This is a genomic window from Galbibacter sp. PAP.153, assembly GCF_037029175.1.
GTDB lineage: Bacteria > Bacteroidota > Bacteroidia > Flavobacteriales > Flavobacteriaceae > Galbibacter > Galbibacter pacificus.
Genome location: NZ_JAZEUN010000009.1, coordinates 115,343 through 157,524, shown reverse-complemented (window position 1 = coordinate 157,524; position 42,182 = coordinate 115,343). Strand labels below are relative to the sequence as shown.

The window sequence follows — 42,182 nt, the reverse complement described above, 5'->3', positions numbered from 1 at the left end:
ACGGCCCGAATGCAATGGAGGGAACGCCCCGTTTTTTATTAACTTGTAAACATCTGTTATTTTAATCTATACATTTGGTTTCATTTTGTAACTTTATATAAATTAAATGGGTTATGTTTTCAAAAAATAAAACTAAGGAGCTGAAAGAGATCGATCTCGACCAACATGAACTGATAGAGAATGCGCAATCGAGGATCAGGCAAAAAAGGCGACTGTATTACCATTTTGTGTTCTTCTTGTTCGGAAGCGTATTTATGATTATAATTAACAAGGTGCTTAAGTATGGCGACCAATACAATTGGTTTGTGTGGGGTATTACCTTATGGGCGTTTATCTTGCTAATACATTTTATAAATGTTTTTGTTACGAGCAAGTTTTTGGGGAAAGAATGGGAACGGGAACAACGCGAGAAATTAATTACCAAACAAAAGAACAGGATTGCTAAATTGCAACAAGAAGTAGAAAAGGAGTTCCCCATGGAGGAAAACCAAAAAAACACTTTATAGTTAATGGTTACAATTATTGCCGCGGCAGCGGAAAACAATGCGCTTGGAAAAGACAATGATCTGGTTTGGCATTTGCCAGATGATTTTAAAAGATTTAAAAAACTAACAACGGGGCATGCAATTATTATGGGGCGAAAAACTTTTGAGAGTTTCCCAAGTCCATTACCAAACAGAAAGCATATAATTGTTACCCGCCAAAAAGATTATAATGCCGGGGAGGACTGTATTGTGGTAAATGACATAAAAACCGCTTTGGAAATGGCAAAGGAGGACAGCCAACCTTTTATTATTGGCGGCGGGGAAATATACAAGCTGGGGCTACCCTTTACCGAAAAGATTGAACTGACACGGGTTCACGGCAAATTTGAAGCAGATGCTTTTTTTCCTGCAATAGATGAAAATGAATGGGAGCTTACTTCAAGTGAATTGCACCATAAGGACGAAAGGCACAACTATGCTTATACTTATTTAACCTATGTGAGAAAAAAGTGATTTGATTTGATCCCTGATGTTTTAAAAACCTATATTCAAGATTATTTAGATTCCGGTACACCGGTATATACTGCGCTTTCTGCCGGCGACATTAATGAGGTTTACAAAATATCCATCAACACAAATAATTATGTGGTTAAAATAAATTCTGCCGAAAAATTCCCGGAAATGTTTGAAAAAGAAGCTGCCGGGCTTAATGCATTAAGGGCCACAAATAGTATAAGGATTCCCAAAGTTATGGATTGCGCCAATGTTGGTGATTTTTCGTTTATTATGATGGAATATATTGAAACTGGCAGAAAAAAGGATGTTTTTTGGGTTGATTTTGGGCATAAGCTTGCCCATTTGCACAAAAATCCGGCTCCTTATTTTGGTTTTGTGAGCGATAATTATATTGGGAGTTTGCACCAACAAAACAACAAACAGATAAATGCGGTTGATTTTTACATTGAAGAACGTATAGAGCCCCAAATAAAACTTGCTGCCGAAAAAGGTTTTTCTTTTAAAAATATTGATTCTTTTTATACTAATTTGAAAAGCCTACTCCCAAATGAGGCCCCGTCCTTAATTCACGGAGACTTATGGAACGGGAATTACTTGGTGGACAAACACGGAAACCCATGCCTGATCGACCCTGCCGTTTGCTACGCTCCACGCGAAATGGATATTTCCATGATGCATCTGTTTGGTGGTTTTGACCAAATGCTTTTTAATGCATATCATGAAATATTTCCGCTTCAACCTAATTGGGAAGACCGATTGGAGCTTTGGCAACTATACTATTTATTGGTACATCTAAATATTTTTGGGGCAGGTTATTACCAAGGTACAAAGAGGATTGTTAATACATATAGCTGATTATATCATGGCAAAAAAATACAAAATTATAAGAAAAACCCATATGTACTCTACTGAAAAGTTGATGGTTTTGGTGGAAGAAGAATTAAAAAAGATAACGTCTGAAGGCTGGGAAGTAGTTAGCGTTTCTTTTTCTTTTTGCGGAATGTGGATTCCCGCTGCTTTTATTACCATTTGCAAAGAGGTTTAAAAATCTAAATGGCTTACTACTATTTTTTGCTTATAGTCTTTTAGCAAAGAAGCCAATACTTTTTCATCGGCATTGGAATGGAATATGTATGAAGCACCCATAGCGTGCGTATTCAATAATTGAAAATTCTCCAAGACCGTTTTGGTCTGTTTTGCTACGGCTTCTCCAGAGTCGATTATTGTGACCGATGTTGGCAAGATTTTTTTCAACTGCGGAATTAAATACGGGTAATGTGTACAGCCCAATACTAAATAATCGGCTTTTTCTTCCATCATTGGCCGTAGGTATTTTTGTAGCAACTGATGCATTTCTTTACTGTTCGCCATCCCGTTTTCAATAAGGGGGACCAATCCGTCGCCAAATTGTTCAATCACCTTTCGGTCTTTGGCATACAGGGCCGATGTTTTGGCAAACAAACCACTTGTTAATGTACCCCTTGTTGCCAATATACCAACAACCCCGGTCTTGGAATTTAATGCCGCTGGCTTTATGGCCGGTTCGATCCCTATAAATGGCACTTTATAATTTTTTCTTAAGTAATCTATTGCGTTTGTTGTTGCCGTGTTGCAAGCCACTACTATTGCCTTGCAATTTTGGGAAAGGAGGAATTCTGTGTTTTTAATGCTTAGCTGAAGGATTTCTTTTTGCGGCCGTTCCCCGTAGGGTGCATATTTGCTATCTGCCAGATAAATGGTGGATTCTCCCGGAAGCAAATGGTGGATTTCTTTCCAGATGGAGGTACCGCCAACACCTGAATCAAATATTCCTATAGGTTGTGAGTTCATATTAACCTGATTTCGGTTAGTATGTAAAAATAAAAAACTGCCTACATTTATGCAGGCAGTTTTTATGTATATTTTTATTTTATTTTCGGATTAAAATCCAAGTTCTTTTTTTACATCAGCCAATAAGTCTTTACCGTCGGCTAATATTACTCCAGACCCTGTTGAAGAATCCAATACATAATCGAAACCTTGTGCCCTACCAACTTTTTGGATAGCATCGTTGGCTTTTTGAAGGATTGGCTGCAATAATTCTCTTTCTTTTTTAGAAAGTTCCTGTTGTGCCTGTTGTTGCGCCTGCATGATACTCTGTTGCATTCCATCTACTTCCTGGGCTCTTTTTTGGTTTTCCTCCTGAGATTTGGTACCAGCTTCGTTTTTATAAAGTGTCATTTTGTTTTGAAGCTCTTGGTAGCTTGTTTTAATATCTGCCTGGTAATTTTCACCCAATTTCTGCAATTCAGCTTGCGCCGCTTTCATGGCTGGCATATCTTCGACCAATTTTTGAACATCGATATGCGCTATTTTACTTTGTGCATTAGCAAAACTCACTGATCCCACAACTAATACAACCGCAATTACTAATTTTTTAAACTGTTTCATGATTTTCTAAAATTTCTAAAAATGTGTTACTTGTTATTTAATTGATTTATTCTCCCTCTTCGTTTTCCGTAGCGTTTGAATTGTTATTTTCTTTTTTTAACTGTTCTCTTTCTTCTAATTTTGCCTTTTTTCTAGCTTCACGTTCTTCCAACATTTTTTGCCTTCTTTCTTCGTAGGCTTTTTTTCTGGCCTCGATTTCTTTAAGCTTTGCTTCCCTTCTTGCTTCAATTTCGGCGGCTCTGTCTTCTTTTTTCTGTTCGTAAGCTTCTTCTCTTGCTTTTAATTCAGGGTCTGGTTCTTCAAATTCTTCCAGTGCGCTGCTTTTTTCCTGCCTGTCGACTTTTTTCCGGGTAACGTTTATACTTCTCAATATTTGCTCGCTAATGTCGTAACGCTTATCGGAATACAACATAACAACATCCGCAGACTTATCAAAAACAAAATCGTATTTTTTATTGGCGGCAATTTCCTGTACAGCATCAAAAACTTGATCTTGAATTGGTTTTACCAACTGGCTGCGTTGCCTTACCAAATCTCCTTGTGGACCAAACCTGTCTTGTTGGTAATCCTTCATTTGACTTTCAAGCGCATCGATTTCTTCTTCTCTTTCCTGTATCAATTCCTTGGTTAAAAGCACTTTTTCAGCATTTAAATCGGCTCTCATTTTTGTTATTGTACTTTCTTGGTCTTCTACTTCAGATTTCCATTTTTGCACTTTATCGGCCAGCTGTTTATTTGCTGCCTGATACTCCTCTACATTTTGCAAAATGTAATCCATATCGACATAACCAATCCTAACACCTCTTTGGGCGCTTGCGGAAACGGTCATTATAGCCATCAATAATAAAAGAACATATGTTTTCATTACTTTATAGTTTTGTTTCTGTATACGAAGAAAACAAAAATTTCTTATTTTTCATATGTCATACCTTAATAATAACATATTTATCCATAGAAAATATCATGCCAAATTAAAACTGTTGACCAATAATAAAGTGTGTTTGCCATCCACTTGGCTCTATTTCTCCTGGAATTGGGTCGAATCCGTAACCAAAATCTATCCCCAATAAACCAAAGGCAGGCATAAATATACGCACCCCTACACCAGCCGACCTTTTAAGGTTAAAAGGATTATAGGTGTTAAAATTATCGTATGCCGACCCACCTTCGACAAAGGTAAGTCCGTAAATTGATGCCGTTGGCTTTAATGTGATGGGATATCTTAGTTCTAACGAGAATTTATTATATACCGTAGAACCATCCTGTCCAGACAGCGACTGATTTGGATACCCCCTTAGTGCGATGTTTTCCCTTCCGTCTAGCGTATAATTCCCTAAACCGTCTCCCCCAAGGAAAAACCGTTCGAAAGGAATTACCCCGCGATCGTCGTTATATGCACCTAGAAACCCAAATTCAACTCCTGTTTTAAGCACTAGTTTTGCCACAAGGTTGGTATACCAGTTCCCGCTGAATTTTACTTTATAAAACTCCAGCCATTTATATTTTTCCTGATCTATTTTTGCTTGATCGGGGACTACTTCATTTTGAGCATTGATAGTTTGGTATTCCGGATCGTCTCCTAGATTAGCATAATCAATATTATTGAACAATGAATAAGGCGGTGAAAGTTTTAAACTAATGTTCCACTCTGATCCCGCCATGGGAAATATTGGATTTACAGAAGTATTGTTTCTTGAAAGCGCAATGGTATATGCCAAGTTATTGGAATAACCGTTCCCGAAGGTAAACAATGATGTATAATAATTTTGAAGGTTGTAATGCTGGAAGCTCAATGCGTGCGATAGTTGGAAGTAATCATCCGGCCATTGCAGTCTTTTTGCCAAACCAACGGTTGCTCCAGTTATTACAAAACGGGCATCTTTATCGGCATCTCCAGTTCTTGGGTTATACCTAAATTGAAGCGTCCTGGAAATTGATGTTGAGAACTGCACTGGCTTCCTGCCGCCCAACCATGGTTCCATAAAGGAAAAACTATATGTTTGGAAATACCTACTGGCCTGTAAACGCAATGACAAACGTTGGCCGTCTCCCATTGGCACTGGCTTGTATGCCTCTCCTTTTAATATATTTCTAATTGAAAAGTTATTAAACGAAAGGCCCAAGGTACCAATAAAACCGCCACCGCCATAGCCTCCTTGAAGTTCGATCTGGCTGGAGCCTTTTTCTACCACTCCATAATCTATGCCTACAGTTCCTGCTTCGGGGTTCGCATCTTTAATTTGCGGATTTATACTTTCGGGATCGAAATATCCTAATTGTCCAAGTTCACGAATGGTCCTTACCACATTGTCTTTAGAGTACAATTGCCCTGGTTTTGTGCGCAATTGCCTGTAGATAACATGGTCATTGGTTTTATCGTTCCCGGAAACCGTTACATTTTCAAAATATGCCAATTTCCCTTCTATAATCCTAATCTCGAAATCTATAGTGTCGTTTTTTGCCGAAACTTCAACCGGGTTAATCTGCGAGAAAAGGTAGCCATTATTTTGATATTGGTTTGTAATATCCCTTCCGTCGGGTTTTGTATTGTCGGCTATGCGTTTATCGAACAGCACCCCGTTGTATACATCTCCTTTTTTAAGACCGAGTATCCTTCCTAAGAATTCATCGGAATATGCGGTGTTCCCAACAAAATCTATATCACCAAAATAATACCTTTCGCCTTCCTGTAATTTAATATTGATATCTAAGGTGTTGTCGTCGTTAAATATTATCGAATCGGAAGTAATGCGTGCATCACGATAACCGTTCTCTTTGTATTTATCTACAATAGAAGTAAGATCGGTTTTAAAGTCTTCTGGGATAAATTTTGATTTTTTCCAGAAGCGGCCAAAGAATTTTTCTTTGGTGTTCTTCATTGCCTTTTTAAGCTTGTTATCGCTTAATTTTTCATTTCCTTCAAAAACAATGTCCTTCACCTTAACCTTTTCCCCACGGTCTATTGCCACTACCATTCTAACCGCATTGGTTTCAGTAGTATCTGGGATGGTATTGATATTTACCTTGGTATTGTAATACCCTTCTTTTTTGTACTTGTTCAGCAAGTAATTTTTTGTATTGGCAATAAAACCTTCAGTTACTTTTTTTCCTTTTTTAAGGTCGGCATCTTTAACGATATCTTCTACCTTTTTCTTTTTAATTCCGGTTACCTTGACATCTGAAAGTGTAGGAAGTTCTGTAACGTTAAGCTCTAAAAATATTTTATTCCCTTCTACTTTGGTTTTGTATATATTAATGTCGCTAAAGAGGTTAAGGCCCCATAATTTGCTTATTACCTTGCTTATTTGTTCGCCGGGAACGGTAATTTCCTGTCCGTTCCTCAAACCGGTATATGTAATTACGGTCTGTTTGTTAAAACTCTTTACGCCAGTTACCTCAATACCGCCAAGGATGTATTTTTTTCCCTTATCGATAGTAGTTTCCTGAGCAGTGGCATATTTAGTAAAGGTTAAAAGTAATAATATGAATACACCTAAATATCGTTTCCACATGATATTTTTAGTTAAGTTGTTCGCTTGTCTTTCCAAATCTACGTTCTCTGTTTTGATAGTTTATTATTGCTTCCCACAAATGCTCCTTGGTAAAATCGGGCCATAGCGTTTTAGTGAAATACAACTCAGCATAGGCGATCTGCCAAAGCAAAAAATTACTTATTCTATGCTCTCCACTTGTCCTGATAAGTAGGTCTACATCGGGCAAATCATGCGTGTAAAGATGATTATTTATTATTGATTCGTCAATAGAATCGATAGAAATTATATTATTTTTAACTTTAGTACATAGCTCAATTACAGCATTTTTAAGCTCTTCCCTGCTCCCGTAGCTCAATGCTATAGTGAGCGTCATATGGGTGTTCTGCTTGGTTTTTTCAATTACTTCGAGAAGTTCTTTTCGTGCTGTTTCGGGAAGGGCCTCTATGGTGCCTATAATTTTAAGCCTGATGTTATTTTCTACTAAAGTGTGTAGTTCTTTTCTTAGTGAAGATACCAGAAGTTTCATAAGAGTATCTACTTCCATCTTTGGGCGGTTCCAGTTTTCGGTCGAAAAAGCATAGAGCGTTAAGTTTTTAACCCCTATTTCTGCGCAGCCTTCAACGACTTCCTTTACGGCTTTTGCCCCATTTTCATGACCAAAAACCCTAAGTTTTCCTTTTTGTTTTGCCCATCTTCCGTTACCATCCATGATAACGGCTATATGTTCGGGTAGGTTATTCTTATTAATTAATTCTTCACTCATTACTCATTAATCAAAACAGCTGTAACATGGTCTTTTTCCAAAGGTATACGTTAAGGTAATGCCAGAAAAAACGTACCAGTCGTCGCTAAAGATATTTCCAAACTTCAAATCGTCATTATTAGCCAACAGCGTGTTAGGGTTACTGCCATCTATGTTATCGGTAAAAGTGTAACGCACTCCAATTTCGGCTGCCAAAACGAAGCGTGTGTTTATTTTACCTTTAACCCCTATTGCCATAGGGATTGCAAATGTAGTTTTATTTCCAGATACTTGGGCATTATTATTTACATAATATAATTCATCATGCAAAAAAACAGATACCCCACCATATAAATAAGGTGTAACCGATCGTGAAAACTCACTTAAATCGAATTCTAAAAAGTTAAACTCCATCCCCAGCGAGCCTTCCAAGATACCGTTGGAAAAACTATAGTCGCGTTGTTGCCTGGCAGAATTGTCAGAATCTTTATCGGCCGCGTGTATTGTAGAAAATGTAAAAGAAGCCCGATATGCATATCTTTGGCTAATATTCCATTTAAACAACCCTCCGGCCGCAAAGCTATTAGGCTTAATGTACCAAGAAGACCCTACGTCTCCTATGTAATTACTGCCCCCTACAAAGGCACCTACCTCAAACATTTGAGCATAAGTTGCACTTGTGGTTAACATAATCGCTATGGCTAAGATTCTAAAATTCATACCTTTCAAAGTTTGCAAATATATACATTATGATATTTTATAAGTAATATCATTGTAATGAATGTGCTAGTAAAAACAATTTTTGTGTGAATTTATTGTTTTCATGGGGTTTAATTACGCCTATCTTCCCCCCATAAAAGTTTCTTTCGGAGCGTTTTAAGAAAACTCTCTCCTTTAAGGTCTACCAATTTAATGGTAAACGGGGCTCTTTCTATTATTATTTCTGTTTCGTTGTTAAGCGTTGCAATACGGGAATCTAGCGAGACCAAAAAATTGTCCTCTCTCCCGGTTACCTTTAATTTAATTTTTGTTTTATCGGGAATAACAAGCGGGCGTGCATTTAAATTGTGGGGCGCTATTGGCGTTAACACAAAGGCATCGGTACTTGGCGCAATTACGGGGCCGTTGCAGCTTAACGAGTAACCGGTAGAACCCGTTGGCGTTGCAACAATAAGCCCATCTGCCCAATAAGATGTTAAGTACTCCCCGTCGAGCCATGTTGCAATGGTAATCATGGAGGTTGTGTTTTTGCGGCTTACTGCAATTTCATTAAGCGCAAAATTAACTTCGGTCTGGTCTTCCATTGGTGTATTGGTAGTTATTTGCAGCAAGGCCCTTTTTTTTACTTCAAAGCCATTTTGCATAACTTCCTCTATTGCTTTTTGTATGTTTTCTTTTTGTACTGTGGCCAGAAAACCCAACCTACCCGTATTTATTCCTAAAATCGGGATATCCAAATCCCTGACAAACAACACGGTGCGGAGCATGGTCCCATCTCCGCCAAGGCTTAAAAAAAGGTCGAAGGAATTGTCGAGGTCTTCAAAAGAGGCAAAAGTTCTATAGTTTGTGGTTATCCCTAACGATTCTTTTATTTGGTCAAGATAGCCCGCTTCCAGAAAAACTTCGGCCTTGTTTACCTGTAGCACCTCTAACAAATTAAGTATGTACTCTTCTGAATCTTCTTTGTAATATTGACCGTAAATACCGACTTTCATAGGTTTTAACAATTTTTCTTAATCAACTTCCCGGGCTTTTCAATAGCTGAGAAGCTAAACGCTCTAGCGAGCGGGTTAAATTTTTAAAAACTTGTTTAAATAATCAGAACGTGCCTTTAGGCCTTCAATATAAGAATCTTCTTCATTTCCGGAAACAATATTATAATTATAGCGCCTGAAAGTTTGAATGATGTTATTAAGGCCGATATTCCCTATTTTCATGGTGATTTGGGTTACATCTTCTTCGTCGTTGGAGATAAAGGCGCCCAATAGCTTTCCATCGTTACTTTCAACAATTTGGGATATTTCACTAAACGAATAATCTGTATGCCCCTTTTCTACGATTAAAATTCCGCCGGGCTCATTTAAAAACGGCGTTTCTTTAAACAAGCTCATAATATCAATCAGTTCGTAATATCCAACATAAATACTGTTTTCGTCCAAAATAGGCAAAATATTAGAGTTGAATTTTGCAAAGGCTTCCAAAACGTCCAGCCAGTTGGTACTTTTTTGCACATAAAAAAGGTCGAGCGCATAGAGATAATCGCTTATTTTTTTATCTGGGTCGAACCCCTGTACATCATCTTCAGAAATATTCCCCAAAAGCCTATTGTCTTCCACTACCGGGATGTGTGTGTTGGTGCAATTAGAAAACATCCCGCGTACCATTTTCACAGGGTAATTGGGCAACAATGGCAGCACATCGTTATTTATATAAGAATGTATGTTCATAACAAGCTTATTTCTTTGGCAAATTAATCAATTTCTAGCACAAAAATGCAGCCTTTAGTTTGTATTTTTGCCTTGAAATGTATTTTGAATTTTTATTTTATGACAAAGTTAAGCGTTAACATAAATAAAATTGCCACTTTAAGGAATTCCAGGGGAGGCAATGTGCCCGATTTATTAAAAACCGCAAAGGACATTCAGGATTTCGGGGGCGAGGGCATTACCATACACCCAAGGCCAGACGAACGCCATATCCGCTATCAAGATGCACGGGACTTGCCTGCGGTGGTTTATACCGAATTTAATATTGAAGGAAACCCCATAAAAAGTTTTATCGACCTTGTTTTGGAGGTAAAGCCCACACAGGTAACCTTGGTACCCGATGCCGAAGACGCCATTACTTCCAATGCCGGCTGGGACACCATAAAACACAAAGATTTTTTGGTTGATGTTATTGCTGAATTTAAGGCGAACGGCATCCGAACCTCCATTTTTGTAGATCCCGTCGCCAAAATGGTCGAAGGTGCGGCCAAAACGGGCACAGACCGTATAGAACTCTATACCGAGGCCTATGCAAGTGCTTTTGCAAAGGGAGACAAAAACGGCATAAATCCTTATATAGAAGCCGCCAAAATGGCCAGCGAGGCCAAATTGGGCATAAATGCCGGGCACGACCTCAACCTTGAAAACACAGCTTATTTCAAACAGAACATCCCAAATTTATTGGAGGTCTCCATTGGCCATGCCCTTATTGCAGAGTCGCTTTACCTAGGGCTGGAAAATGTAGTACAAATGTATTTGCAAAGGCTGAAATAGTTTTTTTATTAAAAGAGGTGACGCAATACCGAAACCGCAAAAAGGCATCGCTTTTATCTTTTCAACGTTACAAACTTTAAATTTTCTACTGAAAAAATGCGAACATTAAAATCTAAAATCATAGGAAAAGGAAAACCATTGTTAATACTTCATGGTTTTTTGGGAATGTCCGACAACTGGAAAACGCTGGGCACCAAATATGCCGAAGCCGGCTTTGAGGTTCATTTGATAGATTTGAGAAATCACGGCAGGAGTTTTCATTCAGAAGATTTTTCATACGAGGTCATGGTTGACGACATTCTAAACTATTGCGACCTGAACAACTTGGAAGACATTAACATTATTGGCCATTCCATGGGCGGAAAGGTTGCCATGCTCTTGGCGGTTACACAGCCCGAATTGATAAAAAGGCTTTTGGTTGCAGATATTGCCCCTAAATATTACCCGCCGCACCATCAAGATATATTAAACGGCCTCAATGCACTTGATTTTGATAAAATAACATCCAGGACCGAAGCCGACGAACAATTGTCCGATTATATTTCCGACTGGGGAACGCGCCAATTCTTACTTAAAAACCTGTATTGGAAAACAAAAGAAACCCTAGCTTTTAGGTTTAACCTGTCCGTTTTAAGCAATGCCCAGGAAGAAATTGGAGAGCCCCTGCCCTCTCAAAAATCTTTTAACGGCAAAACACTGTTCCTGCGGGGCTCCAAATCTGAATATATTTCTCCGAACGATACCGATATTATCCACACCCATTTCCCAAATGCTAAAATAGAAACCGTGGAAAATGCCGGGCATTGGCTACATGCAGAAAACCCAAAACAGTTTTTCGAAAAATCCCTTCATTTTCTAAGTAGATAAATGTTAATTTTTTATCGAATTTGAAATATCAATGCCCTAAAAATTGGATATAATTAATATTGTCTTAATTTTGAAATGCTAATATTCACACATTTATAAATTATTAATTCTATGAAAAAACTTACGCTACTGGCTATGGTGTTGCTAATTAGTGCCATTTCTTATGCCGGAGGTTACCGTATTGCGCTTCAGGGACAAAAACAGCTTGCCATGGGACATACCGGGGTTGCTGTTATTAATTCTTCAGAGTTGGTTTTCTTCAATCCGGCCGGACTTACGTATCTGGATAAAAAATTTACGGTTAGCTTAGGGGCAAATGCCGTTTTTGCAAATATCAGTTTTCAAAACGAACAATACGGCTGGCATACAGAAGACAACAATTCCGTTTCCACTCCATTCAACGTCTATGCAGCATACAAAATAAACGATTGGGCAAGCGTTGGCCTTGGTGTTTACACACCTTACGGAAGTAGCGTGGAATACCCAACCGATTGGGAAGGCTCGCACTTGATTAACGATATTAGCCTTTCGGCAATATTTTTTCAGCCTACTTTGTCAATTAAATTACACGATAAATTAAGTATTGGTGGTGGGCCTATTTTTGCAACCGGAAGTGTTAATTTCAACAGAAATATAGACCGTAGCACTACAGATGTGAACGGAAACAGGTCGAATGTCACTATCGATGACAGCGGCATTACAGCATGGGGCTACAATATTGGCATGATGTTCAGGCCTACCGAAAAGTTTACCCTTGGTGTGGATTACCGCTCCAAAATAGACATGAACGCCGAGGATGGCGATGCCGATTTTCAAAATTTGCCTTCTGCGGTCGCCGGGCAATACCAAGGCGTAGCTTTTGACGCTTCATTGCCCTTGCCTGCCGAACTTTCGGTAGGTGCTTCGTATACCATTAACGAAAAATGGCTTGTAGCTTTTGACTATAACAGGGTATACTGGAATGCCTACCAGGCACTGGACGTTATATTCAGCAACGGAACAGAATCCTTAAACCCAAGAAACTACAAAAATTCATCGGTATATCGTTTAGGGGTTCAGTACAAAGCAACGCCGCGCTTTATATTAAGAGGCGGATATTACTTTGACGAATCTCCGGTACGATCTGGGTATTTTGCACCCGAAACGCCACGAAACGACTCCAATAATTTTACAGGCGGGTTTACATTTAAAATCAGTGATCGTTTTGCATTGGATGCTTCTTTCTTATATGTTCATTTTGATGAAGTAGACGAATCGTACAATTATTATCAGGAAGACGGACAAAATGTACCGTTTGGAGGCACCTACAAGAACAATGCATTTGTGCCAGGCCTGGGAATCACTTATGGATTTTAACACATGTTAACACTAAATGAAATGAAAAAACTATTATATATTTCTCTAGCAGCAATAACCTTTACTGCTTGCCAACCAGAATTTAACGACCCCGTTAACGAACAAGGTTTTTACACCAATGGCGATGCCGATTTTTCCAATTATGTTTCCGTGGGTAATTCCTTAACTGCCGGTTTTGCCGATAATGCACTTTACCTAAAAGCGCAACAAAACTCCTACCCCGCAATTATGGCCGGACAATTTGGGTTGGCCGGAGGGGGCGACTTTATACAGCCGTTGGTTGATGATAATTTAGGCGGATTGCTAAACGGAGGCCAAGTAATTAGCGGAACCCGGTTGGTATTGCAGATCGATGCCGAAGGCAACAGGGCTCCCGTTTCTCTTGAGGGGACCCCAACAACCGATATTACCAACCATCTAGACGGTCCTTTTAACAATATGGGGATGCCGGGCGCCAAAAGTTTCCATTTGCTCGCACCTGGTTACGGGAATATTGCAGGAGTAGAGAATAGAAGCGCCAATCCTTACTTTGTCCGTATAGCATCGTCAACAGATGCAACGGTTATTGGGGATGCCGTAGCGCAAGATCCAACTTTCTTTTCTCTTTGGATAGGAAGCAACGACATTTTAAGCTATGCTTCCCAAGGGGGTGACGGGGAAGACCAAACCGGCAACACAGACCCAACAACATATGGTTATAACGATATTACCGACCCAAATGTATTCGCAAGTGTGTATAACGAAGAACTTAAAGCCTTAACAAGCACAGGCGCCAAAGGTGTCGTGGCAAACGTTCCCGAAGTTACTTCTATTGCCTATTTTACAACCGTTCCCTATAATGCCATTCCTCTGGATGCGCAAACAGCCGAAGCACTAAACCAAGCCTATGCACCATACAATGCAGGCCTACAGCAAGTACAGGCTATCGGGTTGATTACTGCCGAAGAAGCCGCACAGCGCACCATACAGTTTAGTGCTGGGCAAAACCCGGTCGTGTTGTTGGACGAGGACCTAACCGACCTTACCACTGTTAACCCTGCGTTGACCAATATGAGGCAAGCAACAGAAGAAGACTTAATCCCGTTACCGGTTTCTTCGGTTTTAGGCACTTTGGCAGATCCCGACAACCCACAATCTGTAATTGGAGTTGGTGTTCCTTTAAACGACACCCAAGTGCTAACCATAACGGAACAAACACATGTTTCTACAGCGCAAGCTGCATATAACACCACCATTAAAGCGTTGGCAGACCAATACGACCTTGCTTTTGTGGATGTAAACGCAATTTTAAAGCAACTCGCCAATGGCGGTGTACCTTTTGATGGCGGGACCATAACAGCCGATTTTGGTACCGGTGGTGCATTTTCGCTAGATGGCGTGCATTTAACGCAACGTGGTTATGCAGTAGTTGCCAATGCATTTATTGATGCCATCAATAAAAAATACAATGCAACGGTTCCAAAAGTAAACCCCGGCAATTACCCCACTATTTTTGTCAAGTAAAACAACATAGCTAGAACATTTAAAAAGCGCCTACTGTTAAAATAGGCGCTTTTTTTATATCTTTAATAAATCAACCAAAATAATTTTAAGCCATGAAGTTTATAATCAAAATTCTGTTAACCGCAATCTCGGTGGTTATCCTTGCAAAAATACTTCCCGGAGTTGGCGTAGAAAGCTACTGGACCGCCATAATAGTTGCCGTGGTACTGGCCATTTTAAATTTTATAGTAAAACCTATCTTGGTTATATTGACCCTGCCCGTTACCATTATAACACTGGGCCTGTTTTTACTTATCATCAATGCCGTCATTATTTTACTGGCCGATTATTTTGTAGGAGGATTTTCGGTAGTAAATATATGGTGGGCGTTACTATTTAGTTTATTGCTATCCATTTTACAATCTATTTTTGAGTCGCTGATTTCTTCAGAATAAGAAAGAAAAAACATATCCAAAGCTCATTTAAGGGTATTTTACGAACGTTTTTTGGCCATAAAACCAAAAGGTGTTAAATAAAAATTAATATTTTGTTTATCAGCCTTTTAAAAACTTGGTTAACTTTTGAAAATGTTTTACTTTTGCATGCCCATTTAAGGGCTATTAAATTTTTTTGAGAATGGATATTACAAGAGAGCAAATTGACGACTTAAATGCAATAGTAAAAGTTGCAATTAAAAAAGAAGATTACAGCGATAAAGTTGATAAAATCTTGACCGATTACCGCAAAACTGCAAACATTCCAGGTTTTAGAAAAGGGCACGTTCCCATGGGATTGGTTAAAAAGCAATACGGAAAAGCTGTTCTAGTTGACGAGGTAAACAAACTACTTCAAGATTCGTTAAACAAATACCTCACCGAAGAAAAGCTAGATGTTCTTGGAAACCCGCTTCCTAAGGCACAGGATGACCTTGATTGGGATTCTGAAAACTTTTCTTTTGAATTTGAACTGGGTCTTGCTCCTGCTTTTGACGTAGATTTGAAAACTAAAAAAGCAATTACCCATTACCAAATTATTGCCGACGATAAAATGATCGACGAGCAGGTTGACCGTATTGCCAAACAATACGGAAAATTAATTTCTCAAGATGAAGCAACCGAAGAAAGCGAAATAACCGGGGTTTTTAAAAATGAAGAAAAAGAAATTGAAAACCGCGTAACGTTCACCCTTGATAAAATAAAAGGAAAAAGAAACCTTGGCAAATTTGTTGGCGCAAAAGTTGGTGATACCTTGGAACTAAAAACCAAAAACCTTTTTGAAGATGACCATGACCTTATAAACTACCTAAAAGTAGATCACGATCAAGCGCACGACCTGGACATCGATGTTACTTTTTCCATCGACGAAATAAACAAGCGTGAAGCTGCCGAACTAAACCAGGAACTTTTCGATAAACTTTTTGGCAAAGACACGGTAACTTCTGAAAAAGAAATGAGGGCCAAGATCAAGGAAGATGCCGAAAAGCAATTCGCACAACAGGCAGATCAAAAACTTTTGAACGATATTACCGAGAACCTGGTCGAAAACACCAAGTTTGACCTTCCGGATGTATTTTTGAAAAAATGGATCCAGGCAACCGGTGAAAACAACCTTTCGGATGAAGAAGCCAGCGAAGAATATTCAAAATCAGAAAAAGGTTTAAGATACCAGCTTATCGAAGGGAAAATAATAAACGACAACAACCTTCAGGTTAGCTACGACGAGCTTAAGGATTTTGCCAAAAAATACGTAAGCATGCAAATGGCACAGTTTGGGCAAACAGATCCAGAAGATGAAGTATTGGAAAATATTTCCGCAAGGGTGCTTTCAAACCAGGAAGAAGCCAAAAGATTATCTGAGCAGGTAATGAGCGAAAAACTGGTAAACCTTTATAAAGAAAAAGCAAATTTAAAGACAAAAGAGGTTACTTACGAAAACTTTGTTAAAGAAGTTTACGGGTAAACCCTTGTAAAATAATTTAAGTATCTTTAAGGCGTTAAACCGTAAGTTTTAACGCCTTTTTACGTCTTAAAAAAAGTAATTAAAATTATATGAACTTCGAAAAAGAATTTAAGGCATTTGCCACTAAAGATAGAGGGGTCAACAGTATGTATTACGACAAGATAATAAGTGCCATGACTCCCGTTGGACTTACCCCGAACATTATTGAAGAACGGCAGTTAAATGCTGTTGCCATGGATGTTTTTTCCAGATTGATGATGGACAGGATTATTTTCATGGGCACCGGGATTAACGACCAAGTTGCAAACATTATTCAGGCACAATTATTGTTCCTGGAAAGTGCCGATGCATCCAAAGACATCCAAATATACATTAACTCCCCCGGAGGGAGCGTATATGCAGGCCTGGGTATTTACGACACCATGCAATACATAAAACCCGATGTAGCAACCATATGTACAGGAATGGCCGCATCGATGGGCGCAGTATTGCTTTGTGCCGGGGAAAAAGGAAAACGTTCTGCACTCCCGCACAGCCGCGTCATGATCCATCAGCCTTTGGGCGGTGCACAAGGACAGGCAAGCGATATTGAAATTACTGCCAGGGAAATTTTAAAATTGAAAGACGAGCTATACCAAATAATTGCCAAGCATTCTGGCCAGAGCATGGAAAAAGTAACCGAAGATAGCGACCGTGATTATTGGATGAAAGCAGAAGAAGCAAAGAACTACGGAATGATCGACGAAGTTCTTGTTAGAAACTAAAAAAACACCCAATAATCATAAAACCAACCATTTATAATTCTATTTTTAAATAGAAAGTGCATATATTGCATTTTTACAAATAAAAAGAAATGGCGAAAGAAGATTTAGAATGTTCATTCTGCGGAAGAAAAAAACCGGAAACCAACTTGCTTATTGCAGGATTGGATGCCCATATTTGCGACCGCTGTATCGAACAGGCACATGGAATTGTATTGGAAGAATCGCAACAATCTAAAAACAGCGAATTATCATCAGAATTGGTCTTAAAAAAACCGGCCGAGATCAAGGAGTATTTAGACCAGTTCATTATCGGCCAAAACGTTACTAAAAAAGTAATGTCTGTAGCAGTGTATAATCATTACAAAAGATTATTGCAGCCAGCCAGTAAAGACGACATCGAAATACAAAAAAGTAACATTATCATGGTCGGGCAAACCGGTACCGGTAAAACATTAATGGCCAAGACCATTGCAAAGATGCTCAATGTACCTTTGGCAATTGTAGATGCTACCGTACTTACCGAAGCCGGGTATGTAGGAGAAGATGTAGAAAGCATATTGACCCGCCTACTGCAAGCTGCCGATTATAATTTGGAAAAAGCAGAAAGGGGAATTGTTTTTATTGATGAAATTGACAAAATTGCCAGAAAAAGCGATAACCCATCCATTACAAGGGACGTTTCTGGCGAAGGTGTCCAACAGGCATTGCTAAAGCTATTGGAAGGAACTGTTGTAAACGTTCCGCCCAAAGGAGGCCGAAAGCACCCAGACCAAAAGTTTATTGAGGTCAACACCGAAAACATATTGTTTGTAGCCGGTGGGGCTTTTGATGGTATTGACAGGCATATTTCAAAAAGGCTTAACATGCAGGCCGTAGGCTACAGTGTTGCAAAGAAAGACATGATAGACCGCGACAACCTTTTGCAATACATTATTCCTAAAGATTTAAAAGAATTTGGTTTAATACCTGAAATTATTGGCCGTCTTCCCGTTTTAACACATATGGACCCGCTCGATGCAAAAACATTGCGCTCCATTTTAACGGAACCAAAAAACGCCATTATAAAACAGTATGCCAAATTGTTTGAAATGGACGATATTAAGTTTGAAATCAGCGATGAAGCTTTGGCTTATATAGTTGAAAAAGCCATTGAATACGAACTTGGTGCACGCGGACTGCGCTCTCTATGCGAAACAGTCCTTACCGATGCTATGTTTGAACTGCCAAGCTCTAAAGAAAACGAGCTAATTGTAGACAAGGCATATGTCGAGGACAAGTTGACCAAAGTAACTATTAATAAACTGAAAGCAGTTTCTTAAACTAGAAAGTGCCATATAAATTTAAACCGTCCAAAATTCCTGGGCGGTTTTTTTATGCTTATAAACTACCCGTTCATGCCCAGCAATTCTTCTAAATAGTGCCTATTGCTGGAAAGTCTTGGTATTTTATGTTGGCCGCCCAATTTATCGTATTTTTTAAGCCAATCGTAAAACAGGTTTTTCCTGGCAATGTGGAGCGTAGGAAAATTTAGTGTAATGTTGTTATATCGTTTGGCTTCATAATCAGAGTTTAACGATTTTAAGGCCTCATCCATGGCAATTGTAAATTTTTCCATGTTATCGGGCAACTTCCTAAATTCTATTAGCCATTCATGGGCACCTTTTTCCTTCCCTTTCATAAAAATAGGTCCGGCGGTGTAATCTACTATTTCCGCACCCGTTTCTTTGCAGGCCCGTTGTAGTGCTTCCTCGGCATTTTCAATAATAAGTTCTTCGCCAAATACATTTATATGGTGTTTTGTCCTTCCGGTAACCTTTATACGGTAGGGATCGGTAGAAGTAAACCGAACGGTATCGCCAATTAAATAGCGCCATAAACCAGCATTTGTGGTTATAAGCATGGCATAATTTTTATTGGTCTCCACGTTCCAGATGGGAATTACTTTTTCCTGCGGGGTTCCGTAGAGTTCCATCGGGATAAACTCATAAAAAATTCCATAATCCAACATCAGTAACAATTCATCAGAATTATTCCGGTCCTGGATAGCAAAAAAACCTTCAGAAGCATTGTATATTTCATAATACCTAAAATTTTTCCGGGGCAACAAACGTTCATACTGTTCCCTGTACGGATTAAAACTTACGCCTCCGTGGAAGTACACCTCTAAATTCTCCCAAATTTCAAACAAGTGATTTTTTCCGGTTCTTTCCAAGACTTCGTTCAGCAGCACCAACATCCAGGAAGGCACACCTGCCAAACTTGTAACATCTTCCTTAATAGTTTCCTCAACAATGGCGGCCAACTTACTTTCCCATTCGCTCATTAAGGAAACTTTGTTACTGGGCGTGCTGCTCATTTCTGCCCAAAAAGGCATGTTGTCTATAATAATGGCCGATAGATCGCCAAAAAAGGTATTATTATCTTGATACAATTCCTTGCTGCCCCCCAAACGTAAACTTTTACCCGAGAAAAGCTTGGATTCCTCATTGTTATTAAAATATAGCGAAAGCATGTCTTTTCCAGCTTTAAAATGACAATCTTCCAGCGATTCGTTGCTCACAGGAATAAATTTGCTCTTGGCGTTCGTGGTCCCGCTACTTTTTGCAAACCATTTTATGGGCGTTGGCCAAAAGATATTGTTTTCGCCCAAGCGGACACGCTCTATCATAGGCTCTATATCTTCATAACGTACAATGGGCACCCTATTGGAAAAAGTTTCATAAGCGCCTATTTCACCAAAAGCATAACGCTTGCCTATTTCTGTATCTTTTGCCGCCGTCATTAAATGGGTAAGTACTTCCGTTTGTACTTCCTGCGGATATTTTAAAAACAATTCCATTTGATGGAACCGCTTTTTCAAGAACCAAGAAGCAATAGAATTAAATAATGGAATTGGCATTTTTTTAAGTTATATTTGATAAAAATAGGAAAAAACTTTTATCATGTTCGAAGGTGTACTCACCAAAATGCAGACTGAATATACGGAACCCGTGAATTATTATTTGGTTTTTGAAAATAATTACATCAATTTCAATCAGTTAATAGATAAAAAGATTGCTATAAAGTTTGTAAAATTCGAATGCCTATCATGCCACTTGGACAAGCCCATATACCGACAGGGATTTTGCAAAAGCTGTTTTTTTGAAACACCAAAAGCAGCCGATTGGATTTTAAAACCAGAACTAAGCCAAGCGCATTTAGATATTGAGGACCGTGACCTGACCTATGAAAAAGAAGTGCAGCTCCAGCCCCATATTGTTTACCTTGCCAATTCGAGCAGCATAAAAGTTGGCGTGACCCGGAAAAGCCAGGTGCCCACACGCTGGATCGACCAAGGGGCACACGAGGCCATTGAAATTGTTGAAGTACCCAACAGATACCTTGCAGGCATAACCGAAGTAGCTTTAAAAGACCATATTTCCGACAAGACCAATTGGCGTAAAATGCTTCAAAACGATATTATCGACGAAGATCTCCCCAAATACCGGGAAACCCTTAAACAGTATATCCCAGAAGAAGTCTTGCCTTATTTTATTGAAAACAATACCGAAACCCACATAACATTTCCGGTGGCAGCGTACCCCCTAAAACCTAAAAGCCTTAATCTAGGGAAAACACCCGAATACGAAGGAGTCCTTAAGGGTATTAAAGGGCAATACCTGATATTTGAAGACCAAACTGTTTTTAATATCCGTGCCAATGAAGGCCTTGTGGTAAACATACACGTTGCACCCTAAATAATGAAATGGGTACTACAAAAAAGGTTAGGGGGGTTCTAATCCTCTAACTTTCTTTGGTACTCTTGCTTGTATATGGCTTTAGCAACCTCTTCTCTACGCTGTTGCGATTTCTTTATATAATGTTGATTGCTTCGCAACACTTTAAGTTGTTGTGTCTTTCTGTATTTCTGTTTGTATCTTTTTAAAGCCCTATCAATATTTTCTCCTTCTTTTATCGGGATAATAAGCATGTATCTATTTTTTTAATTAATAAAAAAACCATCCCGTGAGAGATGGTTTTGTTTTTTTTAAAGTACTTAGTCTATTACTTCTACGTTTACGGCATTCATTCCTTTTTTACCTCTTTCGGTCTCAAACCTTACTTTGTCGTTCTCGTTAATGTTGTCGATCAAACCACTTTCATGTACAAAGATATCTTCGTTACTGTCTGATGTTGTGATAAATCCAAAACCTTTTGTTCTGTTGAAGAACTTTACTGTCCCTTCTTTCATTGTATAATAATTTAAATTTGTTAAATCGATACAGAATAATGCAAACAATAAAGCCTACGCTAAGTTTGCTGTTTGTATCTATGGCATAAAGTCAAAAAAAAGTGGGATAATAAAATCTCGGAAGGATAAAATACCAAATTTTGTATGTGCTTCATTGCTAATGGCGCAAAGTAACGTCTTTATTTTTGATTAATATATTTATTTGACCTTTAATTACGATAATAGTCGCTTATTTATAATGAACTCATTTAGCCCTTCCATTTATATTGACATTAAAAAATCTAAAAGACAATAACCATAAAATTGTATTTTTGATAATACCGTTGTATAAAAAACGGTACACCGGCTTAATTAATTAAAATTATTGCATGAAAACAGAAGCTCTATTTAACGCTATACGCAATGGCGAAAAGAATGTTATCGAAACATTATTGAAAGCAGACCCAAATTTATTAAATACTAAAGATCAAAGGGGATCCACTCCGCTTCTTTTGGCAACCTATTATGGCGATATTGATGTTACCAAAGCCATTTTGGCCCATAACCCAGATGTAAATGCAAAGGACACCTCGGGAAATACGGCCCTTATGGGAGTTTGTTTTAAAGGGTTTACTGAAATTGCAGCACTACTGATCAATAGTGGCGCCAATGTAAACCTTGTTAATGGCAATAATGCAACGGCATTGATATATGCTGCAACATTTGGGAGAAGCAAAATTGTAAAAATCCTTTTAGAAAACGGCGCAGACCGTTCTATGAAAGATTCCCGCGGGCATACCGCATACGACCATGCCAAGATGCAAGGTACGCATGAAATTATTGCTTTGTTGGAAGCTTAGCTCGGGGTACAATTCTTCGGCAATAAGCCCTTCCTTGGAAAAACTGAAAACCACTCTTATTATCGACTCTGTTGCAGTTCCAACAATACTGGCAAGCTCTTCCCTGGACAATTTTATCCTATCTTCACTTACAATACTACGCTGCCCCAATAAATCACCTTTCTTTATAAACTTTACTGTTTGGCTTTTTCCGTTTGATGATAATTTTGTGAGTTTACAAATTCCGGATTTAATACAAAAAACGCCTTGAATAAAATCACCTTCCTAACAGCGATTCGCCTTTTTTTTATATGTTGGGAAGTTTTACAATCTGAAATATTTAATAGTTCTTCCTCGTTCAGGCTCCTTAATGAACTAAATTTTCTAACTATACACTGCTGGCATTTGTCCATTTCTTATAATAAGCTACAAAATATTGAATATTTTTCGGGCAGCAAATATAATATATTTTCTTCAAGTTTTGTAAATATTTATCATATACCGTTATAATCATGGGCTTCTACAAACAAATTAGCCACCGATATGTATCGGTGGCTAATTGTTGTATACTATTTATTTTGGACAATCCTGCTATTTTTGATTGGCAGTATCTTTCTTTTTATTTCCAAACAACCCTTTTATTAAATCGTTTGCTGCATTTTTTACTTGCTCCTGTTTCTTGGCCTTTGTAGAATCTGCGGCTTTACTTCCTGGGGCCGCTGTACTGTCTTTTGCTGTCCCCCCGCCTATAAGTCCGCTTATGGCATCTTTTATTTTATCGCCTCCCTGGTTTATCAGTTTATCTTTCTGCATGGCAATTAACTTCTGGGTAAGTGCAGAAGCCGTTTTATCTACATCTGTAGAAATTGAGGGGCTACTATATGTCCCGCCAATATTGGCCTTTACGGGAACCGTAATGTTTTTGGCATCGGGATTGTTAAGCTTGGCCAATAAATTATTTACATCTTTTCCAAAATATTTGGCCGGTACGTTAAAAGTAGCATTGTAATCAATCGATTTGTCAAAACCGTGGCTACCGGCAACTTCTATGTCTATATCTTTATATTTTATATGAAATGGTTTTACGTTCACCTTTCCATTGTCGAAAGTCAAACTTGTTTTTACATCCTTGGTTTCTCCTTCTTTAAAGTTTAAAAAGTCTAAATTATTGCTAAGCGCACTTAACATTTTTCCTTTTTCTGGGTCAAAACCGCTCACGAGCGCTTCTGCAAGGGCATTTCCGGAAACCGACATTAAATTGGGCGTAAAGTCGCTGTTTAAGTTTCCTTTTAACGATAAATTGGAGTTAAGTTTCCCCTTCAATGCTTGGGCTATGGGCGTAATAGCCTGTAGCATGTCCATGCCCTGAAAGGATTGTGATATATCAAAACTTTTAATGCTGAGGTCCATGTTAAAAGTTGGCGTTTCTGTTTTTGTGGATACCGACCCGTTTACGGCTATATTTCCACCGAACAAACTTGAGGTCAAGTCTTTTAATCTTACGGTTTCATCGCGGACGATGAGCGTGCCGGACACATTCTTTAACTGTAAGTTATCGTAAATAACGGTGTTTGCCTTGGCAGCTATGGTAGCATCTAAAAAAGAAGGGATTTTAAGTTCTTCTTCCTTTGCTCCCCCTGTTGTGGTGGACTTCTCTTTATTTTCTTCTGGATTTTCTTTTGCTTCTTTATCTTTTGGCGCAGCTTCGGTTTCCTCCATCATAAAATCGTTCACCGCAAAAGTATTGGAATTCAATGTGAAATTTCCCTTTAAGGTCTCTTTGTTAAACATATAGCCCAATAGGTTTTGTATGGAACCTTTGGCCGATAGGTCGGTTTGCCCGGTCTTGGCTTCAAAAGCGTTCAAGGAAACATTGGAAGTGTTAAAAGTAACCTCGGCATTGGTAATCTGTACCGGGTTTTTCATTTCTTCAGATGAATATTCAAATCCTTTTAAGGCCAATGTACCGTTGTTTTTTGTATTTTGATACTGTTCTTTTTCTATCGAATTCATATCAAAAGCGGTAGAAAGATTAGCATCTAAAATTCCCTTAAGCGGCGTATCCAGTGAAAAAGGGTATGCATTGGATAAATTTGCCAAATTGATACGCCCTTTTAAATTGGCATTTACCAATGGATTATCGGTAATATTTTTAATATGTGCCTGAGCGCTAAAAACATCCTGGGCAATTTTAAACGTAAGTTTATTAATGTCTACATAGGTATTTTCCATGAGGCCCGTTTCGTTGGCAATTTTAGTATCTATGGTAATATTGCTTACGGCCTGCGGTAAATCTGGATATTTAAAAGACGCATTGTTTGACTGTATGGCAACATCAAATTTTGGGATATGCGTATCGTCTATGGTTCCGTTTACTTTTCCTGCCACCATAAAATCTCCGGTGGTTTGTACATTTTGTATGTCTTTTGAGTATTCTTCTGGAATAACGGCCAGGAAATTTTTAAAATCCGACGAAGGCGTTTTAAAGGTAATATCAACTTCTTGATTGTCTTCGTTCACCTTTATAAAACCGTCAAAAACCAGTTCCAACTGATTTATAATTGCCTTGTTTTCAAGAAATGTATATTTATTTTCGGCCAAATCTATGCCCAACAAGGCATCGAGCTGGATTGGGTTTTTACTAAAATAGTTAACGTTGTCCATTTCAAAAGAAAGCAAGCCACTGGTTTCGGTATCCAATTCAGATTTTGTAGCCGAAAGATCTCCTTTTCCAGAATGGTTAAAATCGGTCAGTTCAAAATACATTTTCCCCTGCTCATCGTAATACTTTATTTTTGAGTTTGTTATCTCGTATTTTTGCATATTTAAAGAAACATTACTGCTACTTTGAGCATCGGTTTTTTCAGGAGTTTCGGCAGGGGTTGCAGGGGCTTCATTGGTTGTTTCTTTTGCAATATCGTAATTTGCCTTGCCATTTTCATCCACATAAACGTTCACCACGGCTCCGTCTATGCTAAAGGAATTAACCGAATAAGGTTCTCCTTCTTTATTGAATATTTGCATAAACGGCAAACTAATGTTGGCATTTTTTGCATATACCAATGTATCGCCTTCAAATGGGGCTTTATTGATAATGCTTAGGTTTTCTACATTTACCGAAGCATTGGGAAAGCTGGTAATCAAACTAACGTCGGCATCGGTAAAATCGAAATCGGCATTTATGTTTTTGTTCACGGTATTTTTCACAATTTTTATAATCTTGCCTTCAAATAAAAATGGTGCAGCTATAAGGAACACAATTAGTATTCCCAGAACAATCCCGACAATTTTCAATATTTTTTTCATCTGTTTAAAATTTATGCGTTTTCATGGCGAGGCCTAAACTTATTATAAATCAATATTTTATTATATAAAAGCGTTTTTTATCGTTTCATACCATTATATTAGCAAAATTGTAGTAAAATCTATACAAATAACAGCATTTTAATAAAAGTTTAATGTTTGTAAAATATATACGAAGATATTGCGCGTAAAAGATTACATATACTTAATGGGATTTCAAGTATTTAGACAAAAAAAGCCTTGCCAATAAAAATAACACTTACTTAAACTTCCAAATCTATTTCCTCGCCCGGCTTAAGTTTAAACCTTTTTTTAAAAAGGAAAACAAAAAGGTACAGAAAAGGCGTATCCAAAATGGCCACCAAAACCTTGAAGAAAAAACCGCTTACCACCAATCCGTAAAACAAAGACCACGGAAGTACTTTAAAAACGCACAACAGAAAAACCACCGTAAAAGTATCTATAAACTGCGACGTAAAGGTTGAAAAGTTATTGCGTAGCCAAAGATATTTACCCTTGGTAATCCTTTTCCAGAAATGATAAATTGTAATATCTATGTACTGTGCCAAAAGATATGCAATCATGGACGCAAACACGGCAATGGGCGAAAGGGCAAATACCTGGGTAAACGTTTCGTCTTGAATGGGCGATGTTTTTAATGCCGGGGCCTTTTCTGCAATTAAGATAATGAGCATTGAAAAGAAAGAAGCAAAAATTCCGGCCGTTACCACCTGATTTGCTTTTTTCTTTCCATAAATTTCAGAAATAAGGTCGGTTATTAAAAACGTAATGGGGTATGGCAATATTCCCACCGAAATTTGAAACAAAGAGGCTCCAAAAATTTTTATATCGCCAAAGGGATACCAATAAAAAAATTTTTGAAATATAAGGTTGGACACTACCAATGAGGTAATAAACAACGCACCTAAATAGAGATATAGCCTAAAAGCAAGCCTTTTGTCTTTAGCAACCATTTAGTGTATGTTTATTTCAAAAGGCATTCTTGCCTGCAATCCTTTTTTATTGGCCATTGCTTTTACTTGTTGCATTAAGTTAAATGCCTCTTCGCCAAGTTCTTCTTTTAGCAATTGTTCTTTGCTTTTTACAAACCCCAGCCCGGAAAAACCTTGCAAAATCTCTTCGATACTGGTTTCGTATACCGGGTAATTTTTTAAGGCATAATCTTTCGTGTTGCTGGTTTTGGCCGCATATGCAACTGCTTCGTCTATGCCTCCTATTTCGTCTACCAAACCATTTTCTTTTGCCTGCAAGCCTGTCCAAACCCTGCCTTGGGCAACAGCGTCTACGGCTTCTACGCTCATTCCCCTTCCTTCGGATACTTTTTTGAGGAAGGTTTTATAAAAGTCTTCAATCCCTTCTTTGGCATATTTTTTAAAATTGTCTGTGGCCGGTTCAAACAAACTGTATGCGGTAGCATTTTTATTGGTATTTACCTGCTCTGCATTAATGCCCCATTTTCCGGCCAGTTCACTTACGTTCGGGATAGTAGCAAAAACCCCAATGGAACCTGTAATGGTAGAAGGTTCGGCAAAAATTTTATCGCCGGCCACCGCCATGTAATATCCTCCCGAAGCTGCCAGGTCGCCCATGGATACAATTACGGGTTTTACCTTTTTGGTAACTTCTATTTCCCTCCAAATAATATCGGAGGTAAGTGCCATGCCGCCAGGAGAATTGATCCTAAGTACAATTGCCTTTACCTTATCGTCTTCACGGGCTTCTTTAAGCGACTTAAACATGACTTCCTGCCCGATATAATTGTCGTTTCCTTTACCGTAACCTATTTCGCCTTGCGCATAAATTACCGCAATGCGGTCTTTTCCGCTTGTTTTTACTTTTCTGGAGGCAAACTCGGCATAATCCAGAATATTGATACGGTTAATGTCTTCGTTTTTTGTTAAGCCTAATTTATCCTTAAGCAGTGTATTGTATTGGTCTATATAACTCAATGCATCAACAAAATTGTTTTGCAGTGCCATTTCTGGCGTTCTAGTAGCCAGCTCATCGGCAAAAGTGTTTAAATTTTCAATGTTAATATTTCTACTTTCAGATATATCTTCCAGATAAGTATTCCAGACCGAAGATAACAATTGGGTAATTTGCGCCCTGTTTTCTTCGCTCATTTGGTTACTTAAATAGGGCTCTACCGCACTTTTGTATTTTCCATGGCGGATGACTTCCATTTTAATGCCCGATTTTTCCTGAAGCTCTTTTAGGTATAATATTTCTGAAGAAAGCCCCCTAAAATCTAAATTCCCGATTGGATTTAAAAAAACCGAGTCGGCTACAGAGGCCAGATAATAATCCTTTTGAAGGAAAAGATCACCGTAAGCATACACAAATTTACCTGAAGCCTTAAATTTTTTGATGGCATCGCGGATACTTTTTGTATTTGCCGCCCCGGTTGATAAAAAAGAATTGTTTATGCTAATACCTTTTATTTTATCGTCGGTGGCCGCGGCTTTTATGGCGAGCAAAACATTGTTGAGCCCGTTATATTCTTCAAAATTGAAGTCAATGTCCGTAAATTCATATTTTCCTCCGTAATCTTTTATGGGCTCCTCGAAGGTTAATTCCAAAACAGAATTGTTTTTAACCTTTATAGGCTCTTCCGAGCTCCCGGCAATGGTCAAAAAAACCAAAAAGACCATGAATATCATTCCCAATGCAATAATTGTCCCTAAAATTGCGGCTAATAGATTTCTTAAAAACTTCATATATTCTAAATTAAGAAGAAGTTCAAAGATAACTTCCAGCGCAATAAAAACAAACTAAAAGGCTTTTTTATAATTATTTCTAAAAATTCCTACACCAAAATTAATGTATTGGACTACAAGAATTTACAAGCATAAAAATTATATACAAGACATTGAATTTCATATATTTACAAACGTATTTTTGATTTTTTTGAATTAGTAAATTTAAACTATCGTTTTTGCTAGCGTAAAGTTTAAATAGTGGATTACACTCATAATAATCCCCCTAACCTAAAGACCGGATATGTTTTATATATTCGGTCTTTTTTTATGCATAGCTTTTATATCTTTCGTTACTTTGTACTTTATAATGATTCACTATAAACGTACATATCTTTCGGCAGGAAGCAATCTTGGAAACAAGTTTGAGAACTTAAGCAAAACTGTAAACTTATTGCATGCAAGGGCCGGCAAAGTAGTTTCCTGCTCGCCCATATATCAAACCCCGGCCTGGGGTTTTGACAGCGACGACTTTTACAATATTTGTGTGGCCTTGGATACCGAAATGCAACCACAAGAATTACTGGACGTACTTTTACAGATTGAAAAAGAAATGGGAAGGGTACGGAACAAGAAAAAAGGCTATTCTGCCCGGACCATCGATCTGGATATCCTGTTTTATAACGATGCCATTATTGACGAACCGGATCTTGTTGTCCCGCACCCGCAGTTGCATCTACGAAAGTTTGTGCTACAACCGTTGGCTGCAATTGCCCCGGGAAAAATACACCCCATACTACAAAAAAGCATTGCCGAACTTTTAAATGAATGCGGAGATAAAAGTGAGCTTGTAAAAACAAAACTTGAGATAACAATTGCCAAAAAAGATTTTTCTCAATTTAATTTTATTGCCATTGAAGGAAATATTGGTGCTGGAAAAACAACCTTGGCCACAAAAATTGCAGAAGATTTTAACGGGAAACTTATTTTAGAACGTTTTGCAGACAACCCGTTTTTGCCAAAATTTTACGAAGACCGTAACCGCTATGCCTTTCCGTTGGAGATGTCTTTCCTGGCCGATCGTTACCAGCAATTTACAGACGATACTTCGCGCCCGGACCTTTTCAAGAATTTTATGGTAAGCGATTACGATATTTTTAAATCGTTGATATTTGCCAAAGTTACATTACAGGAAGACGAGTTTATGCTATACAGAAAGGTTTTTAACTTTATGTACAAAGAAGTAATAAAGCCTGACGTTTATGTATACCTGTACCAAAGTACCGAACAATTATTGCGTAACATACATAAACGCGGGCGCACGTATGAGCAGAACATCCCCGAAGATTACCTAAACAGTATTAACAACGGGTATTTGGAATTTATAAAAACGCACCCCGAAATTAATCCGTTGGTTATTGATGTTACCGATTTGGATTTTGTCCAGAATAAAAATGATTATCGTTTTATCATCGACAAACTGCATGATTTTTAGGTCAATCGGTTTTTTGATTGACTTTATTTAAGATTTTTTTTGGATTTCTCCCAGAGGTTTGCTTAATTCGTAGAAGACTTTAAGCAAGAAACTAGCTAACTTTACTTAATATATTTACCCGGGATTCGAATTATCGAATCCCTTTTTTATACCGATAATTTGCAGAACAAATCCCACACGACCACTCCTGTGCTTACTGAAATATTCAAGGAATGCTTGGTGCCAAACTGCGGTATTTCTACTACTTCATCGACCATTGAAACTACTTTTTGCTTTACCCCTTTTACCTCGTTTCCAAAAACAATGGCATATGTTTGATTGGTTTTCACGGAGAAATTTTGAAGCAAGGTTGCGTTTTCGGCCTGCTCCACTGCAATGGTATAGATACCTTCCTGTTTTAATTTGGCGATAAGGGCCTCTGTATTTTCTACATATTCCCAAGCTACGCTTTCGGTAGCGCCCAATGCAGTTTTATGGATATCTTTATGTGGTGGTGTGGCCGTAATGCCGCAGAGATATATTTTTTTAATCAAAAAGGCATCGGCGGTCCTGAAAACCGAACCAATATTGTTTAGGCTCCTGATGTTGTCGAGCACAATGATTAATGGTGTTTTCTTGGCCTGTTTAAATTCTGGTACGTTTAAACGTTCAAGTTCGCTATTCTTTAATTTCCGCATCGTTATATTGCTTGTTTGTGCAAAAGTAACCATTACGGCTGTACAAAAAAACGTTTGCCAATAGCCCCGATTGAGCCGATACCCGCCCCGACGCTTTCGGTCGGGGCGCGTAAAGGTGAAAGCGGGCAACCACACTGGTTGGTTTGTGCGTGCAAAAGGGCTGCAAATGGAACTAATGAACAGATTTTGTTTATAACCCATTGCGCTAAAAATGGCATGGAAGCTTAAAAAATAATACTTTCGCTAAACAACCTAATTTATATAAGATTTGGCAACGACAAAAAGTAAAAAAACAACGCCTTTAATGAAACAATACAACAGCATTAAGGCGAAATACCCCGATGCTTTATTACTGTTCAGGGTAGGGGATTTTTATGAAACGTTTGGAGAAGATGCAGTGCATGCGGCCAAAATTTTAGGGATTGTACTTACGCACAGGAACAATGGCGGCGATAGGACGGAGCTGGCCGGTTTCCCCCACCATTCCTTAAATACTTATTTGCCGAAATTGGTGAAAGCCGGGCAACGGGTGGCGATATGCGACCAACTGGAAGACCCCAAACAAACAAAAACGATTGTAAAAAGGGGCGTTACAGAACTGGTTACACCGGGCGTAGCTCTCAACGATGATATATTAACGGCAAAATCGAACAATTTTTTATGTGCTCTTTATTTTGGCAAAAAGCAAATGGGCGTGTCGTTCCTGGATGTTTCTACGGGTGAGTTTTTAACTGCTGAAGGCAATGAAGAATATATTGCAAAATTACTTCAAAATTTTAGTCCGAGTGAAGTTTTGATCTCTAAAAAGTACAAAACCGTGTTCTCTGAAAATTTTGGCAAGGAATACCATACTTTTTTTATGGAAGATTGGGTTTTTCAGGAAGATTATGCCCATGAAACCCTTAACAATCATTTTAAAACAAAATCGCTTAAGGGCTTTGGAATAGAGCACTTGGAATGTGGCATTATTGCCGGCGGTGCGGCATTGCATTACTTGTCGGAAACGCAGCACAGCAAACTTGAGCACATAACGGCCATTTCGCGCATTGCCGAGGAAGAATATGTGTGGATGGACCGTTTTACCATTAGGAACCTGGAACTTTACCAAGCCCCGTCTGCCAACGCCGTAACCCTGTTGGACGTTATAGATAAAACCATTTCGCCCATGGGGGGCCGTTTATTAAAGCGCTGGCTGGCACTCCCGCTAAAAAATATGGAAAAGATAAAACAGCGCCATGAAATAGTGGAGTACCTAAAACGAGAGAACGAACTGATGCTTTCTTTCAGGGAACAGATAAAACAAATAAGCGATCTGGAAAGGCTAATCTCCAAAGTGGCCACGGGGAAGATAAACCCAAGAGAGGTGATTTTGCTTAAAAATTCGTTGGAAGCAATCGTACCCATAAAAAAAACATCGGAAAACAGTAAAAACGATGCGCTAAAAATCATTGGCAACCGATTAAACTTATGCGATGTTTTAAGGAACCGCATAAAAGAAACCATACACGAAGAAGCACCGGTAAACCTTGCCAAAGGGAACGTAATCGCAAAAGGCTTTTCGAGCGAACTGGACGAACTGAGAAGTTTGGCTTTTTCGGGAAAAGATTATCTTGACCAAATGCTGGAGCGTGAAATGAAAAACACGGGAATCTCATCGTTAAAAATAGCCAGCAACAATGTTTTTGGTTACTATATAGAGGTAAGAAATACGCATAAAGACAAGGTTCCAGAAAACTGGATACGTAAACAGACCTTGGTGAATGCCGAAAGGTACATTACCGAAGAACTAAAAGAATATGAAGCCAAAATTTTAGGTGCTGAAGAAAAAATTGCCATTTTGGAGCAGGAGCTTTTTTCGCAACTGGTTGTATGGATGCACTCGTACATACAATCGGTTCAAAGCAATGCTTTTTTAATAGCTCAATTGGATTGTTTATGCGGCTTTGTACAACTTGCAACAGAAAATAATTATGTGCTGCCGGAAATTGACGAATCGTTTGATCTTGAAATTATAAACGGAAGGCACCCCGTAATTGAAAAACAATTGCCCCCGGGAGAGGCCTATATTGCCAACAACACCTCGCTAAACCGGGACGAACAGCAAATTATTATGATTACCGGACCCAATATGAGCGGTAAATCGGCCATTTTGCGACAAACGGCACTTATTGTGCTTTTAGCCCAGATAGGAAGTTTTGTGCCGGCGGAAAAGGTGCGCATAGGAATTGTAGACAAAATATTTACACGTGTAGGGGCCAGCGACAATATTTCTTTGGGAGAATCTACTTTCATGGTAGAGATGAACGAAACGGCCTCCATCCTGAACAACCTTTCCAACCGAAGCCTGATCCTTTTAGATGAAATTGGGCGGGGCACCAGTACCTACGACGGTATTTCTATTGCCTGGGCCATTGCCGAATATATCCATGAGCACCCCGGTAAGGCAAAAACCTTATTTGCAACTCATTATCATGAGCTGAACGAAATGACAGAAACTTTTACGCGGATTAAAAACTTTAATGTATCGGTAAAAGAATTAAAAGACAATGTATTGTTCCTACGGAAGTTGATACCAGGCGGCAGTGAACATAGTTTTGGGATACATGTTGCAAAAATGGCCGGAATGCCACAGCAAGTAATACACCGGGCGAACAAAATTTTAAAGAAATTGGAAAAATCGCATAGTAGTGAAGAACTTACAGACAACTTAAAAGCCTCTCAAAACGAAATGCAATTAAGCTTTTTTAACTTAGACGACCCATTGCTTGAAAATATTAAAGATGAAATATTGCACACCGATATTGATACCTTAACCCCGGTTGAAGCCCTGATGAAACTCAATGAAATTAAGCGTATGCTGGTTAAAAAATAACGAACTAAATATATTTTTAAATCAATATACTAAAATGTTATAATGAATGGTAATATCTTAATCAACTTATCCTTAACTGGTTTATGGCACCGATTAACTTTTATTTAAAAAAAGCTTTGCTTTTTACAGAATTGTATTAAATTTGCATCCGCATTCAGCGATTATTGAATGTTGCTTTTATAAAGTGTTCTTTATATTTTTGAAATTATGCGAAAATAGCTCAGTTGGTAGAGCGCAACCTTGCCAAGGTTGAGGTCGCGGGTTCGAATCCCGTTTTTCGCTCAACAAACACCAAGCGGTTTTATGTAATTAGGTTGTGGTTTTCTCAACACTTTTAAAACCGTTTTTTTCATTAATGGCATTTCGCTCGAGTGGTGGAATTGGTAGACACGCTGGACTTAAAATCCAGTGGGCAGTAATGTCCGTGCGGGTTCAAGTCCCGCCTCGAGTACTTAAAACCCCTGTAAAACAATGTTTTGCAGGGGTTTTTGATTTTTTACTGACAAAAGATTTGTTTTATTTCAAAAATAAAACAAGGCAATAAAATAAAAAACCCAGGGCAGAGCCTGGGTTTTATATTTTCAATATTTTAGAGTGCAGCACCAATGTATAATAATTGGTTGGGCACTATTCAAGTACAAATATACAACTTTTATACCATTTTATAAAATAATGATTTCATATAACTCAAATATCATGCCAATGGATATACATACCCCATCTTGTCAGTTATGATATTTTTAATAACTCCATCGTCTCTATATTCCTCAAAAAGATTTTCAATCTCTGTTTGTATTATTTTAGACCTACTTTCTGATATTTGGTTTAACAGATATAAAATCACCTTAATAGAGGAATCTAAACTATGCCTATTGCTATTATTGAACTTAACCAATGGTGTAGTTTTAATTTCTTTTGGAGTATTGGCATCAAATAATAAATCACTGTGTGCACAAATGTTCCTGATGAATAATATAGTTAGCAAAAAATTCTCAAAAACATTAACACTCTTAATGCCATATTGAGATGCAATTGTTTCCCGTAACGATTTATTCTGTAAAGAAATATATAATGTAATAACACTTCCCAGAGTTAAAAATTCTAAAGTTTTCCATGCAGGAGCATAAATTTCATTGGGATATTTGGCATGATGACGCTTTATGGGTTTATTATCTGACTTAAATTTCTTAGTATAAAATTTCGGGAAATTATCCACAAAAGTCTTTGCTACTATTTTTTTATCTGCAAACCAAGTTGGGTTTTCATTATATTTTACAGAAGTATAATAAATTAATTGAGTTTTAAAATTAATTTCTATTCTATTTAGTGCTTTGGTTAAAATATGCTTAAGATCAGTATCTAAGTAATACAACTTAACAACATTAGAAAATAGTGTGCCTTCTACTAAATTATGCTCATCGTCTATTTGAAACGGATTCCAATAAAATCCTAAGCGGTAATAACCAATATCTAACAAAATTTCTTTAGCCTTCTCCTCTCCCCAATCCATGACCATACCACGGCTCAACAACTTTTTGATTTGCTCTTCTACCGGGATAGCTTTTTACCCATTATTCTTTTTCTATTTGGTATTAAATTTTGCTAATATAATCAAAAACATCTTACTCAAGATAAATACCAACTAAATGAATCGAACAAAGATTTTCGATAAGGAAGACTTGGACTTAGTGAAAATTTTGTGACGTTAAGCTACTTCATTTTACAAACAGTCATCATTTTTATTTCATTCTGAAAACTCATTTAAAAATTTTAGGTCTTTTATAAATCAATTCTGAAGCCCAGTTCTTAAATACAGAAAACCCCTGTAAAACAATGTTTTTACAGGGGTTTTATAATTAAAAACGAACCTAAAACTTTATACGTTTTTTATTGTCTTTTCATTTCACTATAAATTAAACCCTATTCGGATATTTGGTCCAAAATTCCTGACATCATACCTAAAATAGTCCCTTCCGCTACCCGTTTCATAATCCATGCTCATAACACGATCCCCAACGGAACTCTGTATAACCTTGGAAAATTTATATCCTACATATGCCTGTATTTGCCAAGTTAGGTCGGAACCAATTCCAAAACCACCAATATCGCCCCTAAAAATCCAATATAATTTTTCATTATACGTTTTGGACACTCTTGCCACGGCAACCGGATCTATCCAGAATTCCGACAAGGAAGCACTTTCATATCTAACATCGCCAACAGCGCCTATGGTTTGTACATCCAAGCTTGATTTAACAGCGTTTACCCTTCCTGCCAGCCCTACTTCCAGATAAGGGTTTAATCTGTATAAACCTGCCAGTTCGTAACATAATTGTTTGGCGTTGGCCCTGCCAGATTCAATTAAAACCCTGTCGGCATTAACACGCTGCTCCAAGTCCATGTAAATAAAATCGGATGTAATGGCCCATTTTGCATTATGGGCCTCAAGATAAAGCATGCCCCCTATTTGCAGCCTACTGAATATATCATCGGGCTCGGCATCTACTTCAACAGGAGGAATAACCCCAACGCCCAAATGTCCAGACATGTTACTAAACATTATATAGGGCTCTATTAAAAAATCCCATTGATTATCCATATCGCCATCTTGCCCATAGAGCTTACCATTGCCCATGAACAGAATACATATGATGGCCCATACATATACCTTTATCTTTTTGTTTTTTTGTGTCGAAACCCTGAAACTACTTGATTGAACCGTTTTCATTTCTATAAATTTATTGGTTATTGACTGCAAATTGATTTCAGAAGTGCTCTGAAATTTTTGTAGTTTGAGGTCCCGAACATCTATATTTCAATGATGTCTTTATATTATTCCATAGGCTTGACAGGGTATTTTTTCATTAATTTTTTTATTTTTTTAGGAATAGACTTATCCCTTTGTTCTGCTTTTTCTTTTACTACAGAAGTAATTACGCCTTGCCAGGCCAGCTTTTTGGTTTGTCCGTCGTACATGTCCACCACAAGGGTCCCTTCCATATAATCGTCTTCATCAAAAGTTGTGGTTGCTGAAACCATTCCTGGTGCCAAGCCCCAGCCCCAGCCCCAACGGCCTCCATAACCAAGACTTCCGTTAAAGTCGGTATAAGCAGTTTTGCTTGTTTTTTTATTGACTACCACGTACAATGTAACGGCCACATCTGCCCCAGAATCTACCATCGACATTCCTCGTGCGGTCAACTCGGACTGTATGGCATCTGTGATTCGCTTTTTGTCAAAATCGGTCAATACCTGGTCGCTATTTTTTTCCCATCCTTCAAAAGAATATGTTTTGTAAGAGGCAAAATCAATAGATTTATCATAATCGCTTTGTATCTGTGCATATCCTATAACACTTACAAATATGACAATTAATAAAACCTTCATGTTTTTAGCAATAGTTTTAATTTTTATAATGGGGGAAGATGTGTTTTTTACCTCTAAAAGAAGTCAGTTAATTATAAAAATCTCGTCTAACTCAAAGATAATAATATACAGGGAAAATTCAACAACTTAATTTCTTTGGTTCCAAGCCGATCCAAATACTATGTAATATCCAAAATCGTTATTAGACCAAGCCACGTCTACCCCTACACGGATTTTAAATTTCCTTGCTATTAAATACCTAAAGCCTGCACCGTAATTATATATAAAATCTGCCTCATTAAAGCTTTGATTGTCATTAACAGCCTTGGCCATCCCGCCAAAGGCCACACCGCTCCAACGCAATGAAACATCATAGCGCTGTTCTGTTTCCAGTATGTATGTAGAGGTTCCTTGATACCGTGCCGCCGGGACCCCCCTTAACTGTATGCCTGGCTGGGCATAAAATGGGGCATCACCAAATTGCTGGTCTGTTTGAAAGCGGAAACCGCTTATCCAGTTATTCCTTAGTTGAATGTATTTTAAAGCAATCAATTCAAAATTATGAAAACTAAAATCACTGCCTGTCCAATTGTCGTTTACATGAAAACTAGTATTAACAAAAAGGCCCTTATCTGGGGTGAAAATATTATCTCTTTTATCAAATTCCAATACAATTCCCGGACTACTAATATTACTTTTCAAGTCTTTATCGCTCACAAATTCTGGAAGGGTTTCAAAATCGAAATTTGGAGAGATGTCACTATTCATAAAAAGATATTCAAGACCTACATAAAAATTTGAGCCACCTATTTGTTTTAATATTGAACCAAAAAAAGGAAAAGACCTAAAGTTAAACTCAAATTCTTTTTCACCCACCACCGGAAGCTCTCTGTAATAACTTAAATTAACAGCTCCATATCCTGTTGCAACGGTATATTTTATGCCATGTTGCGGGACAAAACCCATTCTAAATGCGCCAAAAAGCCATGATTTATTGGCCGTATATGCGCCAAAAAAGGCAGTGATATTTGGTGGTACATATTTTTCCTTGGTTTGATACTTACTGGGTTTTATAAATATAGGCGCTACCATAATACCTATATGTCCAAGGGCTGGCTCGGTAATGGGCTGCATAAATGGAATAAAGCCTTTTGGATGCAATAGAAATTCGCTGAAATCCAATTTGTTGTCCAATGAATCCCTAAAAATAGATTTTTTAGGCTTGTCCTGTGCCAATAGGCAAGTGTGAAAAAGCACTAGCACCAAAGCAACGAAGAATTTCTTTTTAATGAATACAATTATATATTCAACCATAACAAGTTATATAAGCTATTGCAAAAACAGTATATAATTATCTAGTCTGGCAGTTGCAAAAAAACACATAGCAATAACTATGTTATTATGTTGTTTGCAACAACTGACATTACAAGAAAGGGAGAAACCATAAAATGGTTGCAATTTAAAACAACTCTTTATTCAACAACCAGTTTGTGGGAATATTGCATAACAAATTGCATATTTTTCCAACACAACTATTGGGAATGATCCATGATCCGGAATAATCCCAAATATACAACAATTGAGAAACCTTTAAAACAAAAAAAGCCTTCAACAATTTAGCCTGAGCTAAAAAGGAAAGCCTTTCATTGGTTTAACTACTAAACCTTCAGCAGTATTTCTACCACTGAACAACACAACTATCTTTATGTAAAAAAAGCTCCAATTCTCATTGAAGCTTTAAGCAATTTGCGGTCTGGACGGGACTCGAACCCGCGACCCCATGCGTGACAGGCATGTATTCTAACCAGACTGAACTACCAGACCTTGCTTGATTGCGGATGCAAATATACGCCCCATTTTTAATTACGCAAACCTTTTTTGCGAAAAAATTGAATATTTTTTCACCCCCTTAAGCAAACCTTTGCCGTTCAATGAGATATGTCTGTAAAATTTTACTGATATCCTTCTGTACATCGGCAATCACGTAGTTAATCTTGTATTGTGCACACCTTAATTTTATGGCCGATTGGTATTTCTCCATGGAATCTTTATATGCGTCTTTTATATTTTCAGCAAATAAATCGATCATTTCTCCTGTTTCAATATCCTTGAAGCGCTTAGGGGCATTGTCAAAATTAAAATCAAATTCTTTTTCTTTATCCAATACATGGAACAAAACCACTTCGTGCTTATTATACTTTAAATGCTGAAGCGCCTGAAAGAGTGCATCGTGATCGGTCTCTGTTTGAAACATGTCCGTGAACAAGAAAATCAAGCTCCTTCTATGGATTTTCTCTGCTATTTGGTGCAAATATGTATATGTTTTTGTTTGCTGGGCATTATTGTTCTTTGTTAAAAGCCCTTCCAACGTATTAAAAAGTAAGTGCATGTGCCTTTCGCTCCCTTTTTCGGGCGCATAAAATTCATACGTGTCTGCATATATGCTCAGCCCCACGGCATCACGTTGCTTTTTCAACAATTTTATTAAAGCGGTGGCAGCCAATACAGAAAAGCCCAATTTGTTTAATTTGTTTATGTATTGCTTTTTAATATCGGGGTAATGCATCGAGGCAGAATTATCTATAATAATATGACAGCGCAGATTGGTCTCTTCATCATATTTTTTAGTGTAAAGCTTATCGGTCTTGGCAAATAATTTCCAGTCGATATGCCTTGTACTTTCTCCTTGGTTATATATTTTATGTTCGGCAAATTCCGAAGAAAACCCGTGAAACGGACTCTTGTGCATCCCGCTTATAAAACCCTCCACTACTTGGTTGGCAAGAAGCTCTAGGTTATCTGGTAATTGTAAGTTGTTTATTTCAGTTTGTAAATCCATATTTTCCTTATTTCATGTGTGGGTTCCGGTTGTGCTTTTTTGCCCTATCCACTTCTTTGCTCCATACTTTTAAGGCATGTTGGGCGTTATATATTATCGAGATTAAATTTACTTTATTACTTTTACACATCCAATTATATAATATAATATGAGCAAATCTTTTGAACGCTACCAAAAACGTAAACTTATTTCATCTTACTTTTCTGTTATCTTAAGTATAGCGCTGGTTTTGTTTCTTTTGGGAATGTTGGGTTTGTTGGTTATCAACACAAAAAAATTGGCCGATCATTTTAAGGAACAAGTGGCCATAAGTGTTTTTTTAAAGGATAATGCCAAAGAAGTAGAAATCAATCAGCTACAAAAAAGCCTTGCAATGACCGAATATACCAAATCGGCAACTTTTGTTTCTAAAGACGAAGCGGCAGAAGAACACAGCAAGGAAATCGGGGAAAACTTTTTGGAATTTTTAGGATATAACCCCCTGCAAAATTCAATTGACGTACACCTTAAGGCAGCATATGTTTCTACGGATAGCATTCAAAAAATAGTAACCGATCTCTCTAAAAAAGATTATGTGGCCGACATTTCATACGACAAACCCCTTATTGGCATGCTCAATGAAAACGTAAAGCGAATGAGTTTCTGGATATTAATTGCCAGTGGTGTTTTTACCATTATTGCCGTACTTCTTATAAACAGTTCCATTAGGCTGTCGGTATATTCCAAACGCTTTATTATTAAAACCATGCAAATGGTAGGGGCCACCAAACGGTTTATCCGCAGGCCTTTTATCTGGAACAGTATAAAACTTGGTATGATCGGTGCCTTGGTTGCCATTCTGGCCATGGGCGGTATTTTATACTATGCCAATACCAAAATGCCACAGCTTAATTTACTTTCAGATCCATTGGGGCTTTCCCTATTATTTATAAGTATCTTTGTTATTGGAATTATTATTACCTGGATAAGTACCTATATTGCTACCCAACGTTTTTTAAATTTGAGGACAGACGATTTATATTATTAAAAAAATAACGACCGTGAAAAACAAAAACACCCCTACAAATAAAGAATTTATCTTCCAGAAAAAGAATTACCTATTCATGTTTATTGGTTTGGCCCTTATTGTTTTAGGGTTTATCCTCATGAGCGGCGGAGGCAGCGACGATCCCAATGTTTTTAACCCGGAAATCTTTAGTTTTAGGCGAATACGCTTAGCGCCAACCGTCATACTTTTGGGCTTTGCCGTAGAAGTATATGCAATCCTGCTAAACCCGAACAAGAAAAAGGAGAACCAATAATCCAAACTCCATAACAAAAAATGGAAGTAATAGATGCCATTATCCTTGGAATTATTCAGGGGCTTACCGAATTTTTACCAGTTTCTTCCAGTGGGCACTTAGAATTAGGGAAAGCCATCCTTGGCGACCATTCCATCCCACAGGAAAGCCTGCTTTTTACCGTGGTTTTACATTTTGCCACCGCATTGAGCACAATGGTAGTTTTTAGAAAAGATATTCTGGAAATCTTAAAAGGCATATTTCAGTTTAAATGGAATGACGAGCTAATATTTTCATTAAAAATAATCGTATCCATGATCCCAGCAGCACTTATCGGGTTTTTCTTTGAAAAACAACTGGAGCTCCTGTTTAATGGCAATATCCTTTTGGTTGGGTTTATGCTTATAGTTACCGCCCTTCTTTTGTATTTGGCCGACAAGGCAAAACATACCGGAAAGCCGGTAAGCTTTTCAAATGCATTTGTAATTGGCATATCGCAGGCCATAGCAATGCTTCCCGGCATATCGCGATCGGGAGCCACCATTTCTACGTCTGTTTTACTGGGAAACGATAAATCCAAAGCGGCCCGTTTCTCTTTTTTAATGGTAGTCCCTCTCATTTTCGGAAAAATTGCCAAAGATATCCTTGGAGGAGAGCTTTCAATGGAAAGCCATAATACAGGCACCTTGGCCATTGGGTTCATGGCTGCTTTTATTTCGGGCATACTGGCATGTACCTGGATGATAAAACTGGTTAAAAACAGTAAATTGGCCTATTTTGCCATTTATTGCTTTATTGTTGGGCTTATTGCCATTGCATTAGGTTATATTTATTAAAATTTCTTTATGGTTTATACTGAAGAAAACATAAAAAACGGACACGTATTATTAATAGACAAGCCTTTAACCTGGTCTTCGTTCCAAGCGGTCAACAAAATAAAATGGGCCATTAAAAAAAAATTCAACCTTAAAAAAATAAAAGTAGGGCATGCCGGAACTTTGGACCCATTGGCTACCGGACTGCTCATTATCTGCACGGGAAAATTCACAAAAAAAATACCCGAACTACAAGGACAGATTAAAGAATACACGGGAACCATTACCTTGGGCGCCACAAGACCATCGTACGACATGGAAACCGAAATAGACAAAACTTTTCCAACAGCACATATCTCCGAGGAACAAATAAAAAAGGCCACCCAAGATTTTATAGGTGAAATAGACCAGCTC

At 38.0% G+C, this 42,182-nt stretch carries 41 protein-coding genes and 3 tRNA genes (1 of these 44 cut by a window edge); 22 read left to right on the top strand and 22 right to left on the bottom strand.

Features of this window, described 5'->3' with window-relative positions; genetic code table 11:
- Window positions 1–113: 113 nt before the first annotated feature.
- From UXI14_RS07890 to UXI14_RS07875, 4 genes are read left to right on the top strand one after another with little or no spacing between them, the layout of a single operon-like run.
- Window positions 114–506 (top strand): 2TM domain-containing protein, encoded by a 393-nt coding sequence (locus UXI14_RS07890; protein WP_335965672.1) that lies wholly within the window; start codon window positions 114–116, stop codon window positions 504–506.
- A gap of 3 nt (window positions 507–509) precedes the next feature.
- On the top strand, window positions 510–998 hold the full coding sequence (locus UXI14_RS07885) for a dihydrofolate reductase (RefSeq protein WP_335965671.1): 489 nt from the start codon (window positions 510–512) through the stop codon (window positions 996–998).
- A gap of 6 nt (window positions 999–1,004) precedes the next feature.
- The gene (locus UXI14_RS07880; RefSeq protein ID WP_335965670.1) at window positions 1,005–1,856 is read left to right on the top strand and encodes a fructosamine kinase family protein; all 852 of its coding nucleotides are present in this window, start codon (window positions 1,005–1,007) and stop codon (window positions 1,854–1,856) included.
- Window positions 1,857–1,863: 7 nt separating this feature from the next.
- Window positions 1,864–2,046 carry a hypothetical protein gene (locus UXI14_RS07875; RefSeq protein WP_335965669.1) on the top strand — a complete coding sequence of 61 codons (183 nt, stop codon included), beginning with the start codon at window positions 1,864–1,866 and terminating at the stop codon, window positions 2,044–2,046.
- Here the strand turns inward: UXI14_RS07875 and murI are convergent.
- The 8 genes from murI to UXI14_RS07835 form a co-directional block, all read right to left on the bottom strand.
- Window positions 2,043–2,831 (bottom strand): glutamate racemase, encoded by a 789-nt coding sequence (gene murI, locus UXI14_RS07870; protein ID WP_335965668.1) that lies wholly within the window; start codon window positions 2,829–2,831, stop codon window positions 2,043–2,045. The two genes, UXI14_RS07875 and murI, sit on opposite strands and share 4 nt — an antisense overlap.
- 90 nt (window positions 2,832–2,921) lie before the next feature.
- Window positions 2,922–3,431: an OmpH family outer membrane protein gene (locus UXI14_RS07865; RefSeq protein WP_277899622.1), complete on the bottom strand. Its 510-nt coding sequence runs from the start codon at window positions 3,429–3,431 to the stop codon at window positions 2,922–2,924.
- A 46-nt stretch (window positions 3,432–3,477) separates the two neighbouring features.
- Window positions 3,478–4,296 carry an OmpH family outer membrane protein gene (locus UXI14_RS07860; RefSeq protein WP_335965667.1) on the bottom strand — a complete coding sequence of 273 codons (819 nt, stop codon included), beginning with the start codon at window positions 4,294–4,296 and terminating at the stop codon, window positions 3,478–3,480.
- Between the two features lie 106 nt (window positions 4,297–4,402).
- Entirely contained in the window at window positions 4,403–6,943 is a 2,541-nt protein-coding gene (gene bamA / locus UXI14_RS07855; protein ID WP_335965675.1) for an outer membrane protein assembly factor BamA, read from the bottom strand.
- Between the two features lie 7 nt (window positions 6,944–6,950).
- Window positions 6,951–7,688, bottom strand: coding sequence for an isoprenyl transferase (locus UXI14_RS07850; RefSeq protein ID WP_335965666.1), 738 nt, complete (start codon window positions 7,686–7,688; stop codon window positions 6,951–6,953).
- A 6-nt stretch (window positions 7,689–7,694) separates the two neighbouring features.
- Window positions 7,695–8,387, bottom strand: a complete 693-nt coding sequence (locus UXI14_RS07845; RefSeq protein WP_335965665.1) for a DUF6089 family protein — start codon at window positions 8,385–8,387, stop codon at window positions 7,695–7,697.
- Between the two features lie 110 nt (window positions 8,388–8,497).
- Window positions 8,498–9,382, bottom strand: coding sequence for an NAD kinase (locus UXI14_RS07840; protein ID WP_335965664.1), 885 nt, complete (start codon window positions 9,380–9,382; stop codon window positions 8,498–8,500).
- Between the two features lie 75 nt (window positions 9,383–9,457).
- On the bottom strand, window positions 9,458–10,114 hold the full coding sequence (locus tag UXI14_RS07835; protein ID WP_335965663.1) for a CBS domain-containing protein: 657 nt from the start codon (window positions 10,112–10,114) through the stop codon (window positions 9,458–9,460).
- Between the two features lie 99 nt (window positions 10,115–10,213).
- On the opposite strand from UXI14_RS07835, the gene UXI14_RS07830 reads away from it, so the two are divergent.
- From UXI14_RS07830 to clpX, 8 genes are all read left to right on the top strand, one after another.
- The gene (locus tag UXI14_RS07830) at window positions 10,214–10,927 is read left to right on the top strand and encodes a pyridoxine 5'-phosphate synthase (protein ID WP_335965662.1); all 714 of its coding nucleotides are present in this window, start codon (window positions 10,214–10,216) and stop codon (window positions 10,925–10,927) included.
- A gap of 96 nt (window positions 10,928–11,023) precedes the next feature.
- The gene (locus tag UXI14_RS07825) at window positions 11,024–11,794 is read left to right on the top strand and encodes an alpha/beta fold hydrolase (RefSeq protein ID WP_335965661.1); all 771 of its coding nucleotides are present in this window, start codon (window positions 11,024–11,026) and stop codon (window positions 11,792–11,794) included.
- Between the two features lie 111 nt (window positions 11,795–11,905).
- Window positions 11,906–13,150, top strand: coding sequence for an OmpP1/FadL family transporter (locus tag UXI14_RS07820; RefSeq protein WP_335965660.1), 1,245 nt, complete (start codon window positions 11,906–11,908; stop codon window positions 13,148–13,150).
- Between the two features lie 21 nt (window positions 13,151–13,171).
- The gene (locus UXI14_RS07815) at window positions 13,172–14,653 is read left to right on the top strand and encodes a G-D-S-L family lipolytic protein (protein ID WP_335965659.1); all 1,482 of its coding nucleotides are present in this window, start codon (window positions 13,172–13,174) and stop codon (window positions 14,651–14,653) included.
- A gap of 92 nt (window positions 14,654–14,745) precedes the next feature.
- Complete coding sequence (locus tag UXI14_RS07810; protein ID WP_335965658.1) at window positions 14,746–15,087, top strand: phage holin family protein; 342 nt, start codon at window positions 14,746–14,748, stop codon at window positions 15,085–15,087.
- A 181-nt stretch (window positions 15,088–15,268) separates the two neighbouring features.
- Entirely contained in the window at window positions 15,269–16,591 is a 1,323-nt protein-coding gene (gene tig, locus UXI14_RS07805) for a trigger factor (protein WP_335965657.1), read from the top strand.
- A gap of 89 nt (window positions 16,592–16,680) precedes the next feature.
- Window positions 16,681–17,355, top strand: coding sequence for an ATP-dependent Clp endopeptidase proteolytic subunit ClpP (clpP, locus tag UXI14_RS07800; protein WP_335965656.1), 675 nt, complete (start codon window positions 16,681–16,683; stop codon window positions 17,353–17,355).
- An 89-nt stretch (window positions 17,356–17,444) separates the two neighbouring features.
- Complete coding sequence (clpX, locus tag UXI14_RS07795) at window positions 17,445–18,674, top strand: ATP-dependent Clp protease ATP-binding subunit ClpX (RefSeq protein ID WP_277899635.1); 1,230 nt, start codon at window positions 17,445–17,447, stop codon at window positions 18,672–18,674.
- A 65-nt stretch (window positions 18,675–18,739) separates the two neighbouring features.
- On the opposite strand, the gene UXI14_RS07790 is transcribed toward clpX, so the two are convergent.
- Entirely contained in the window at window positions 18,740–20,254 is a 1,515-nt protein-coding gene (locus UXI14_RS07790; RefSeq protein WP_335965655.1) for a GH3 auxin-responsive promoter family protein, read from the bottom strand.
- A 40-nt stretch (window positions 20,255–20,294) separates the two neighbouring features.
- Between UXI14_RS07790 and UXI14_RS07785 the strand changes: the two genes are divergently transcribed.
- The gene (locus UXI14_RS07785; protein WP_335965674.1) at window positions 20,295–21,092 is read left to right on the top strand and encodes a DUF2797 domain-containing protein; all 798 of its coding nucleotides are present in this window, start codon (window positions 20,295–20,297) and stop codon (window positions 21,090–21,092) included.
- Between the two features lie 38 nt (window positions 21,093–21,130).
- Here the strand turns inward: UXI14_RS07785 and rpsU are convergent, their stop codons facing one another.
- Window positions 21,131–21,325 (bottom strand): 30S ribosomal protein S21, encoded by a 195-nt coding sequence (gene rpsU / locus UXI14_RS07780; RefSeq protein ID WP_277899637.1) that lies wholly within the window; start codon window positions 21,323–21,325, stop codon window positions 21,131–21,133.
- A 66-nt stretch (window positions 21,326–21,391) separates the two neighbouring features.
- A complete protein-coding gene (locus tag UXI14_RS07775; protein ID WP_277899638.1) occupies window positions 21,392–21,586 on the bottom strand; it encodes a cold-shock protein in 195 nt (64 codons plus the stop codon).
- 368 nt (window positions 21,587–21,954) lie between these two features.
- On the opposite strand from UXI14_RS07775, the gene UXI14_RS07770 reads away from it, so the two are divergent.
- Entirely contained in the window at window positions 21,955–22,425 is a 471-nt protein-coding gene (locus tag UXI14_RS07770) for an ankyrin repeat domain-containing protein (protein WP_335965654.1), read from the top strand.
- Here the strand turns inward: UXI14_RS07770 and UXI14_RS07765 are convergent.
- The 4 genes from UXI14_RS07765 to sppA all read right to left on the bottom strand — a co-directional run bounded on the left by UXI14_RS07765 (window position 22,318) and on the right by sppA (window position 28,445).
- Window positions 22,318–22,647 (bottom strand): helix-turn-helix domain-containing protein, encoded by a 330-nt coding sequence (locus tag UXI14_RS07765; RefSeq protein ID WP_335965673.1) that lies wholly within the window; start codon window positions 22,645–22,647, stop codon window positions 22,318–22,320. The two genes, UXI14_RS07770 and UXI14_RS07765, sit on opposite strands and share 108 nt — an antisense overlap.
- A gap of 348 nt (window positions 22,648–22,995) precedes the next feature.
- Window positions 22,996–25,710: an AsmA-like C-terminal region-containing protein gene (locus UXI14_RS07760; protein ID WP_335965653.1), complete on the bottom strand. Its 2,715-nt coding sequence runs from the start codon at window positions 25,708–25,710 to the stop codon at window positions 22,996–22,998.
- A gap of 260 nt (window positions 25,711–25,970) precedes the next feature.
- Window positions 25,971–26,681, bottom strand: a complete 711-nt coding sequence (locus tag UXI14_RS07755) for a queuosine precursor transporter (RefSeq protein ID WP_335965652.1) — start codon at window positions 26,679–26,681, stop codon at window positions 25,971–25,973.
- On the bottom strand, window positions 26,682–28,445 hold the full coding sequence (gene sppA / locus UXI14_RS07750; RefSeq protein ID WP_335965651.1) for a signal peptide peptidase SppA: 1,764 nt from the start codon (window positions 28,443–28,445) through the stop codon (window positions 26,682–26,684). It lies immediately after the preceding gene.
- Between the two features lie 349 nt (window positions 28,446–28,794).
- Between sppA and folK the strand changes: the two genes are divergently transcribed.
- Window positions 28,795–29,919 (top strand): 2-amino-4-hydroxy-6-hydroxymethyldihydropteridine diphosphokinase, encoded by a 1,125-nt coding sequence (folK, locus tag UXI14_RS07745; RefSeq protein ID WP_335965650.1) that lies wholly within the window; start codon window positions 28,795–28,797, stop codon window positions 29,917–29,919.
- A 146-nt stretch (window positions 29,920–30,065) separates the two neighbouring features.
- On the opposite strand, the gene UXI14_RS07740 is transcribed toward folK, so the two are convergent.
- On the bottom strand, window positions 30,066–30,596 hold the full coding sequence (locus tag UXI14_RS07740) for an RNA methyltransferase (protein WP_335965649.1): 531 nt from the start codon (window positions 30,594–30,596) through the stop codon (window positions 30,066–30,068).
- A gap of 304 nt (window positions 30,597–30,900) precedes the next feature.
- Between UXI14_RS07740 and mutS the strand changes: the two genes are divergently transcribed.
- The 3 genes from mutS to UXI14_RS07725 all read left to right on the top strand — a co-directional run bounded on the left by mutS (window position 30,901) and on the right by UXI14_RS07725 (window position 33,919).
- On the top strand, window positions 30,901–33,468 hold the full coding sequence (gene mutS, locus UXI14_RS07735; RefSeq protein WP_335965648.1) for a DNA mismatch repair protein MutS: 2,568 nt from the start codon (window positions 30,901–30,903) through the stop codon (window positions 33,466–33,468).
- Window positions 33,469–33,677: 209 nt separating this feature from the next.
- A tRNA-Gly gene (locus tag UXI14_RS07730) sits at window positions 33,678–33,750 on the top strand.
- 83 nt (window positions 33,751–33,833) lie between these two features.
- Window positions 33,834–33,919, top strand: a tRNA-Leu gene (locus UXI14_RS07725).
- Window positions 33,920–34,162: 243 nt separating this feature from the next.
- On the opposite strand, the gene UXI14_RS07720 is transcribed toward UXI14_RS07725, so the two are convergent.
- From UXI14_RS07720 to UXI14_RS07695, 6 genes are all read right to left on the bottom strand, one after another.
- The gene (locus tag UXI14_RS07720; protein WP_335965647.1) at window positions 34,163–34,996 is read right to left on the bottom strand and encodes an Abi family protein; all 834 of its coding nucleotides are present in this window, start codon (window positions 34,994–34,996) and stop codon (window positions 34,163–34,165) included.
- Between the two features lie 378 nt (window positions 34,997–35,374).
- Window positions 35,375–36,196, bottom strand: a complete 822-nt coding sequence (locus UXI14_RS07715; RefSeq protein WP_335965646.1) for a hypothetical protein — start codon at window positions 36,194–36,196, stop codon at window positions 35,375–35,377.
- Window positions 36,197–36,300: 104 nt separating this feature from the next.
- The gene (locus UXI14_RS07710) at window positions 36,301–36,855 is read right to left on the bottom strand and encodes a DUF4136 domain-containing protein (protein WP_335965645.1); all 555 of its coding nucleotides are present in this window, start codon (window positions 36,853–36,855) and stop codon (window positions 36,301–36,303) included.
- A gap of 126 nt (window positions 36,856–36,981) precedes the next feature.
- Window positions 36,982–38,148 (bottom strand): glyceraldehyde-3-phosphate dehydrogenase, encoded by a 1,167-nt coding sequence (locus UXI14_RS07705; protein ID WP_335965644.1) that lies wholly within the window; start codon window positions 38,146–38,148, stop codon window positions 36,982–36,984.
- Between the two features lie 435 nt (window positions 38,149–38,583).
- Window positions 38,584–38,658 (bottom strand) — tRNA-Asp (locus UXI14_RS07700).
- 85 nt (window positions 38,659–38,743) lie between these two features.
- Window positions 38,744–39,673, bottom strand: coding sequence for a DUF58 domain-containing protein (locus UXI14_RS07695; protein WP_335965643.1), 930 nt, complete (start codon window positions 39,671–39,673; stop codon window positions 38,744–38,746).
- 148 nt (window positions 39,674–39,821) lie between these two features.
- Between UXI14_RS07695 and UXI14_RS07690 the strand changes: the two genes are divergently transcribed.
- The 4 genes in view from UXI14_RS07690 to truB are tightly spaced (at most 20 nt apart) and all read left to right on the top strand, a layout consistent with a single transcriptional unit that may run on beyond the window.
- Complete coding sequence (locus UXI14_RS07690; RefSeq protein ID WP_335965642.1) at window positions 39,822–40,700, top strand: permease-like cell division protein FtsX; 879 nt, start codon at window positions 39,822–39,824, stop codon at window positions 40,698–40,700.
- Window positions 40,701–40,713: 13 nt separating this feature from the next.
- Complete coding sequence (locus UXI14_RS07685) at window positions 40,714–40,974, top strand: DUF3098 domain-containing protein (RefSeq protein WP_277899656.1); 261 nt, start codon at window positions 40,714–40,716, stop codon at window positions 40,972–40,974.
- Window positions 40,975–40,994: 20 nt separating this feature from the next.
- Entirely contained in the window at window positions 40,995–41,789 is a 795-nt protein-coding gene (locus UXI14_RS07680) for an undecaprenyl-diphosphate phosphatase (protein ID WP_335965641.1), read from the top strand.
- A gap of 9 nt (window positions 41,790–41,798) precedes the next feature.
- Window positions 41,799–42,182, top strand: partial view of a tRNA pseudouridine(55) synthase TruB gene (truB, locus tag UXI14_RS07675; protein WP_335965640.1) — the 5' portion only. It continues 312 nt past the right edge of the window; only the first 384 of its 696 coding nucleotides appear in the window; its start codon is at window positions 41,799–41,801; the stop codon falls past the right edge of the window.

Bases quoted from the DNA above. Each gene is read 5' to 3' on its own strand.
- UXI14_RS07715 (WP_335965646.1), bottom strand. From the start codon at position 36,196: ATGAAAACGGTTCAATCAAGTAGTTTCAGGGTTTCGACACAAAAAAAC.
- UXI14_RS07885 (WP_335965671.1), top strand. From the start codon at position 510: ATGGTTACAATTATTGCCGCGGCAGCGGAAAACAATGCGCTTGGAAAA.
- UXI14_RS07825 (WP_335965661.1), top strand. From the start codon at position 11,024: ATGCGAACATTAAAATCTAAAATCATAGGAAAAGGAAAACCATTGTTA.
- UXI14_RS07775 (WP_277899638.1), bottom strand. From the start codon at position 21,586: ATGAAAGAAGGGACAGTAAAGTTCTTCAACAGAACAAAAGGTTTTGGA.
- UXI14_RS07790 (WP_335965655.1), bottom strand. From the start codon at position 20,254: ATGCCAATTCCATTATTTAATTCTATTGCTTCTTGGTTCTTGAAAAAG.
- UXI14_RS07680 (WP_335965641.1), top strand. From the start codon at position 40,995: ATGGAAGTAATAGATGCCATTATCCTTGGAATTATTCAGGGGCTTACC.
- UXI14_RS07710 (WP_335965645.1), bottom strand. From the start codon at position 36,855: ATGAAGGTTTTATTAATTGTCATATTTGTAAGTGTTATAGGATATGCA.
- UXI14_RS07755 (WP_335965652.1), bottom strand. From the start codon at position 26,681: ATGGTTGCTAAAGACAAAAGGCTTGCTTTTAGGCTATATCTCTATTTA.
- UXI14_RS07770 (WP_335965654.1), top strand. From the start codon at position 21,955: ATGAAAACAGAAGCTCTATTTAACGCTATACGCAATGGCGAAAAGAAT.
- UXI14_RS07740 (WP_335965649.1), bottom strand. From the start codon at position 30,596: ATGCGGAAATTAAAGAATAGCGAACTTGAACGTTTAAACGTACCAGAA.
- UXI14_RS07835 (WP_335965663.1), bottom strand. From the start codon at position 10,114: ATGAACATACATTCTTATATAAATAACGATGTGCTGCCATTGTTGCCC.
- UXI14_RS07860 (WP_335965667.1), bottom strand. From the start codon at position 4,296: ATGAAAACATATGTTCTTTTATTATTGATGGCTATAATGACCGTTTCC.
- UXI14_RS07705 (WP_335965644.1), bottom strand. From the start codon at position 38,148: ATGGTTGAATATATAATTGTATTCATTAAAAAGAAATTCTTCGTTGCT.
- UXI14_RS07760 (WP_335965653.1), bottom strand. From the start codon at position 25,710: ATGAAAAAAATATTGAAAATTGTCGGGATTGTTCTGGGAATACTAATT.
- UXI14_RS07695 (WP_335965643.1), bottom strand. From the start codon at position 39,673: ATGGATTTACAAACTGAAATAAACAACTTACAATTACCAGATAACCTA.
- sppA (WP_335965651.1), bottom strand. From the start codon at position 28,445: ATGAAGTTTTTAAGAAATCTATTAGCCGCAATTTTAGGGACAATTATT.
- UXI14_RS07820 (WP_335965660.1), top strand. From the start codon at position 11,906: ATGAAAAAACTTACGCTACTGGCTATGGTGTTGCTAATTAGTGCCATT.
- murI (WP_335965668.1), bottom strand. From the start codon at position 2,831: ATGAACTCACAACCTATAGGAATATTTGATTCAGGTGTTGGCGGTACC.
- bamA (WP_335965675.1), bottom strand. From the start codon at position 6,943: ATGTGGAAACGATATTTAGGTGTATTCATATTATTACTTTTAACCTTT.
- clpX (WP_277899635.1), top strand. From the start codon at position 17,445: ATGGCGAAAGAAGATTTAGAATGTTCATTCTGCGGAAGAAAAAAACCG.
- UXI14_RS07815 (WP_335965659.1), top strand. From the start codon at position 13,172: ATGAAAAAACTATTATATATTTCTCTAGCAGCAATAACCTTTACTGCT.
- clpP (WP_335965656.1), top strand. From the start codon at position 16,681: ATGAACTTCGAAAAAGAATTTAAGGCATTTGCCACTAAAGATAGAGGG.
- UXI14_RS07850 (WP_335965666.1), bottom strand. From the start codon at position 7,688: ATGAGTGAAGAATTAATTAATAAGAATAACCTACCCGAACATATAGCC.
- folK (WP_335965650.1), top strand. From the start codon at position 28,795: ATGATTCACTATAAACGTACATATCTTTCGGCAGGAAGCAATCTTGGA.
- UXI14_RS07875 (WP_335965669.1), top strand. From the start codon at position 1,864: ATGGCAAAAAAATACAAAATTATAAGAAAAACCCATATGTACTCTACT.
- UXI14_RS07865 (WP_277899622.1), bottom strand. From the start codon at position 3,431: ATGAAACAGTTTAAAAAATTAGTAATTGCGGTTGTATTAGTTGTGGGA.
- UXI14_RS07890 (WP_335965672.1), top strand. From the start codon at position 114: ATGTTTTCAAAAAATAAAACTAAGGAGCTGAAAGAGATCGATCTCGAC.
- mutS (WP_335965648.1), top strand. From the start codon at position 30,901: ATGAAACAATACAACAGCATTAAGGCGAAATACCCCGATGCTTTATTA.
- rpsU (WP_277899637.1), bottom strand. From the start codon at position 21,325: ATGCTTATTATCCCGATAAAAGAAGGAGAAAATATTGATAGGGCTTTA.
- tig (WP_335965657.1), top strand. From the start codon at position 15,269: ATGGATATTACAAGAGAGCAAATTGACGACTTAAATGCAATAGTAAAA.
- UXI14_RS07840 (WP_335965664.1), bottom strand. From the start codon at position 9,382: ATGAAAGTCGGTATTTACGGTCAATATTACAAAGAAGATTCAGAAGAG.
- UXI14_RS07690 (WP_335965642.1), top strand. From the start codon at position 39,822: ATGAGCAAATCTTTTGAACGCTACCAAAAACGTAAACTTATTTCATCT.
- UXI14_RS07830 (WP_335965662.1), top strand. From the start codon at position 10,214: ATGACAAAGTTAAGCGTTAACATAAATAAAATTGCCACTTTAAGGAAT.
- UXI14_RS07845 (WP_335965665.1), bottom strand. From the start codon at position 8,387: ATGAATTTTAGAATCTTAGCCATAGCGATTATGTTAACCACAAGTGCA.
- UXI14_RS07810 (WP_335965658.1), top strand. From the start codon at position 14,746: ATGAAGTTTATAATCAAAATTCTGTTAACCGCAATCTCGGTGGTTATC.